53 protein-coding genes and 1 tRNA gene (2 of these 54 running past the window's edge) are annotated in these 57,671 nt (G+C 44.7%); 30 read left to right on the forward strand and 24 right to left on the reverse strand.

Annotated elements, in window-relative coordinates; genetic code table 11:
- On the reverse strand, positions 1–29 hold the start of the coding sequence (locus KD145_RS25095) for a response regulator transcription factor (protein ID WP_212002580.1). It extends 676 nt beyond the left edge of the window; the window shows 29 of its 705 coding nt (coding positions 1–29); its start codon is at positions 27–29; the stop codon falls past the left edge of the window.
- Between the two features lie 89 nt (positions 30–118).
- Between KD145_RS25095 and KD145_RS25100 the strand changes: the two genes are divergently transcribed.
- On the forward strand, positions 119–1,195 hold the full coding sequence (locus KD145_RS25100) for a hypothetical protein (protein ID WP_212002581.1): 1,077 nt from the start codon (positions 119–121) through the stop codon (positions 1,193–1,195).
- A 3-nt stretch (positions 1,196–1,198) separates the two neighbouring features.
- On the opposite strand, the gene KD145_RS25105 is transcribed toward KD145_RS25100, so the two are convergent.
- The gene (locus KD145_RS25105; protein ID WP_212002582.1) at positions 1,199–3,634 is read right to left on the reverse strand and encodes an ABC transporter permease; all 2,436 of its coding nucleotides are present in this window, start codon (positions 3,632–3,634) and stop codon (positions 1,199–1,201) included.
- 127 nt (positions 3,635–3,761) lie between these two features.
- Between KD145_RS25105 and KD145_RS25110 the strand changes: the two genes are divergently transcribed.
- Positions 3,762–4,541: a patatin-like phospholipase family protein gene (locus KD145_RS25110; protein WP_212002583.1), complete on the forward strand. Its 780-nt coding sequence runs from the start codon at positions 3,762–3,764 to the stop codon at positions 4,539–4,541.
- A gap of 46 nt (positions 4,542–4,587) precedes the next feature.
- On the opposite strand, the gene KD145_RS25115 is transcribed toward KD145_RS25110, so the two are convergent.
- The 5 genes from KD145_RS25115 to KD145_RS25135 form a co-directional block, all read right to left on the reverse strand.
- On the reverse strand, positions 4,588–5,013 hold the full coding sequence (locus KD145_RS25115; RefSeq protein WP_212002584.1) for an SRPBCC family protein: 426 nt from the start codon (positions 5,011–5,013) through the stop codon (positions 4,588–4,590).
- 189 nt (positions 5,014–5,202) lie between these two features.
- Complete coding sequence (locus KD145_RS25120; protein WP_212002585.1) at positions 5,203–6,636, reverse strand: RagB/SusD family nutrient uptake outer membrane protein; 1,434 nt, start codon at positions 6,634–6,636, stop codon at positions 5,203–5,205.
- A 14-nt stretch (positions 6,637–6,650) separates the two neighbouring features.
- A complete protein-coding gene (locus KD145_RS25125; protein WP_212002586.1) occupies positions 6,651–9,716 on the reverse strand; it encodes a SusC/RagA family TonB-linked outer membrane protein in 3,066 nt (1,021 codons plus the stop codon).
- Between the two features lie 222 nt (positions 9,717–9,938).
- Complete coding sequence (locus KD145_RS25130) at positions 9,939–11,288, reverse strand: HAMP domain-containing sensor histidine kinase (protein ID WP_212002587.1); 1,350 nt, start codon at positions 11,286–11,288, stop codon at positions 9,939–9,941.
- 4 nt (positions 11,289–11,292) lie between these two features.
- Complete coding sequence (locus KD145_RS25135) at positions 11,293–11,967, reverse strand: response regulator transcription factor (protein WP_249219551.1); 675 nt, start codon at positions 11,965–11,967, stop codon at positions 11,293–11,295.
- A 222-nt stretch (positions 11,968–12,189) separates the two neighbouring features.
- Here KD145_RS25135 and KD145_RS25140 point away from each other — a divergent pair, with 222 nt between their 5' ends.
- A complete protein-coding gene (locus KD145_RS25140) occupies positions 12,190–12,924 on the forward strand; it encodes a DUF4397 domain-containing protein (RefSeq protein ID WP_212002588.1) in 735 nt (244 codons plus the stop codon).
- Here the strand turns inward: KD145_RS25140 and KD145_RS25145 are convergent.
- The gene (locus tag KD145_RS25145) at positions 12,921–13,745 is read right to left on the reverse strand and encodes a hypothetical protein (RefSeq protein WP_212002589.1); all 825 of its coding nucleotides are present in this window, start codon (positions 13,743–13,745) and stop codon (positions 12,921–12,923) included. The genes KD145_RS25140 and KD145_RS25145 overlap by 4 nt on opposite strands.
- Positions 13,746–13,882: 137 nt before the next feature.
- Between KD145_RS25145 and KD145_RS25150 the strand changes: the two genes are divergently transcribed.
- Entirely contained in the window at positions 13,883–14,698 is an 816-nt protein-coding gene (locus tag KD145_RS25150) for a carcinine hydrolase/isopenicillin-N N-acyltransferase family protein (RefSeq protein ID WP_212002590.1), read from the forward strand.
- Positions 14,699–14,705: 7 nt separating this feature from the next.
- On the opposite strand, the gene KD145_RS25155 is transcribed toward KD145_RS25150, so the two are convergent.
- On the reverse strand, positions 14,706–15,755 hold the full coding sequence (locus KD145_RS25155) for an ArsO family NAD(P)H-dependent flavin-containing monooxygenase (RefSeq protein WP_212002591.1): 1,050 nt from the start codon (positions 15,753–15,755) through the stop codon (positions 14,706–14,708).
- 424 nt (positions 15,756–16,179) lie between these two features.
- Here KD145_RS25155 and KD145_RS25160 point away from each other — a divergent pair, with 424 nt between their 5' ends.
- The 6 genes from KD145_RS25160 to KD145_RS25185 all read left to right on the forward strand — a co-directional run bounded on the left by KD145_RS25160 (position 16,180) and on the right by KD145_RS25185 (position 24,115).
- Positions 16,180–16,623, forward strand: a complete 444-nt coding sequence (locus tag KD145_RS25160; RefSeq protein ID WP_212002592.1) for a hypothetical protein — start codon at positions 16,180–16,182, stop codon at positions 16,621–16,623.
- Between the two features lie 241 nt (positions 16,624–16,864).
- Entirely contained in the window at positions 16,865–17,464 is a 600-nt protein-coding gene (locus tag KD145_RS25165) for an RNA polymerase sigma factor (protein WP_212002593.1), read from the forward strand.
- Between the two features lie 46 nt (positions 17,465–17,510).
- Entirely contained in the window at positions 17,511–18,476 is a 966-nt protein-coding gene (locus KD145_RS25170) for a FecR family protein (protein ID WP_212002594.1), read from the forward strand.
- Positions 18,477–18,508: 32 nt separating this feature from the next.
- Positions 18,509–21,898, forward strand: coding sequence for a TonB-dependent receptor (locus KD145_RS25175; RefSeq protein ID WP_249219553.1), 3,390 nt, complete (start codon positions 18,509–18,511; stop codon positions 21,896–21,898).
- A 14-nt stretch (positions 21,899–21,912) separates the two neighbouring features.
- Positions 21,913–23,511: a RagB/SusD family nutrient uptake outer membrane protein gene (locus KD145_RS25180; RefSeq protein WP_212002595.1), complete on the forward strand. Its 1,599-nt coding sequence runs from the start codon at positions 21,913–21,915 to the stop codon at positions 23,509–23,511.
- Between the two features lie 118 nt (positions 23,512–23,629).
- The gene (locus tag KD145_RS25185; RefSeq protein WP_212002596.1) at positions 23,630–24,115 is read left to right on the forward strand and encodes a DUF1772 domain-containing protein; all 486 of its coding nucleotides are present in this window, start codon (positions 23,630–23,632) and stop codon (positions 24,113–24,115) included.
- Positions 24,116–24,160: 45 nt separating this feature from the next.
- Here the strand turns inward: KD145_RS25185 and KD145_RS25190 are convergent, their stop codons facing one another.
- The 3 genes from KD145_RS25190 to KD145_RS25200 form a co-directional block, all read right to left on the reverse strand.
- A complete protein-coding gene (locus KD145_RS25190; RefSeq protein ID WP_212002597.1) occupies positions 24,161–25,273 on the reverse strand; it encodes a TIGR03118 family protein in 1,113 nt (370 codons plus the stop codon).
- A gap of 153 nt (positions 25,274–25,426) precedes the next feature.
- On the reverse strand, positions 25,427–26,539 hold the full coding sequence (locus tag KD145_RS25195) for a TIGR03118 family protein (RefSeq protein WP_212002598.1): 1,113 nt from the start codon (positions 26,537–26,539) through the stop codon (positions 25,427–25,429).
- A gap of 152 nt (positions 26,540–26,691) precedes the next feature.
- Entirely contained in the window at positions 26,692–27,798 is a 1,107-nt protein-coding gene (locus KD145_RS25200) for a TIGR03118 family protein (RefSeq protein WP_212002599.1), read from the reverse strand.
- 398 nt (positions 27,799–28,196) lie between these two features.
- Between KD145_RS25200 and KD145_RS25205 the strand changes: the two genes are divergently transcribed.
- Positions 28,197–29,165: a dimethylarginine dimethylaminohydrolase family protein gene (locus KD145_RS25205; protein ID WP_212002600.1), complete on the forward strand. Its 969-nt coding sequence runs from the start codon at positions 28,197–28,199 to the stop codon at positions 29,163–29,165.
- A 162-nt stretch (positions 29,166–29,327) separates the two neighbouring features.
- A complete protein-coding gene (locus KD145_RS25210; RefSeq protein WP_212002601.1) occupies positions 29,328–29,972 on the forward strand; it encodes a GNAT family N-acetyltransferase in 645 nt (214 codons plus the stop codon).
- Between the two features lie 29 nt (positions 29,973–30,001).
- On the opposite strand, the gene KD145_RS25215 is transcribed toward KD145_RS25210, so the two are convergent.
- Entirely contained in the window at positions 30,002–30,469 is a 468-nt protein-coding gene (locus tag KD145_RS25215; protein WP_212002602.1) for a nucleoside triphosphate pyrophosphohydrolase family protein, read from the reverse strand.
- A 212-nt stretch (positions 30,470–30,681) separates the two neighbouring features.
- On the opposite strand from KD145_RS25215, the gene KD145_RS25220 reads away from it, so the two are divergent.
- The 11 genes from KD145_RS25220 (at position 30,682) to KD145_RS25270 (ending at position 41,977) form a co-directional block, all read left to right on the forward strand.
- Positions 30,682–31,719, forward strand: coding sequence for an endo alpha-1,4 polygalactosaminidase (locus KD145_RS25220; RefSeq protein ID WP_212002603.1), 1,038 nt, complete (start codon positions 30,682–30,684; stop codon positions 31,717–31,719).
- A gap of 168 nt (positions 31,720–31,887) precedes the next feature.
- Positions 31,888–32,526 (forward strand): Crp/Fnr family transcriptional regulator, encoded by a 639-nt coding sequence (locus tag KD145_RS25225; RefSeq protein ID WP_249219555.1) that lies wholly within the window; start codon positions 31,888–31,890, stop codon positions 32,524–32,526.
- A gap of 35 nt (positions 32,527–32,561) precedes the next feature.
- On the forward strand, positions 32,562–33,011 hold the full coding sequence (locus tag KD145_RS25230; protein ID WP_212002604.1) for a DMT family transporter: 450 nt from the start codon (positions 32,562–32,564) through the stop codon (positions 33,009–33,011).
- 37 nt (positions 33,012–33,048) lie between these two features.
- The gene (locus KD145_RS25235) at positions 33,049–33,678 is read left to right on the forward strand and encodes an NAD(P)H-dependent oxidoreductase (protein WP_212002605.1); all 630 of its coding nucleotides are present in this window, start codon (positions 33,049–33,051) and stop codon (positions 33,676–33,678) included.
- Between the two features lie 24 nt (positions 33,679–33,702).
- Positions 33,703–34,593, forward strand: a complete 891-nt coding sequence (locus tag KD145_RS25240) for a dienelactone hydrolase family protein (protein ID WP_212002606.1) — start codon at positions 33,703–33,705, stop codon at positions 34,591–34,593.
- A gap of 369 nt (positions 34,594–34,962) precedes the next feature.
- A complete protein-coding gene (locus KD145_RS25245) occupies positions 34,963–37,326 on the forward strand; it encodes a mechanosensitive ion channel family protein (protein ID WP_212002607.1) in 2,364 nt (787 codons plus the stop codon).
- A 90-nt stretch (positions 37,327–37,416) separates the two neighbouring features.
- On the forward strand, positions 37,417–38,352 hold the full coding sequence (locus tag KD145_RS25250; protein WP_212002608.1) for a DUF2268 domain-containing putative Zn-dependent protease: 936 nt from the start codon (positions 37,417–37,419) through the stop codon (positions 38,350–38,352).
- Between the two features lie 289 nt (positions 38,353–38,641).
- Positions 38,642–39,052: an AraC family transcriptional regulator gene (locus tag KD145_RS25255; RefSeq protein WP_212002609.1), complete on the forward strand. Its 411-nt coding sequence runs from the start codon at positions 38,642–38,644 to the stop codon at positions 39,050–39,052.
- A gap of 314 nt (positions 39,053–39,366) precedes the next feature.
- The gene (locus KD145_RS25260; protein ID WP_212002610.1) at positions 39,367–39,966 is read left to right on the forward strand and encodes a short chain dehydrogenase; all 600 of its coding nucleotides are present in this window, start codon (positions 39,367–39,369) and stop codon (positions 39,964–39,966) included.
- Between the two features lie 310 nt (positions 39,967–40,276).
- Positions 40,277–40,816, forward strand: coding sequence for a carboxymuconolactone decarboxylase family protein (locus KD145_RS25265; RefSeq protein WP_212002611.1), 540 nt, complete (start codon positions 40,277–40,279; stop codon positions 40,814–40,816).
- A 453-nt stretch (positions 40,817–41,269) separates the two neighbouring features.
- Positions 41,270–41,977, forward strand: a complete 708-nt coding sequence (locus KD145_RS25270) for a Fic family protein (protein WP_212002612.1) — start codon at positions 41,270–41,272, stop codon at positions 41,975–41,977.
- A gap of 897 nt (positions 41,978–42,874) precedes the next feature.
- Here KD145_RS25270 and KD145_RS25275 read toward each other — a convergent pair.
- The 5 genes from KD145_RS25275 to KD145_RS25295 form a co-directional block, all read right to left on the reverse strand.
- On the reverse strand, positions 42,875–43,405 hold the full coding sequence (locus KD145_RS25275) for a nuclear transport factor 2 family protein (RefSeq protein WP_212002613.1): 531 nt from the start codon (positions 43,403–43,405) through the stop codon (positions 42,875–42,877).
- A 127-nt stretch (positions 43,406–43,532) separates the two neighbouring features.
- Positions 43,533–44,105 carry a dihydrofolate reductase family protein gene (locus KD145_RS25280; RefSeq protein WP_212002614.1) on the reverse strand — a complete coding sequence of 191 codons (573 nt, stop codon included), beginning with the start codon at positions 44,103–44,105 and terminating at the stop codon, positions 43,533–43,535.
- A 21-nt stretch (positions 44,106–44,126) separates the two neighbouring features.
- Positions 44,127–44,606 (reverse strand): SRPBCC domain-containing protein, encoded by a 480-nt coding sequence (locus KD145_RS25285; protein WP_212002615.1) that lies wholly within the window; start codon positions 44,604–44,606, stop codon positions 44,127–44,129.
- A 4-nt stretch (positions 44,607–44,610) separates the two neighbouring features.
- The gene (locus tag KD145_RS25290) at positions 44,611–44,937 is read right to left on the reverse strand and encodes a helix-turn-helix transcriptional regulator (protein WP_212002616.1); all 327 of its coding nucleotides are present in this window, start codon (positions 44,935–44,937) and stop codon (positions 44,611–44,613) included.
- Between the two features lie 371 nt (positions 44,938–45,308).
- Positions 45,309–45,596, reverse strand: a complete 288-nt coding sequence (locus KD145_RS25295) for a GIY-YIG nuclease family protein (protein WP_212002617.1) — start codon at positions 45,594–45,596, stop codon at positions 45,309–45,311.
- A gap of 293 nt (positions 45,597–45,889) precedes the next feature.
- Between KD145_RS25295 and KD145_RS25300 the strand changes: the two genes are divergently transcribed.
- Positions 45,890–46,354: a hypothetical protein gene (locus KD145_RS25300; RefSeq protein ID WP_212002618.1), complete on the forward strand. Its 465-nt coding sequence runs from the start codon at positions 45,890–45,892 to the stop codon at positions 46,352–46,354.
- Between the two features lie 132 nt (positions 46,355–46,486).
- Here the strand turns inward: KD145_RS25300 and KD145_RS25305 are convergent.
- Positions 46,487–46,560 (reverse strand) — tRNA-Asp (locus tag KD145_RS25305).
- A gap of 130 nt (positions 46,561–46,690) precedes the next feature.
- Here KD145_RS25305 and KD145_RS25310 point away from each other — a divergent pair.
- From KD145_RS25310 to ltrA, 3 genes are all read left to right on the forward strand, one after another.
- On the forward strand, positions 46,691–47,599 hold the full coding sequence (locus KD145_RS25310) for a glutamate--tRNA ligase family protein (protein WP_212002619.1): 909 nt from the start codon (positions 46,691–46,693) through the stop codon (positions 47,597–47,599).
- Between the two features lie 121 nt (positions 47,600–47,720).
- Complete coding sequence (locus KD145_RS25315; protein ID WP_212002620.1) at positions 47,721–48,590, forward strand: MBL fold metallo-hydrolase; 870 nt, start codon at positions 47,721–47,723, stop codon at positions 48,588–48,590.
- A gap of 655 nt (positions 48,591–49,245) precedes the next feature.
- On the forward strand, positions 49,246–50,514 hold the full coding sequence (ltrA, locus tag KD145_RS25320; protein ID WP_212001735.1) for a group II intron reverse transcriptase/maturase: 1,269 nt from the start codon (positions 49,246–49,248) through the stop codon (positions 50,512–50,514).
- A 115-nt stretch (positions 50,515–50,629) separates the two neighbouring features.
- On the opposite strand, the gene yiaA is transcribed toward ltrA, so the two are convergent.
- Together yiaA and KD145_RS25330 are read right to left on the reverse strand one after the other, a co-directional pair.
- Positions 50,630–51,052: an inner membrane protein YiaA gene (yiaA, locus tag KD145_RS25325; RefSeq protein ID WP_212002621.1), complete on the reverse strand. Its 423-nt coding sequence runs from the start codon at positions 51,050–51,052 to the stop codon at positions 50,630–50,632.
- Positions 51,053–51,132: 80 nt separating this feature from the next.
- Positions 51,133–51,696, reverse strand: a complete 564-nt coding sequence (locus KD145_RS25330; RefSeq protein ID WP_212002622.1) for a Crp/Fnr family transcriptional regulator — start codon at positions 51,694–51,696, stop codon at positions 51,133–51,135.
- Positions 51,697–52,038: 342 nt separating this feature from the next.
- Here KD145_RS25330 and KD145_RS25335 point away from each other — a divergent pair, with 342 nt between their 5' ends.
- On the forward strand, positions 52,039–52,470 hold the full coding sequence (locus KD145_RS25335) for a hypothetical protein (RefSeq protein ID WP_212002623.1): 432 nt from the start codon (positions 52,039–52,041) through the stop codon (positions 52,468–52,470).
- A 302-nt stretch (positions 52,471–52,772) separates the two neighbouring features.
- Positions 52,773–53,876, forward strand: coding sequence for a DUF2911 domain-containing protein (locus KD145_RS25340; protein WP_212002624.1), 1,104 nt, complete (start codon positions 52,773–52,775; stop codon positions 53,874–53,876).
- A gap of 252 nt (positions 53,877–54,128) precedes the next feature.
- Here KD145_RS25340 and KD145_RS25345 read toward each other — a convergent pair whose 3' ends face one another.
- Together KD145_RS25345 and KD145_RS25350 are read right to left on the reverse strand one after the other, a co-directional pair.
- Complete coding sequence (locus tag KD145_RS25345) at positions 54,129–54,722, reverse strand: dihydrofolate reductase family protein (RefSeq protein ID WP_212002625.1); 594 nt, start codon at positions 54,720–54,722, stop codon at positions 54,129–54,131.
- Between the two features lie 789 nt (positions 54,723–55,511).
- Positions 55,512–56,387 (reverse strand): alpha/beta fold hydrolase, encoded by an 876-nt coding sequence (locus tag KD145_RS25350; RefSeq protein ID WP_212002626.1) that lies wholly within the window; start codon positions 56,385–56,387, stop codon positions 55,512–55,514.
- A gap of 103 nt (positions 56,388–56,490) precedes the next feature.
- On the opposite strand from KD145_RS25350, the gene KD145_RS25355 reads away from it, so the two are divergent.
- A complete protein-coding gene (locus tag KD145_RS25355) occupies positions 56,491–56,853 on the forward strand; it encodes a MerR family transcriptional regulator (RefSeq protein ID WP_212002627.1) in 363 nt (120 codons plus the stop codon).
- Between the two features lie 80 nt (positions 56,854–56,933).
- Here the strand turns inward: KD145_RS25355 and KD145_RS25360 are convergent, their stop codons facing one another.
- On the reverse strand, positions 56,934–57,671 hold the 3' portion of the coding sequence (locus KD145_RS25360) for a hypothetical protein (protein ID WP_212002628.1). 174 nt of this gene lie beyond the right edge of the window; the window shows 738 of its 912 coding nt (coding positions 175–912); its start codon lies off the right edge, out of view; its stop codon occupies positions 56,934–56,936.

Below are 57,671 nucleotides of genomic sequence, written 5' to 3' on the forward strand. Positions count from 1 at the left end.
GGTTCGTCCTCTATCAATAATAATTTCATACATCAACAAATATAGGACATGTCAACTAAAGGTCATCCCTGGCAAAATATTTCTATCTTGCGAAAGGAAAAATAAGAACCATTGATCTATGTCTTACCTCTATAGTTATGTTGACCTGGACGAACAAATCATAGCTGCCGGCGGTGAACCCAAAGTGCTGGAAGCCTTATGGAACGGCAATGCCCATGATTGGCGTCTTTACCTGAACTTGTATGTTCAATCTCAAAACGGCCCGCTGGAAAAGCATTATTTAGGTGATATTATGCTGCCACCGGATTTCTGGGTCCCTGAGGGAGAAACGTCGCCCTGGCCGGAAACATTCCTGGCAAAGGAATGGGGAAAAATGGCCGTACAACAATATGGCCTCGAATTTTATTTCCCTTCCCCCGATTATCCGGAGTCGAACTGTCCGGCCTGGACCGAAAGGCAGCTGGGCATCCCTTGTGCAGACTGTGGTAAACTGATCATGCCTCACATATCCGAACACGTGTCAAAGGAAATATGCTACCACTGCTCTCTGAAAAGAAAAAACAAAGAAGCACTGCAGTCCGATGAACCGTTATACAATGTTGCACATCTGATAAAAATCGCCAATGGAACGCCGGAGTCGCTGTTCCCCGGACATTTCAATGAGTTTAAGGAACTGTTCCCGCCATTGTTGGAGGATATGGATACAACGGCCTGGGAAAATACCGACAACTGGACTGCAGCAGACCTGCCTTTAGCAGCAGTGTTGAAATGGAAGGAACAGCATAGCCAGGACATCCGGGATGAGTTGCAGCCCTTTCAAACTTACAAAGAGCCTTCCGTGCAGCTGGAGTTTGAAGGAACGAATTATTATTTTGATGATGCTGAACTCGAGTCATATGACCGGTTATATTACGTCATCATCGGATACAATATTATCGCAGAGGCCCTGGAAGAAACTTCCACGTTCAGGCTCTGTTTCGGCAGGAACATTACTTACCGGGAAGATGCTTTTATGCATTTTGTCCGTAATGCAGGAGAAGGCCCAATCAGCATAGCTGCTGTCATTGACCATTACAAAGACATGTTATCTCCGGAAGAAACAACAGCTATCCTGCAACAACTGTCTCAGAAAGGTGCTCTGCTAATACAGAATGATCACATTTCCGTTACGCAAATCGGGTCCTTTATTCCCTGATAGTTACTCTGATTTCAGTGACTGCACCGGATTGGCCAGTGCCGCCCTGATCGTCTGAAAGCTAATGGTGATCAGGGCTATCAGCAACGTCAGCAATCCTGACGCACAGAATATCCACCCGGAGATCGTTGTACGGTAAGCGAAATTGTCCAGCCAGTGGTTCATCACCACCCAGGTGAGTGGTGTGGAAATTACGGTGGCGATGAGTATCAGATAAATAAAATCTTTGGAAAGAAGCCCGGTGATATGTGCCGCGGAAGCCCCCAGCACCTTGCGGATACCGATTTCCTTGGTACGTTTGGTGATACTGAAAGCGGTTAGCCCCAGAATGCCCAGACAGGTGATAAACAAGGTAAAGAAAGAAAATATCTCCACGATCTTACCAAATTGTTGATCTCCTTTATACTGTTGGTTGTACAGGTCATCGAGGAAGCGGTATTCAAAAGGATAGCCGGGATGCTGCTGTTCCCATACACGCCTGATCTGTGCTACGGTAGCAGGCATATCAGCCGTTTTAACTTTTATGGAATAAAAAAGCCCTGATTCCTGGTACCAGTGTATCATGGGGCGTAGTGCGTCTTTGAGTGATTGTTGGTGGTAATCTTCTGTTACACCTACAATGGTGGAGTATTTCTTTTCCCTGGAGAAGGGCATAGATAACTTACCGCCGATGGCCGCTTCTGGGCTGCTGAAACCCAGCAGCCGGGCTGCCTCTTTGTTGATCACCGCATCGCCACCATTAGTGCTGCCAGCTATAAAATTGCGTCCGGCTGCCATTTTGATACTCATAGTTGGAACAAAGCCGGCATCAATGCCGTACATGTAGAAGTTGTATCCCTGGCCGGTATTGGAGCCATACTGACTGATACCGATGGTTGTACTGAGCATGTTGAGTTCTATACCCGGAATAGCCGTGGAAACTGACACCTGTTGTACCTGCGGCAGCTGCAACAGCGCATTTTTAAAGGCCACTGCTTCCTTTTGCAGGATACTATCCTGTTCATTGTAAGTACCAATAACCTCCAATACCTGTTCGGTATGAAGGCCGATTGACTGGCTGCGGAGATAAGCCAGTTGCCGGTATACGATCAGTGAAGCAGAAAGCACCACCAACGCTGCAGTAAACTGCCCGGTCACCAGTGCCTTTCTGAATATAACGCCTTTAACAGTCCCGGTAAAGGTACGTTTGGTAACACTCACCGGCTGAACACCCGACAATACCACCGCCGGATAAATACCGGAAAGCAGACAGTTGAGTACAAACAAACCCGCGACCATTGCCCAAAACAGCGGATCAGTGAAAAATCCGGTATCTGCAGATCTGTCTGCCAGATTGTAATAAAGAGGTAAAAACAAGTTGATCAATACGAGGGCGCAGCCCATAGCCAGCAGGTTGATCATCACGGTTTCGATCATAAACTGCCCTACCAGCATTCCCCTGGAGGAACCTAAAGCCTTGCGCATACCGGTTTCCCTTACTCTTTCGGAAGAACGGGCGGTAGTCAGATTGATATAGTTAACAGAACCTATCAGAAGAATAAGCAGGGCCGTTACCAGTAGAAAACGAACCGTCTTAATATCACCGTTGGTTTCAGGTTCAAAGGTTTTATGCGAGAACAGATGAATGTCCTTGATAGGTTGGGCCGTGAAAATGTTCTCTTTTATTTTTTCCCTGGATAGTTTCTTCAGTTTTTCATTGAGTGTAATAAGGCTGCTGTGGGGCATCAGCTGCACATAGGTGTAGGTATTGTTGCCTTGCCAGGAGTCGAGATCGGCGTTGATGGTGGTGGGCAATGATGCATAGGAGAAGAGCACATTGATTTTCAGGTGGGTATTTTCAGGCAGATCGTGAATGATACCGCTGATGGTAAATACCTTGTTTTGGGTTTGCAGGGTCCGGCCTTTTACATCGGTCCGGCCAAAGAGCTTTCTGGCGGAGGATTCGGTGAGCACTACCTGAAAAGGGCTGCTCAGGGCAGTGGCCGGATCTCCGTCAATAAACCGGTAATTAAAAATGCTGAATATGGAAGGATCGGCGGCATAGAGCCGGTTTATCCGGATAACTTTATTTCCCTGTCTGATCTCCTGGAACTCTCCCATAGATTGCAGGCGCGCATAATCTTTCACTTCCGGCATGTCTTTTTTCATCATCGGTCCCAGCGGATAGTGGGTTTCACAGTCCGTTACCACAAATTCGGCGCCCTTGTACCGATCAATGGTTACCCGGTATATATCATCTGCATGGGTATAAAAATTTTCGTAGCTGTATTCAAACCTTACGTAGTGAATAATCAGCAGAAACGCTGCGGTGGCCAGTGCCAGCCCTAGTACATTGATCAGGGTGTAAAACCGGTTTTTGTTCAGGTTTCGCCAGGCAATTTTCAGGTAGTTGAGCAGCATAACAGGGTAATTGGTCGGAATGGGAATATACAATAACATTGCCACCTGTTAAAGTGCCTGTATTACAGGGCTGGAACCGAAACCGGTGTTCGTATATGGACAGCCGTTTGTCCGGAAACGAACGGGGGAAATGTTTCGGTGTATTAAATTTTTTTATATTGAGTGCATGAATTCAATCTTATCCCAAGTACCTGTGCTGCGTCCTTTTGTTTTGTCTGGTGGTGGTGCCCGCGGTTATGCCCACCTGGGTGTATTAAAAGCCTTTGCCGAAAAACAGATTTTTCCCGAAGCTATTGCAGCCACCAGTGCTGGTTCTATCGCTGCGGCCTTCATCTGCGATGGTTATCAGACCGATGAGGTGAGAACGATCTTTCAGCAACATAAGCTGGGACTATCTATGGAATGGAAAAACTGGCGTTCCGGTTTTTTGTCGTTGAAGAAGGTAGAACAGGTGCTGCAGAAAACGCTGCGGCATACTACTTTCGAATCGCTGCCGCTTCCCTTGTATATTACGGCTACCAATTTTGTCACAGGTGAACAGGCTATTTTCAACAGCGGTCCGTTGATACCGGCTATCCTGGCGGCATCTTCCATTCCGTTGCTGTTTCAGCCGGTGGATATTGAAGGAGTGGCTTATGTGGACGGCGGACTTTCCGGCAATCTGCCGGTAGAGCCTTTGCTGCATCAATACAAAGATGTGATTGGGGTACACGTCAATCCGCTTACACCTTATGATCCGGCAGGTGGGTTTATGGCCAATGTAGAGCGGACCTTGCACATGGCTATCCGGGAGCCGGTACAGAAAAGTAAAATGTTGTGCAGCTATTTCGTAGAGCCGGCAGGGTTAGGAAAGTTCGGTATGTTCGACTTCGGAAAATTCGATGCTATCTATACTACCGGTCTCGAATATACGAGGAAACGGCTGGAAGAGGTTCCGTTTGTATAGTCATGTCCGGAATGCAGCAGCAACAGTGCATTCCGGACATGGGCCATTAATTTGCTTCGGTATATTTACGGAAGTTATCCAGGATAGCCTGCCAGCCGCCGCGTTGCATTTCCAGCGGATTGGTATCTTCCGGATCAAATGTTTCCACTACTTTGGTGTTGTCACCTTCTGCGCTGAAAGTGATTTTTACCTTTCTGTTGTCAGTAAGGGCGTATTCGATCAGTTCATGTTCTTTTACATCGGTATATACACCGCCGAAATCGAAGCTGAAGCTACCGTCTCTGGCAGCCATGGTAGTGCTGAATTTACCACCGGTACGAACATCATTTTGTGCTTCCGGTGCATGCCATTCTGGTGTCGCAAAGCACCATTGGGTAATATGCTCTGGTGCGGTCCAGTATTCCCATACTTTTTCTACAGGCGCATGAATAGTGCTTTCTACGGAGATGGTGTTTTTGTTTTCGGTAGACATATGTATAGAGTTTAATTGTTTTCGATAATGCAAACTTACAGCGCTTCCTTTGTATACATCGTGTGTGAAAACGACAAATGAGAGGCGTTTTCCGCCATATAAAAAAATAAGGGGCGGTAGAAAACCGCCCCCGTCATATTCCTATTTCTGTTAATAAAGCCCCATTTTTCGATTACGTCCGTTGATCGCTTACCAACCCTTGTTGTTGGGTTTAATGTTTGGATTACTCAATACTTCTGACTGCGGGATAGGCAGGTAGTAATACAGTGCGGAAGGTAACAGGTCTGTCTGTGTATCTCCGGATTGCAGGTCTGCTTCATCCCTTTGTATAGGTAATCCCAGTCTTTTCAGGTCGTAGTACCGGTGCCCTTCAAAGGGCAGTTCCCGGAATCTTTCCACCAGTATGTCGTTCAGTAATTTTTTAGAATCGGTGTAGGTTTGTGTTTCGTATCCCTTGATACGGGCGAGGCGCAGCGTATTCAGGTCTTCTGTCGCTTCCGCCAGGCGGCTCAGGTGTTGATATGCTTCCGCGCGGATGAGGTACATTTCTGATACGCGGAATACTTTCACATCGTTGCGGTTTTCAGCGCCTTCTGCACCTGCATATTTTTTTACGACATCTGCCAGCTGTCCATCTGCGGCCAGTGCAGCATCGTTGTCAAAATAGCTGTTGTAGCGGATGTCGTTCTCTTCATCGTAAGCCTGTAACAGTTTAGTGGAAGGAGCGAAGTATACGATGCCGATGCCGGCGTTTTTCCAGATATCGCCGGGGCGCAGTTCACTGAGGTTGGTACGTTTGAGTTTGAAGATTATTTCCGCATTGCTCGCGTCTGTCCAGATAGCCGGGAATTCAGCGCGGCTGGCAAGGTGGAACTTACCAATGGCTTTGGTGGCGTTTTCTGCGGCCGCTGTCCAGTTGCCGGTGTATAATGCTACGCGTGCCTGCAGTGCATAAACGGCCTGAATGCCCATGCGTGTCACGTCTTCGCTATCACCTGTGAGGGTGGTGGCTGCATCGAGGTCTTTGTGCAGTTGCTGAAAAAACTCAGCTGCAGTGGGCCTGGCCGGCTTGTTGTCGATGTCAGGGCTGGTTACGTAAGGCACTGCGGGCGCATCGGCCTGGTATACACCGGCGTAACTGAAATTGCGGTACAGCTCAAAGTGTTCAAATGCGCGGATGGCAAGCAATTCACCACGCAGTTGTTGTTGCTGCTGTTTTTCTGTATCGTTGTGAACAGGCACTTTGTCCAATCCTTCCAGGACACGGTTCACGCGGTTGATCACCTGGTACGCATTGGTCCAGGGGGCGGCGATTTCAGTATCACCACCGGCAAACGACCATCTGAACAGGTTTTGGGCGGAGCCGTTCACACCGGCATTCTTTAATCCTATCCTGCATTCGTCTGCCATCACGGATCCGATGCGTAAGGTGGATTCCGGTTGCCAGCCGGCGTAAACGCCGAGTACGGCGCGGTTGACAGTTGTCAGTGAATTGAAGATTTCATTACCATCTACCTGGTCGGTAGGTTTCACATCCAGCATCTTATTGCAGGAGGTGGAGTAGAGCGTGAAAGTGGCGGCAGTGCAAATAGTCACTGCCTTTTTTATGATGGAATAAGTCATATACATTTCAGGTTTTAGAAGGTTACATTGATACCACCGGTAATGGTGCGGGGCATTGGGTATTCGTATTGCGCGATATCGTTGGCATCTTCCGGATCAAAGCCACGCCATTTCATGACAGACAGCAGGTTCTGGCCGCTGGCAAACACTTTAACATTGCGGATGGCGCCGGTCATGCGTGCAGGGATGGGCACATTGTATCCGAGGGTGATATTGCGCAACTTCACATAATCTGCGCTGGTCACATTTCTGGAAGTAAAATAAGTGGGATACTGTGCGCCGGGATACTGGCTGATGTCACCGGGTTTCTGCCATATGCTGAGCATGTCTTTAGACTGGCTGTACTGGCGGTAGTTGGGACTGCCGGAGTGAGCATACAGATCGGGATAGTTGAGACGTGACATGCCATGAATAAAGCTCACCAGCATAGACAGGTCGAAACGTTTGTAACGGATACTCATCGTGGCACCACCGATCAGTGGCGGATCGTAGGTGGCTTTCATCGGTACGGCATCATCGGGATTGTAGGTGTTGGTTTCTTTTCCTTCTTTATCCAGATAGATCGGTGCACCTGTCTGCGGATCTACTCCTTTCCAGCGTACGGCGTAGAAGCTGCCCAGCGGACGGCCTACCATGTTCATAGTGGCCTCGTCGGCAAAGATCTGTTCTTCTCCGCCCAGGCTCAGAATTTTGTTTTTGTTGTAGGCCAGATTAACGCCCAGGGTAAGGGAGAAGTCTCTGTTTTTGATAGCATCACCTTCCAGCATCAGCTCTATACCGCGGTTACGCACCTTGCCTGCATTGGCTGCTATCGTAGCAAAGCCGGTAGTGATGGAGAGGTTACGGTTTACAAACAAACCTTCTGTAACACGGTTGTACACATCTATTTCACCACGCAGCCTGTTGCGGAAGAAACCGAACTCCAGACCTACGTCGCCGATACGGTTCATCTCCCAGTTGTAGGCAGGGGTGCCGGGTGTAATAGGAACCAGTGTTTTATTACCGTTGTAGTCAGCGGGGCTGTATAAAGTCCTGAAACCATAGTCGCTGGTAAAGCCACCAGCATTGCCGGTAAGGCCGTAGCTGGCTCTCAGGCGCAGGGTGCTGAAGGCATGTACTTCTTTCATAAAATCTTCTGCCAGGATGTTCCAGTTGCCGCCAAAGGCGTAGAAGAATTTGTAACGGTTGTTGGCTGGCACCTGGGAAGACCCGTCGCGGCGCAGGCTGGCGGAAAACGTATATTTGTCACCGTAGGAATAACGGAACAGCCCAATCTGTGATACCAGTAATCGGTTGGGCGTTGTTTGTCCGCTGAGGGTGGGGATAAAGTTGTTGTCCGGTGTGCCGGGTGTAATACCAGCAGGGGTACCGGGCAGTTCTGAAACAAGTCCATAACCCGTGTAGCCGAAACCGTTACCTTTGATTTTATTGATTTCGGATAACAGGTTGGCTTCTATTTCATGGTTTTTACCCCATTGTTTGTTATAGCGTAATCCGCCGGTGGCCACGAGTCCCAGCCGGTTGTTCAGTCCTCTCTGATAAGAGCCCTGGTTGCCGTTGCTCACCAGTTTACCATACCAGGAATCAGGCGTAAGGTATTCAGTGGTGTTGTTCTGCTGGAAGTCCATGCCAACAGTACCGGTTAACTGAAATTCTTTGCTGAGGTCTACTGTTTCATTCAAAGACATTACGCCTTTTATCTGGTTATCTTTTTTCAGACTGTTGGCATAGGCGTCGAGTGCATTGGCACCGTAGCGGCCGGAGCCTGGCTTGCCATAAGGCGATTCATAGGGTAATGCATAGTACAAGGCTGCAATAGGATTTTTTTCGGTGATACCACCGCCACCAACAGCTGCGCCTCCTTCTTCTGCTACACCTTCATCCTGTATGTATTTGATGGTAGCGGTGGAGATACCGACGTTCAGCGTGGTTTTAAATCTGCCGCTGCGGTTTTGTATGTTGCCGCGCAGGCTGTAACGCTCCAGGCCTGAATTAAGTGCAATGCCTTGCTGATTGAAATAACCACCGGACAGATAGAAAGTTGTTTTTTCATTACCACCGGAAACATTCAGGGAATGTGTCTGGATGCGACCCTGGCGTAACAGGTGTTTGCGCCAGTCGGTGTTGATCTGCCGGAGGCTGTCGAGGTATTGGGTGCCAAAGGCAAAGTCTTCTGCTGTTTTAGGTACCAGCGCGCCGTTCACCAGTTTGTTGGGATTGTTTTTGGAATAAGCCCATCCCGGCATGCTAGGGTCTTGCAGTATTTCTTCAAACTGCAGCCGCTGATCGGTGTTCATCATATCCCATTTAGAGCTGTTGAGGTTGGAAACACCGTACTGGCCGCGGTAGTTGACCCGCACTTTTCCATCTTCCCAGGCTTTTCCTTTTTTGGTGGTGATGACGATTACGCCATTGGCGGCTCTGGAGCCGTATTGTGCGGTGGCAGCTGCATCTTTTAATACGTGTATGGTTTCAAAGTCTTCCGCGTTGAGGGCAGCGAAAGAATTGTTGGCTACGGGCACACCATCTACCACATATAAAGGGTTGACATCTCCGTTGATAGAGCCGAGGCCGCGGATAGATACCCTGCCCGCTTCGCCAGGTTGACCGGTAGGGGTGCCAACATATAACCCAGGTGCACGTCCCTGTAGCATCACATCGAAAGAGGCTACCGGTGCCTGTGTGGTCACGGCAGCAGGTAGACTGGTGACAGCGCCGGTGGTGCGGGATTTGCTTTGCTGGGTGTAACCGGTGATCACTACTCCTGTAAGCGCCTGTGATGCGGAAGAAAGAGATATATCCATTACATCGCTGCCGGAGATGGCTTTCACGGATAGGTCACTGTAACCAATATACGAAAACCGGAGATTGTTTTTTCCTCCCGGCATCATAATGGTATAATGGCCGTTGGCATCTGTTACCACGCCATTGGGAGTGCCTGGCACAGACACGCTCACACCGATCAATGGCTGCTGCGTGAGCGAGTCTATGACCGTACCTTTAATGGTCCGTTGCTGGGCCATACCGGTAATGGATACCACCAGCAGGACTACAAACAAGAAAATAGATTTGATCTGCATAATTAATCGTGTAATTAATAAGTAAGAGATAGGCTGTTGAATACGAATGCAAAACTAGCTGCACCACATTAGAGGGGAATTAAGATCAGGCGCGGAAACCGTTAGAAAGCCATTAGGAAATTTTAATGTGGGAAAAGTTTGGAATTGTAATAAACATGCGAAGACCCTGGCGTATTTTATAGTAGCCAGGGTCTTCGTGTATAGTATGATGTTGTTCTTAATTTATTTGGGAAACACAAAGCGAAACGTAGTGCCTGTGCCGGAAGCAGAATGCACGTGAATAGTGCCATTGTGCAGGCGTACAATTTTTTCTGTGAGAGAAAGTCCGATGCCAAAACCCGCAAAGGACATGGCATTGGCGCTGCGATAAAACGGACGGAATATTTTTTCTGTTTCTCCTTCCGGGATACCGATGCCTTTGTCACTGACGGTAACATGGATCTGTGTATCGGTGGCATTTAATTCGCAGTATACTTCTTCTCCGGCAGAAAACTTAATGGCGTTTTTAACGACATTGCTTAATGCGAGAAACAACAAATGGCGATGTCCCTGCATGGTTACCCTCGATACATCCAAACCAAACCGGAAGGCTATTTTTACGGGATAATGCCCGTTGTTGCTCCATTCATCCACCACTTCCCACAGTAGTTCGTTCATGCTTACCTGTTGTAGGTCGTTGTTGTCCATATTGGCCTGGGCCAGCTCCAGCAGGCTGCTGATAAGGCTGGTGAGTTTGGTGGCGTCTTCCACTACATTGCGTAGTGTGGTTTTATATTCTTCGGTGTTTCTGTTCTGCAGCAGGGCAATTTCAGCTTCTCCCAAAATGGCGGTGATAGGCGTTCTCAGCTCATGTGAAGCGTTGGCGATAAATACCCGTTGTGCTTCAAATGACTGTTCCAGGTGTTCGAGCAGATGATTGATGGTGATGGATAACTCATCTATTTCATCTGTTTTGTGAGCATTGACATGTAATCGTTTATCCAGGCTGGTGGCCCGGATGGTCCTTACATTATCGATGACGTGGTTGATAGGGCTCAGGGCCATGCGGGAGAAAATACGGCCCAGTATATACGTAATCAGTAATGATAGCAGAAAAGCTATACTCATGATCCAGCCCAGCTTCCGCATGTTTTCGATACCGTTGCTGTCTGCGGCAGTGGCTACGATGATGAAGTTACCGGAGTTGTCTACATAGTAGATGGCGCATGCCTGCTGTCCATTGCGGGTGAAGCGCATCCGTTTCTGGTTGACCACCTGTTGCAGGGTGGCCTTATCCCAGCGTACGGTATCTTCTTTGATAAATACCGGTTCAAACTGGTTGTTGTAAATTCTGATTACTTCCTGGTTGAGGGAGCGGGGATATTTTTTTAAGACTGCGAGAAAACCTTCCTGCGAAAGGTTATCTTCTGCCAGATAAAACTGGGCCACGGTCATGGCCCGGTCTTCCAGTTTATCGTAAAAGCTGATTTTACGGTTTCTTTCCACCAGGGAATAGATGCCGGCCAGCAGGATGAGGAGGAGCACGGCAAACAGAAAAGTGAATTGCAGGGATAACCTGTTTCTTACAGTCATATTGTTACATTTCTCTCAATACATACCCTACGCCAATAACGGTATGGATGAGTGGTTTAGAGAAACCTTTGTCCACTTTGGCGCGGAGGTAATTGATATATACATCTATGAGGTTGGTACCTCTGTTAAAGTCAATGCCCCATACTGTTTCTGCCATATGCGCGCGGGAGAGCACCCTGTTTTTATTGGTGATCAGCACTTCCAGCAGGGAGAACTCTTTTACGGTTAAAAAGATCTCCCTATTATCCCGGAAAACGGTACGGTTATAACAGTTCAGTTCCAGGTCGGCCACACGGTACACTGCCGCGGGAGTTATAGTGTGTCCACGGCGGTGCAGCGCATTGATGCGTGCCAGCAGCTCGTCGAAATGAAAGGGTTTGGGCATATAATCATCGGCGCCGCTTTCGAAGCCCTGTACTTTGTCCCTGACCGTTCCCAACGCAGTGAGCATTAATATCGGCAGGCCCTTTTTAAGGGATTTGATGCGTCTGCATACTTCCAGTCCATGTAAGGTAGGCAGGAGCCGGTCCAGTATCACCAGGTCATAATCATACTGCATGGCTACATGGCAACCGTCCTGTCCGTCGTATGCTACAGTCACCGTATGTTGATGTGCTTCCAGTCCTTTTCTGATAAACGCTGCTACTCTAGGTTCGTCTTCTATCAATAAGATATTCATAATAGTAATGTGGGGCTAAATTAAGGGGACTGCTGAATATTTAGCGCTGGATTAAAGGATTCTAATCCAGGATGAGAGCGTTTTAATCTCAGATGCCTGTTAAATAAATGATAAGCAATAGGGGGGCTTCTTTTTTTTAATGTCTTATGAGTAGGGATTAACTATTTTTGCCCTTTTTTTAAATGTAGTGTCAGGCCTGCATTTTGTACTTAATGGATGATCATGGAAAAGAAGACCTTGCTGTTAGCTGTTTTTGCTGTTGTTGCGCTTTTATCCTGTGAAGAAGATAAAAGCAAGCCTGCAGCCCAGCAGGCGTTGCTGATGGCTGTCAATGCGGCTCCCCAGGCGGGCCCGGTAAACGTAGTATATAACGACAGAAAACGGGTGAACAAACTTCCCTACGGCAGCTATAGTAACCGTTATGGTAACGCCTACAGAAGTATTACCACACTCGAAACAGATGACCTGATGGTGGAAACCCAAGATGGTAAAGTGGTGATAGCCGACAACCTGTGCGTGGAACAGGGAAAAAAATATTCTCTTTTTATTTATGATACACTCCAGGGTAGCCCTTCCAGGCTTAACTATTCCCTGGTACCCGATAATATACCGGCGCCGGCCGTAGGTCAGGCTCAGGTACGTTTTCTGCATCTTTCTCCCGATGCGGCCCCTGTACTGGTGGATATCTTTAAAGAAACAGACAGTGTACGTCTCACGGCAAGCCCCATGCCTTACCTGGCCACTATCCGCAAACCCGCTGATGTAGCCGGTTTCAAACCGATAAAAGGAGGTGTCTACCAGGTGAAAGTAAAACAGCTCCATGGAGACATCGCAGAAACTATTCTGGACATTCCCCGCGTGAAACTCTCCGACAGAGGTACCATTACCCTTTATCTGAAAGGACTGATGAACGGCCAACCGCCCTATTCACTGGATCTTGGGCTGATCAGGCATTAACGCCGATGACCAAACAACCACGCCGGTAATATCGCCGTGGTATAAAGTTCACTATATATCTCATGGCCCAGCTGGTCTGCTTCCCAGAAGCGCAGCCGGCTGCCGTGCAGCGTATGACGCAATAAGGAATCCGTGCGGAATGGATTTTCATAGTCTGCATTGCCATGGATAGTCCATAATGGCGTGGCAGCCAGCGCCGGCAGATGGTTGAAATCGGGTATGCCGGAAACAGCCACCCCGGCCGCAAAGAGATCTGGCCGCAGGCCAATGCTGTTGTAAACACTGGATGCTCCCATCGAAAAGCCTATCACATAAATCCTGCGGGCATCCACAGGCAATACTTTCTTTAAGGAATCAATGAGTTGTAACACCGTATTGGTATTGGGACCGGGTACAGATACCAGCACCCCCCGACTGCTATCCATCACATAATTGGATGAACGCTCCGGAAACTGCGGTGCTACTACATATGCAGGGTAGTCCTTCCGGATATCCTGCCTGGCCCACATCTTAGCGAGGATGCCCAGCTGGCTGATATTGTCTGTGCCCACTGCTCCGGAGCCATGCAGTACCAGCACCAGCGGGTAACGTTTGTTGCGATCAGCAGGCAGTGGTGTGAGTAACCGGTATTTGACAGTCCTGAACTGATAAGGTTGAAAAACATGCTCGTCTATCCCGCGGATAGCGGTTTTTATGCTGTCAACGTGTTTTGGGTTTGCAGTGGAATGAACCAGGGAATAGGCTTGGGGCTGCTGTTGGGCGGTAACGGCTATTGACAGCAGTAACGCCAATAGGGTAAAAGCGGAGGCATATTTTTTCATGAAGGAAATGTGTGGAGTAAAGCTAATGATTCTCTTTACCGCATACCGAAAAAAGATGGTGAAATTTATCGTGAGTCAACAGTGTTCGGGAAGAAGAAGGGAATTAATATTTAAATTCACTGAAATAACCTCACAACATGAAACCTTTCCTCCTGCTTTGCTGGCTTTGTTTGTTTGCAGGAATATTTCCTGCTGCAGCCTGTTCTATTTTGTATTATATAGATACACAAACGGGAAAGATTTATGCAGTGAATAATGAAGACTATTGGTATGATGTAAACCCTTATATTAAAATTCTTCCGCATAAAGACAATCAGCTGGCGCGGCTATGGTACGGATGGAATGACAGGGCGCAGGGAGGCGTGAATGAAGCAGGTTTGTTTTTTGATGGTGCTACCACACCGCTGGAGCAGCGGATAAAGGGATACCGTAATCCTTCCGGCAACCTGGGCGATGAGATACTGGCCCGTTGCAGGACCGTAGAAGAAGCGCTTGCGCTACTGGAAGAAAAGAAGGTAGCGCTCACAGATGGTCATATGTTGTTGGGAGACAGGTTTGGACATGCCACGGTGGTGGAATGGGTGGATGGCAAAAGAAACCTGATCAATATTAAAGACAATGTGCTGATGGCAACCAACTTCCTGTTAACCGATAAGGAAAAAGGAAATTATCCCTGTCCGCGTTATGCTGCGATGGAGGCTGCGGTGAAACAACTACAGGCCGGTGGAAAACCGGTGGGGCTCAAAGAAGTAGGAAACATTGCGGCCAGGGCTGTGCAACCCAAAGCCATGGGCCCTCATCATCGGGAGTACGGTACCCTGTATTCCAGTTTTATCAATATCACGGATATGGAGTTTGTACTGGTGTACAAACTGGACAATTCCAAACTCACTAAGCTGGACCTGAAGGCTGAATTTACAAAAGCAACGGAGCAAACCATCCGGCTGCAATAACCGGTTATTATGGTTGTTGCAGATAGTTGTTGAGCTCATCAACGGTCTGACGGGCTGTCCTGCCTACACCGATCAGGGTGGCGGAGGCAAAGCCGGTCCATTGTCCGTAGCCTACCAGCCACAGACCTGCTATGGTGCTGGCCCTGGTGCCTTTGGTTTCTATTCTTCCATTGGGATGGATAATACCCAGTGGACGAAGATGTTCCAGTGAAGGCCGGAAGCCGGTACAGAATATAACGGCATCGGCTATTTCTTTTTTCCCATCTTTCCAGCCAATTCCTTCGGAATAGAAATAGTCGAAGGAGGGTAGATAGTGTTGGTACACACCGTTGGCCCTGGCTGTCTTAACGGAAGGTACCATCACAATATGGCCAAGAGAAGGACGTTGAAAGTCTTTCCCCTGCTGCATGGCTTCATATTGCATGGTAGCTGCATCAAAAAGATATTTACCATCAATATGGTCCGGTAGAAATTCGGGTGCCTGTCGCGTGATCCACAGGGTGTCGGCCACTGGTGATATATCAGCGAGCAGTTGTGCACCGGAATTACCTTCGCCTACAATGGCTACCCGTTGTCCGCTAAAAACGCCGGGTTCCCGGTATTGGGAGGAATGCAAAATGTGGCCCAGGAACAGGTCTTTGCCGGGAATATCCGGTATGTACGGATTGGCAAAACTACCGGTAGCACTCACCACTGCGCGTGCACGGTAGCTGCCGGCAGTTGTTTGCAGGAGGTAAATGTTCCCTTCTTTTTCTACGCTCAATACTTTCACCGGCCTTTGGACCGGAAACTGGTACCGGTTTTCATATTCCTGCAGATAGTGGATGGTTTCATCACGGCTGGGATAATGCTGTTGCCCGCCCGGCATGAATACGCCGGGTAGTGAGCTCCATTGCGCCGGAGAGAACAATGACAGGGAATGCCAGGTATGCTGCCAGGCACCACCCGGCCGGGCTTCACCGTCCAATAGCAAATAACGCAGAGACGTACGCCTGAGATAATAAGCTACCGCCAGTGCACTCTGGCCTCCTCCGATGATGATCACGTCATATTCCATCTTCCTGAATTAAATGTTCCGCTACAAAGGTCCTGCAATAATCCGTTATATGTTGCCTTACGAATAAATTTGCTGTTATCGATACCACTTTAGTGTTTGTTTTTTGTTATGTAGAGTATAACTACAGGCAACTTCTTTCCTGCCATCTGAAGGAATAAAAGCCTCAGCTGTCAGTGAATAAGACCAGTAATTAATAGTATAGCCACATTTTTTTGTTAACATTACACCCGAAATTTTGCAGTTATGTTCCAAGTACCAGGAAAGATTAAAATCCATGATGAGTTATTACTTTCTCCGCGGGCATATGTCAAATTGTTTGAGCAGAATAGCGCAGCTATAGTTTCCGCCAGATTTATACCACCAAAGTTGGGAAGTGGGCAGGTGACTGGATATGTTCGGGTGAAATTAAAAAATTCATTCAGGAATGACTTCAAACTCACCCCCAGGAACAAATACTAACAATCATCACCAAATGTCACCTCAGATTACAGAGGCTGCAATGATGAGTTGGCTGAATAATCAGAAAGAGGAATTGAAAATCAGGCAGGATGAAATGCAGCTTCGGCGTTTGGAGATGCAGCAAAATTATGAACTATCAAAAGAAAATTTAAAATTACAAGGTCAGTATTTACAATCCTCTCCTAAGTTTAACTTTCAAAACAAGGTTGTCGTTTTGTCTTTTATTCTCGTCGCACTACTTATTGTTTCAGGAGTATTTATATACTGTGTTTATTTAAACAAACAAGAGATAGCAATGAGGATTTTAGAAATTATTACAACAGCAATAATTAGTGCCGGAGGAGGGTATGCATTAGGAAAAAGCAAAAATAAAGAGGGGAGAGATGATAAAGCTGAAGTGATGGAATAGTTTAAAGGTCAGTATTTTACTGGCCTTTTTTTATAGAATTTTTATTGGGAATTTATATTCAATGACCGATAAAAGAAGAAAATTACTTATTGTACTTTATAATCTTATTTAATATATTTATAGAAAGGTCGATAGTTTAGAAAACAACGATAAAGCAGGTAGGGGGCGCCAACCGGCATAAACTTAATATCCACGTAATATTGAACGATTACTTTTGTTGTGACAGTTATATTTCCTTTTTATGACCGTGCATAAACCAATTACTTCCTGTAAAGCGGGCACTGTGGCAGATCGGCTGGCTTTTGAGCAATCTGTGGCTGCTTACTGGAACAAGCTCCTGGCCATTGCGGTGGCCAAAACCAATGCACACGATGCGTTTGATATTGTGCAGGACATTTTTCTTTCTTTATGGGAGAAATGGGATACAGCTCCGAAAGATGAAGGTCTTGAGTTTTATTTGTTACATGCGCTGAAACTCCGCATATTTAAATACTACCGCACCAATGGCCGTTACCAGGCCCACCTGAAACAGCTGGAAACATTATTGCAGGATACGCTGGATACGCCCGGCACCTTTGCCCAGGAAGAGTTATATGGGCTGCAGGAAGCCGTATTGAACGAAGCCCTGGATACTTTGTCGCCCAGTCAGCAGCAGCTGATGACGTTAAGAGTCCGTCATCATTATTCATATCAGCAGATTGCCGGCATATTGGACATAGATCCGGCGTCTGCCCGTGTATTATACAGCCGGGCATTGAAACAGGTGAAAACACATATCAAAGCCAATCCTTCCCTGGCACTCGGTCTGGTGACCTCCTGGATGTTGTTTACAATTCCTTAACGTTGGCGTAGTTAACATTTTTTTGCTCCCGGGTATTCTTCTGTAGATGACACCACAAAAATATCCAGGGGCGCAGGCCCTGTTAGAAAAATTTCATGCAGGGAAATGCAGCCCTGAAGAACTGGAGATCCTCGACCGGTGGTATAATGGTTTGGGAGAAGGGACACCTGACTTGTCTGCCCTGGAAGCAGACCTGCTGAGGGAGCAGTTCCTGGCCAGCTTCAGAAATGCTTTGCCTCCGGCTGTTGTGACCTGGTGGCGCCGCCCGGGTATCAGGTGGTCTGCTGCAGCCAGTATACTGCTGATGGCAGGCACCGCATGGCTGTGGAAAGGTAGTCCTGCCCGCATCTCCGGCAGCCTGGCCCCAAACGGCATGGTGACCATCTCCAATCACAGCACCGGTATCAAACAGGTAACACTACCCGATAGCTCTCATATCTGGCTGAATGCTTATGCTACCGTATCCTGGAAAAAAGACTTTAATCAGCATGAACGCAGTATAACGCTCACGGGTGAAGGTTTTTTTGATGTACATGCCAGCGATAAACATCCTTTCATCATCCATACCCGGGATATGGCCATCCGCGTACTGGGCACACAGTTCAACGTAGAAGCCTATGCAGCGGAAAAAACGACCAGGGTATCTCTCCTGCAGGGTAAAGTACAGGTGGAAGCCCGTAAAAACAAATCCGCGGCCACTGTATTAAAACCCGGCTATGCCGCCGCTTACAACAGCGGAGAAACGTTGATGCATATCAGTGAAACAGATGCCGCCAAGGTAGCTGCCTGGAAAGACGGCGCCTTCACCGCCACCGACATCCCGCTGAAAGATGCGGTCACCAGGCTCTGCGACCGCCATGGTTATTCCGTAAAATGGAAAAATACAACAGACATACAAAAGAATATTACAGTCATATTTAAAACAGACAGCTTCACCAGAATGCTGGACAACATATGTTACATCAGTCGTAAACAGTATAAAATTTCCGATAGAGAGGTGACCATTTTTTAAAAAAGCTACAACACTCCGAAAACAACTTTAATATGAAAAGGAAATTTACAGTCTCGGACCAACAGGTCCGCAGCGGCGGGCATGCCATGTCTGGCATCAAACGCGCCCTGTTGCTGGGTTGCTGCCTGCTCCCTGCCACCTTCGGCTTTGGACAGAACAACCTGAACGAAAAGGTTAAACTGGACGTTTCCAGCGCTTCCCTTTCGCAGGTGCTAAAAGCATTAAGCAACCAGAGCAGCTTCACTTTCAACTATGTTAAACAAGACTTTGATGGCATCACCATCAAAAACCTCAAAACAGATAATATCACCCTCAACGAAGCGCTGCATCTGCTGAGCAATCAGTCTGATATAGAGTACAGCGTTAGCGAGAAAGCAATCCTGCTCCGCAAAAGACAACAACAACAGGAAACAACTACCTCCGGTAAACAGATCGCAGCACATAAAATTACCGGCCGCGTAACCACCGAAAATAAAGAACCTATCCCCGGCGTGACCGTTTGGGTAAAAGGCACTAAAAACAGAGCTATCACCGATGTCGACGGACGCTACGAAATCACCGTGGATACCGAAAACCCCGTACTGAGTTTCAGTTATGTGGGCTATCAGACAACAGAACTCACTCCCGGCAATAACAATCACATCGACCTGGTACTCAAAACCAGCAACAGCTCCCTGAATGAAGTAGTAGTGGTAGGATATGGCACCGCCAAAAAAGGAGATCTCTCCGCTGCCGTAGCCGTAGTACCCGATATGAAACAAATCAAAGAACGCCCGGTACTCGATGTGGCCAACATGATCCAGGGTAAAGTGCCTGGCATCACCGTAGTAAGCAATGGTGGCCATACCAGCGAATCCAATAATGTGGTGATCCGTGGTGTAGGCTCCCGTGGTAAAGAAAGTGTACTCTATGTAGTAGACGGTGTGCCCAACGCACCTTATAACCCGGCCGATGTGGAATCCATCACGGTATTAAAAGATGCGGCTTCCGCAGCTATCTACGGTGCATTCTCCGGTGCTTCCGGTGTAATCCTCGTGACTACCCGCCAGGCTACCAAAGGACAACCCAACGTACAGTACACCGGCTTTGTTGGTGCCAAACAGGCATGGCGCACCCTGCAATCCCTTAAGGCTGAAGATGAAGCGAAAGTGTCCAACCTGGCCTATACCAATGCCGGCCAGCCACCACTGCCCGGATGGGATGCTTCCTTGAACCCTTATGCCCAGGTGACCCGTACCGACTGGATGAAGGAAATATTCCGCACCGGCATGATACAACGTCATAACATCAGCGTAAATGCAGGTACAGAGAAATTCTCCACCCTCCTGCAGGCCCGCTATGAAAACGAAGAAGGGACCCTCCTCAATACTTATAACAAGAATATCTCCCTGCGCTTTAATGCCAACTACGAATTGACCAAAAAAGTGAAACTGCGGCAGGATATCTTCTGGAACAACAACGATAACAGAGATGCGGAAACAGCCAGCGGCTACACCGGCGTTATCCTCTCCTCCATCTACATGCCCCGCTCTGCCACCCCTTATTATGCAGACGGCTCTTTCGGCGGCGTTGGTCCCATTGATTCCAAATACCTCGGCGTCCATGGAGATGTTGTTAATCCGGTAGCAACACTGCTCCGCAACCAGCCTTACAACAAAAAAAGTGACCTGCAGTCTGTAACAGAACTCAACGTATCTGATATCATCCCCGGTCTGAGCTATTTATCCCGCTTTGCCTATCGCCAGAAAAACGGCCTCTGGAAAAACTTTGAGCCTAAAAGACTGGAGCCCGGAAAAACAAATGCACAAAACAGACTGTCCTATTCCACCGATAAAGAATATTCCTGGATCTGGGAAAATACACTGAACTACAACAAGATCCTCAAAAGACACAACATCGGTGCGATGGTGTCTATGACAGCACAGGAAGCAGGCAACCGCAACTTCACCGCTGCTGCCAGAAGCTTCGAAAATGAATCTGACTGGGCACGTTTTTTTGTGAACGCCGGTATATTCGACCAGGACCGTCCAACGGATGATGAATGGAAAGACCGCAACGCTTCTTATGTAGGAAGAATCTCCTATAGCTGGGCCGACCGTTATTTCGTAACCGGTAGCTACCGTTATGATATCGCCGGCCGACTGGCTGTTGGTAACCGCGCCAAAGGTTTCCCCGGTGTAACAGCCGCCTGGAAAATCAGCTCTGAACCATTCTTCCATGTACCTGCAGTAGACCTGGTAAAAATCAGGGCGAGCTGGGGCCGCATCGGTAATATCGGCTCCGTTGACCGCTACTACGGTTATCCTAAACTGAAAGATAATTATACCTATCAGATCGGAAATGGTGCCCCCCGTGTAAACGCACTGTTCACCGAAGTTCAGAACAATCCTAACCTCACCTGGGAAACATCTCAGCAAACAGATATCGGTATCGATATCAGCCTGCTCAAACAACGCCTCAACATCACCGCTGATTATTTCGACAAACGTACCTTTGATCTCATCAAACAGCAGGACACTTACTGGCCGGGCACTTTCGGCCTCAAAGCCCCGCAGATCAACCAGGGTGAAATAGGTAACAAAGGCATCGAAGTGGCAGTGAGCTGGCACGATAAAATAGGTACAGTAGGTTATGACCTGAGTGCTAATATGGCTACCCTGAAAAACCGGGTGTTATATATCGATGATAACCCCAACTCTTTCTGGATACACAACGACAGCTGGAGAAATGTATTGTCTCCTTACCGCTCCCAGGTAGGACAACCTTATTACTCCTATTGGCTGATACAGTCTGCCGGTATTTTCCAGTCAGATGCTGAAGCTAACGCCTACACGAAAAACGGACAGAAAATACAACCCAATGCCAAAGCCGGTGACCTGAAATTCGTGGACCAGAACGGCGACGGAAAAATTGATGATGCCGACAGAGTGTATATGGGCAATGCCTTCCCTAAACTGACTTATGGCTTTACCGCCAGCTTTACCTGGAAAAACTTCGACCTGAGCCTCTTCCTGCAGGGTGTAGGTGGCGTGAAACTATTCAATGCCTTTAAGCAGAGCACTCTCAATGGAGCTGAACAGGGCTACAATCGCTGGGACAAAATACTGGATGCCTGGTCTCCTGATAATGCCGGCTCCAATATCCCCCGCATATCTTCACAGGATGCCAACAAAAACTTCCAGACAGCTTCTGACTGGTATCTGGAAAATGGTAACTACCTGCGCCTGAAAAACCTGCTGATAGGCTACACCTTCAACAAGATGCGCTGGAACCAGGGTCTTCGTGTATACTTCAGCGGTGACAACCTCCTCACCTTTACCAAATATTCCGGAATGGACCCTGAAGTAGGCGGTGTAGGCCTCGATGGCGGACAGTTCCCCGTATCCCGTGTGTATTCGCTGGGCCTTAATGTTAAATTCTGATCAACTCAACAATCATGAAAAAGAGAAATATTTATATACCCGTTCTGATAGCGCTGATGGCCGGCGGAAGCGGCTGTACTGATAAGTGGGTGGACACCAAACCTAATGGCGCACCTTCTACAGCTTTCTTCTGGCAAAGCGATAATGATCTCCGTAAAGCCACTGCTGCGCTGTATATCGAAATGAAAAGTGAAGAAACCTGGGGAAGGGACCTCTTCTGGGTACAGGATGCCAGCGATGATCTGATTGTAGGCAGGGTAAAAGCCAACGGAGAAAATATCAAGAATTTTATTCCCACTGGCCGGGAAGATTATCTCGCTGAAGGATGGAAACGTTTATACGGTACTATCAGTAAAGCCAACCAGGCCATCCAGGGTATTCAGTCTGCAGTGAATGTATCGGATGCCGTAAAAAAACAATCACTGGGAGAAGCCTATTTTATGCGTGGTTTTGCGCATTTCTGGATCGCTTATATGTGGGGCCATAAAAACCAGGGCGTACCTTTTGATGGACCGGAGAATGCGGAATATGGCAAACGCATTCCTCCACAACTGGCATCTGTGACCGACAACTACGCACAGATTATCAGCGACCTGCAGAAAGCAGCAGACCTGCTGCCATTGTTTGAATCCTATGGTGATGCTGATAAAGGCCGTGCGCATAAAGCCGCTGCCTGGGCCTACATGGTAAAAGTATATGCTTACTGGGCACAGTTCGATAAAACCAAATGGCAACTGGTGCCGGCTTTGTGCGACAAAATCCGCGATGAAGGACATCGCGCCCTTATCACCGGCAAAGCCAGTGGAAAACAAAACTATCAGGCTGTTTTCAGTGTGGCCAACAACTGGTCATCTGAATATATCTGGTCTGTAACCTCCGGTATGCAGGGTGGTTCAGAGTTCCCCGGTGTAGTACTGGAAAACAAAGGATGGCTTAAATACAATGGTTGGGGTTATTTCCAGCCTACGGAAGAGCTGTATGAAGAATATGAAGCCAATGATCCCAGAAGGGAAGTGACCATCCTCAAATTTGGTGACAAATTTACCTATATCGGACAGGAGAAATTATATACTTCAACCAACAGTCTGTCCGGTTTCCAGATGAACAAGTATATGGAACCATATAGCTACGGTTCAAATGGTGACATGAGTTCCAATACCTTCGCAAGCTCTAACCCTGATTATCCAACTACAGCATTGAGCCTGCCGCTGATCCGGTATGCAGAAATCCTGTTGTTTAAAGCAGAAGCCCTGATCGAACAGGGCAGGGCAGGGGAAGCTGCTGCACCACTCAATGAAGTAAGGACCCGTGTAGGACTCGCTCCCGTGGCCACCCCTACAATGAACGATCTTAAACACGAACGTCGCGTGGAGCTGGCTTGTGAATGGACCGACCGCTTCCATGATCTTAAAAGATGGGGTGACTATGCTAAAATCAATGCGCCACTGCATGGCCGTATACATGCCAACCGCGAAGATCCGGCTTCTCCTTATACCATCAAGGAGGTTTGGCCTGCCCGCAACTTTAACCCGGACAAACATATGGCGTGGCCTATCAGTCCGGACGAAATTGCCCGCACCAACGGCGCTTATAAACAAACACCAGGCTGGTAATAACCAGGCATAATAAAAAAACAAACGGCTGAAATTTTCTGCGAGTAGAAAATTTCAGCCGTTTGTTTTATGCAGGTTGTCTATCTTTAAACACAACCTAAATCCTGTTACTTTTCTTATGCTATTTTTTTTATTGGTGATAACGGCGCTTACTGCAGCATTGATGGCTGGGCTTTTTTATGCCTATTCCTGTTCGGTAAATCCGGGGCTGGGCCGTTTGTCTGACACCTGCTATATGGCAGCTATGCAGTCTATCAACAGAGTGATCCTCAATCCGGTTTTTTTCATTGGTTTTATGGGCCCGGTATTTTTGCTGCCTTTAAGTACCTGGCTGGTCTTCCGGCAGGGCGCAACAGTAAGCGGCTGGTGCCTGCTGGCGGCGACTATCATTTACCTGGCTGGTGTTTTTGGGGTAACCGCAGCTGGTAATGTACCGCTCAACAATGCGCTGGACAAAGTATCGCTGCAGGGGGATGCCGCAGAGATAGCAGCACAACGCGCCCGTTTCGAAAAGCCATGGAACCGGCTCAATATGGTTCGTACCATTGGCGCCATCATAACAGTGACGCTGGTCATCATTGCCTGTCTGAAAATGAATTTTTAAAAAAGAAAGCCGGGTGCTTTGTCACACCCGGCCGTTATAACATTGTTATTTCTGTGGAAGTTCGTTCTGCTGTAGATAACCAAAGAGGCCGTGTAATCCGCCATTAGGGCTTGCGGTGAAAAATATTTTATTACCGGCGCCGGTCACATGGCCTTCAAGTGCCAATAATCCATCAATCGTCAGCGGAGCATTGTCTTTCCTGAGTTGTCCGAGGAAAGTGCCGCTTGCACTATAAGCATTGATACGGCCATCGCCGAAGTTGCCGATCAGGATCACATCATCACCAAAGTCGCTACAGCCTTCTGTAATACCCCATGGGGAGTTGAGCGTGCCCTGGGAAGCAAACCTTCTTACCAGGGAGCCATCCGATCTGAAAATATTTACATATCCATTGCCAGGGCCTGCCTCGTCAACTCTTTTTTGGGGGAGTTTCTGCTTAGCGTAGGTAACATACAGTAAACCGTCGATGTTCCGGATATTAAATGGAGCAAAGCCGGCCGGAATATTCGGATCACGGAATTGTTTGTACGGAATATATTTGAAAGCCGTGTCAAATACATCTATCGTTCCATCGCGGAAATTGGCAGCGTAAATATATGATTTGCCACTATCACTGGCGATGGCAATGCCTGTGTAAACAGCCTTGTCATTAAAGCGGGCAGTATGGTAAACTCCAGTATCACCGGATACCCAGGATACAAAGGTACCATCATCTATCGCAAAGATGAAATGGGCGCCACCAAAGCCGCTGGTATGGTTGAACACAACGCCGGTCCGACGGGCACCTTCGGTAGCAGGGATTATCACGGGTTTCCTCAGTTGGTTCCCGTCTTTATCATAAATAACACTATGTTGAAAAAGAGGACTAATTTCTGGGTTGTTGGTAGAAATCCAGAAAGCACCGGAAGGGCTCACTGCAAGTCCCCAGGCATTGACAAGAAGCGGGTCGATACGAGCGGCACCAAAGCTTGCATTATCAGCCACCAGATTAGTTTGTTTATAGTCTTTCGACAAACAGTCACAATCGTTACAATCGTTAGGGGGCCATCTGCGGCAACTGGTAGCCATCATTAAAAGCATGACCAGCGTCACCGCTATTCCGGAATGAACATTTCCTGCCGATCCTGCTGTAAGCAGTTTTTTAAATGAAGTTGTCATCTCGCTGCGTTTTTAGACGTGAAGGAATAATACATCGTGTAGTGAGCGTATTGTTTCCTGAACCTGAATGTCAAAAGAGGAAGGCCGGGCACGATACAGTGCCCGGCGGATGTGCTGCTGCAATTCCTGGTAGATGTGCTGTATTTTTGAATGTTAGTTCTTCTGTATGTAACCAAAGAGGCCGTGAGATTCTCCATTAGGGCCTGCGGTGAAAAATATTTTATTACCGGCACCGGTCACATGACTTTCAAGTGCCCATAATCCGTCAATCTTCAGTGGGGCGTTACCCTTCCTGAGTTGTCCGAGGAAAGTACCGTTTTTACTATAGGCATTGATACGGCCGTCGCCGAAGTTGCCGATGAGGATCACGTCATCTCCCAACCCGCTAAAGCTGCTACAGCCTTCTGTTATACCCCATGGGGAATTGAGTGTGCCCTGGGAAGCAAATCTTCTCACAAAGGAACCATCAGGTTTGTAAACATCTACAAATCCATTACCAGGACCAGGCTGGTTGAAGCGCCTTTCAGGGAGCTGCTGTTTGGCATAGAGCACATACAGTAAACCGTCGATGTTCCGGATATTAAAAGGGGCGTAGTCTGCCGGAAGGCCCGGATCATGGAATTGTTTGTAGCCAACATAATTGAAAGCAGTATCAAAAACGTCTATAGCCCCATTGCTAAAATCGGCAGCGTAAATATAGGATTTGCCACTATCGCTGGCGAGGGTAAGGCCTGTGTATTCAGAACCCTCTTTATCGCGGATCACCTTTACAACAGCAGTATCGCCGGACTTCCATGATAAAATGGTACCATTTATTGTTGCAAAAATAAAACGGGCACCGCCAAAGCCAGGGGTGTTGTTGAATACTACACCAGTTGGAATAGCGCGGTTTTGAACGTTATCTGTGGGGATAATCACAGGAGCTCTCAATGTATTGCCGTCTTTATCGTAGATAACGCTTACGCCTGCACCAGCGGATGAAAGCCAGAAAGCGCCGGTAGGGCCTACGGCAAGGCCCCAGGCATTGATAAGATTTTTATCAATGTGAGCCGCACCAAAACCAGCGGTATCAGCAACCAGGTTCGTTTGTTTGTAGTCTTTAGATAAACAATCACAATCGTTGCAGTCATGGTCGTTGAATCTGCGGCAACTGGTAACCATCATTAAAAGCATGACCAGCACCACCGCCATTCCGGAATACATATTTCCGGGATGAGTTCCGGCAGCCAATTTTGCTGCAAGCAGTTTTTTAAATGAAGTTGTCATCTTGCTACGGTTTAGAAGTGAAGGAAATAATGCATCATGGAGTGGGAGTATCGTTTCCTGAACCTGAATGTCCAAAGAGGACGGCCGGGTACTATACTGTGCCCGGCCGCTGTGCTGCTGCAATTCCTGGTAGATGTACTGTATTGTGGATGTTAATTCTTCAGAATGTAACCAAAGAGGCCATGGGATTCTTCCGTAGGGCCTGCAGTGAAAAATATTTTATTTCCGGTACCGGTTATACGACTTTCAATAGCCCACAATCCATCAATCTTCAGCGGAGCATTACCTTTCTTGAGTTGTCCGAGGAAGGTGCCATTTTCTTTATAGGCATTGATGCGGCCATCGCCGAAGTTGCCAACCAGGATCACATCGTCACCAAGTCCGCCGCTGCAACCTTCTGTAATACCCCAGGGAGAATTAAGCGTACCCTGAGAAGCAAACCTTCTTACAAGGGAGCCATTAGGTCTGAAAATATTGATATATCCATTGCCAGGACCTGCCTGATCATCATGTCTGTCAGGGAGCTTCTGTTTGGCGTAAGTCACAAATAATGAGCCGTCGATGTTCTTGATATTAAATGGCGCGAAGTCGGCTGGAATATTCGGATCGCGGAATTGTTTGTACGCAATATAATGGAAAGCGGTATCAAATACGTCTACAGTTCCATTGTGGAAATTGGTGGCATAAATATAGAGTTTGCCACTGTCGCTCGCGATAGTAATACCTTTGTAAACAGCATCAAATGGGGAACGGTCTGCCTTAATAACACCAGAGTCACCGGATTTCCAGGATACAAGGGTACCATTTTCTGTAGCAAAGATAAAACGGGCACCACCAAAGCTGGTGGAGCTATTGAATACTACACCGGTAGGTGCACCAGCGCCATGGCCGGAAGGAGAAGGAATGAATACCGGTCCTCTCAGCGCATTGCCATCTTTATCATAGATAACACTTTGGCCGGTACCATTGGCTGAAATCCAGAAAGCGCCATTGGAGCCTACGGCAATGCCCCAGGCATTAACAAGATTAGCGTCGATACGGCCCGCACCAAAACCTGCTGTATCAGAAACAAGGTTGGTTTGTTTGTAGTCTTTCGACAAACAATCACAGTCATCGCAGTCAGGGTGGTCAAATTTGTGGCAACTGGAGGCCATCATTAAAAGCATTACGAGCATGGCCGCTATTCCCGAATGGACATTTTTGGGGTGCGTCCCGGCAGCCAGTTTTGCTGCCAGCAGTTTTTTAAATGAAGTTGTCATCTCTTTGCGTTTTTTTGATGTGAAGAATTAAGCATCGTGGAGTGAAAGCATCGTTCCATCGACCGGTCCGCTAATAACGTGTTGTCTGTCTTGCTACATTTTTTCAAAGGGGCCTACACCAATCTCTGCTGTCATAATCACTATCACTATGCAGGATTTGTTATTATTCGGGGTCAGAAATATTTGGGTGGTGAGATGAATAAATAAGGATTAACTGATAGAAAAAGTTGACTCTTTGGAAAAAATATTATTCTTTGAAGTTAAGGATGGGAGCGGTTTTGATGATCTTTATGGCTGCCGTTGCTATCCGCTGAAATTTATTTTTTCCGATAGATAGCATCCTGAGATTTAGTAAATTCATACAGTCATCTTTTTCTTCATTAATAATCATTAAAGCAATGATTTTTGTTGAAAGTGAATTTGCTCCGCTGCAAACGGTCGTACTGGCTGAATCAGAATTTGGAATGCCTAAAGTACCCCGTGAAGAGGATCTTAAATTTTTACGCCCTGAAGCATTCACCGAAATGTATGAAAAAGCCGGTATGGATTACGCGGAGGCATATCCTGAAAGTCAGCATGCATGGGAAAATGAACGTACTGCACTGGAAGCAGTACTGACAAAACACGGTGTGAAAGTGCTGCGTCCGCGGCGGCTGACCACCGACGAAAAACGGGCTGCCGGCGATGATGGTTACGCTAATTTTTTTACCCGTGATCCTTTCTTTACCATCGGCAATCTGGTCATTGAAGGCTCTCTTCGTTTTCTGCACCGGCGAATGGAAATACTCCCCATCAGGGATATCATCCTCAAACATGTATATCCGGAAGACTGTATGTATGTGGCCACTCCCCGCCCGGAAGTGGCTGCAGCTGACGATCTTACGCTGGGACCTGGGCCGTTTATCGAAGGAGGGGATGTGCTTGTACTCGATAAACATATTTTTGTAGGCAACTCGGGGCTGGCTTCCAACACACTGGGCGCACGCTGGCTCGAAAAATTACTGAAGCCGCACGGTTATACACTGGAAGTAGTGCGTCTGCAACCGGAGATCCTACATCTGGACTGTGCACTGGGACTGATACGTGAAGGCCTGATGGTCATTTGTGAAGCTGCTTTTAAAGATGGCGTGCCGGAAAAATTACGTTCCTGGGATCGTATTCCGGTTACCCTTGAAGAAACTTCTCAGCTGGCTACCAATGGACTTCCGGTCAGCCCTGAGATATATGTGACCGATCCTGCGTTTAAGCATATCGGAGAACAGATCGCTAAACACGGAGTCAAAGTGGAGTATGTGGATTTTCAGGTATCACGCAGCCTCGGAGGTGCCTTCCGTTGCAGCACCCAGCCCTTGTTACGTAAAAGTTGAACCCCGAAAACAGAATACCGCAGACGCCTATACGCAATTGCATCAACGGCTGCGATTTAGTCCGTATATTTGATAATGATGCCTATATTTTCACAAACGATAATCGACTGCTGGCAGGCGCCCTTTTTGAACGGAACCCTCCTCTGTAGTGATAATTTGTTTATGGTGACTGTTAGCCCGCACCTGGACGAAGATAGTCCCATAATGGTGCTTGAAATGCCCGACGGCCAGGTGAGGGTAGTCCTGACTCCTGCATTGGCAGATCATCTGGACCTTCATCCGCAACAAAATTTGTCAGAGCCAGACTTCCGCCAGAAACTAAATGAAGCGGGCATCCTGCTGCATGGTGCTGATTATCTTTTTTATTTCTCAGAAGCAGAGAAGCAGATATTGTTGCAGGAACCGGTGAAAGCTAACCTGCGCCGGTTGACAGCACAGGACAAAGCGATTTTTGATGCGTTTTGCTCCCTTGCCTCCGCAGAAGACCTGGATGGCGCTTATGTGGAACTGGACCACTGGGCGGTATTTGGGGCTTTTGATGAAGACCGTCTGGTTTGTGCGGCCAGCATATATGCCTGGGAAGATACAAAGATCATGGACCTGGGTGTGTTGACACTCGATGCTTTCAGAGGAAGAGGACATGCCCGTCATGTGGTACGTGCCATCTGCCAATACGCCCTTGAAAACGGATATGAACCACAGTACCGGTGCCAGCTGGATAATCTGGCTTCTGTGGCGCTGGCTAAATCTGCCGGTTTAACGCTGTTTGGAAAATGGGATACGGTGTTTCCCGACTCCGGAGACTGAACATTTAAACCGATGATGCTATCATCGGTTTAAACTAAAATGTTATTAAGCTCAGCTGCCGAATAATTAACAGATTTCAGTGTTTTGTTATCAGACTTTCTGTAAACAAGATACAGGCCGTCCACTTTATTGTAATAACAATCCGTGTTGTGATGGGTTTTGTAATGTTCAATGGTTTTTTCGGCTTCTTCAATGGTTTTGCATGCCTTACTCATGTTTGACCGATGCACTTCACTGAACAGCGTATTGAATTTTTCTCCTAATCCAAACTCCAGGATAGCCCCGGCTAATACATATTGTAAGTCGCATAAGGCATCTGCAATTTCAACAAGATTTTTATCTGAAATTGCCTGCTGTAACTCCTTTAACTCTTCACTTATAAGCGATACTCTTAAATCACATCTTTGCTGATCGGGAATAACAGGTGTCTTTTCAATCGGGTGTTTAAAGGTGGTGTGAAACTCCGCCACTTTATTGAGCGCCTTTACATCTTCCATAATTAATTGAATTAAAAGTAAACAAGGGCTCAAATATAGGGCTTATCCTGAAATTAATTGGATACCATACTATACTAACAGATGCGAATTATATATGATGCCGCTGTGAAAAAAAATAATGATATTTAATTTGAAGAAACAGAGGGATAATGTTTTTTCTCCGTTATTAATACTGAAAAACCTTAAAATCCTTAAACCGAAACCCAAACACCATGCGTTCAATTTGTAGCAACCTTGCCCTCATCATGATCTGCCTACTTGGCCTCACATCATGTAGCAAAAAGGAATTATCAGAAAACAACAGCAACAAGAATGTTAGTAAGACATCTCCCAAAACGGAACTGATCGATTACCGCCAGGAACTGCGCACCTTTATTCAGGATATCAGCGCCTGGGCACGTGCACAGAAACCCGGATTCATTGTGGTAGCACAAAACAGTACGGAACTGATCACTACCAATGGAAGTCCTGCCGGCCCTGTTGCAGCCAACTACCTCAAAGCCCTCGATGGCATTGGAAGAGAAGAGTTATACTATGGTTATGAAAACAATGATGACTTAGCTACTCCCTCTAATATCACCAATGCATGGGTGAGCCTCCTGAAAATTGGTACTGCCAACAAACTCACGGTTCTTACGACAGATTACTGCAGCACTGCAACGAAAGTAACCGCTTCTTACCAAAAGAATGAGGCAAATGGCTTTATCTCTTTTGCAACTTCCAGCCGTGAACTGAAAGCCATACCAGCCGGCGCTCCCTATCATGAGAATGCAAACAACATCAACACACTCGCTGATGCAAAAAACTTTCTCTACCTGATCCATCCAACCAATAACCAGTACCTCAACAATCTGAAAGCTACCAACTACGATGTACTGATTATTGACGCTTTTCAGCTTGATAACGAAAGCGTTACCTGGACAAAAGATCAGATCAATTCCCTTAAAGTGAAAAAAAACGGAGCCAAACGTTTGGTGCTGGCCTACATGAGCATCGGACAGGCAGAGGATTACCGCTGGTACTGGAATCCATCATGGCCCGACAATAAGCCTGCATGGTTCGGCGACCTGGACCCTGATTGGGGAGGCAACTATAACGTACGCTACTGGATGCCGGAGTGGAAAGCCTTTATTTATGGTAACGCCAACTCCTACACGCAGAAACTGCTCGACGCAGGATTTGATGGTACCTACCTCGATCCGGTAGACGCTTCCGATTACTGGGAAGGCCAGCCAACCACAAAACGCTAAGGCCCTCGTGTAAAAAACAACAAAGCCGCATATATCGAAAGATGTATGCGGCTTTTTCGTCTTTGGTGGATCTGTTTTTCAAGCTTTGTTTACCTAACTCTTTCAGTGCCAGGGCTGCAACACTTAATGTTGGCTGATACTTAGATATACACAAATAAATCCCGTAAATTGGCTGGTCGAAGGATATTCATGACCGAAGAAGAGAAATATTTAGCTGAGTTCAGGGAAAAGCTCCTGACATACTATCCGATTTCGGATAAAGCTTTTCAGCTGTTACAGGATATTATCAGTTTTCACCGGTTAGATAAAGGGGAGATACTGTTAAATATCGGACAGGTTTCCAAGCATCTTAATTTCATTTGCCAGGGAGCCATGATCGCTTTTTTTACAGATGATCAGGGAAATACCTATAATAAAAACATCTTTCTGGAAAGGCAGTTTGCCGGATCTGCTGTCTCCGCACTGTTAAAAGCCCCGTCAGAATTCACTCTGCAGGCTATTGAAGATACTACCATTATCAGAATGAATTATAGCCAGTATAAAGAACTCATCTATAACAATGATGAACTGAAGCGTTTTTATATTGCTTATCTCGAAAAAAACTGGATCATCGATAAAGAGCAAAGGGAAATTTCCCTGGTAATGGAAAACGCCACCATCAGATATCAGAAGCTGCTGGCCGCATATCCGGATATAGACAAAAGAATTCCGTTACAACATATTGCTTCGCACCTGGCCATTACACCCACGCAGTTAAGTCGCATCCGGAAGGATTTAAAGAAAAGAGATTCCACTCAACATATGTAAAGAACAATGAAGATACTTAGGGATAATTTTGCCCTATGAATCAATATTTTGTTTCCGTAGTAGCTTTTTTCGGAGGTGTTTGTCTGGCTATACAGGCCGGTTTTAATGCCCGGTTGGGTTCATTGCTCAAAATGCCGGTCCTTGCCTCCATTTCACAGTCTGCCAGCAGTTTTATTTTTGCCACTGTTTTTGTGCTGTTTTTCTCAAAAGAGATCCCCAGCCTTCAAACCGCTAAACAAATCCCCTGGTATCTGTGGTTTATAGGTGGCTTGTTTAGTGTAACCGGAATCACCTTGTATTATTTTACTATTCCTAAACTGGGCGCTTCGAAAATGATAGCACTGGGATTATGTGGACAACTAATGCTTTCCGTTATTGCCGGACATTTCGGTTGGTTGAACCTGCCAGTGGAGCCCATCACGCTAAAGAAAACAATCGGCGTCGCGGCCATGTTAATAGGAATAATTTTAATCAGTTCAAAATAAACAGTATTTCAAGCAAGTTTATCCAATAATCAGTACAATGGATTTCATTAAAAATATGGAATGGCGGTACGCCACCAAAAGGTTTGACACAACACGGAAAATTCCCCGGACAGAGCTGGATCTTTTGAAAAGAAGTATTCAATTAACGCCATCGCCTTACGGACTGCAGCTTTACAAAGTGATCATCATCGCCAGCCAGGAGCTGAAGGAGACGTTGAAGCCATTTTCCCAGCATCAGCATCAGATTACAGACTGTTCGCATCTTTTTGTATTCTGTAATTATTCAACGGTGAAGGATGAATACATTGATGATTATATCCGCACAAAATCCGGCATATTGCATATAGACGCAGACCGGGCGGCAGCAAACGGCACATCGCTGAAAGCAAAGATCGCGGAAAAAACGCCGGAACAAACGACCAACTGGTTGAAGAATCAGACCTATCTCGCGTTGGGGTCTTTACTAACAGCTTGTGCTGATTTAAAGATCGATGCATGTCCAATGGAAGGTTTTGAACCGAAACATTACAACAACATTTTAAGACTGGAAGAAAAAGGACTCAATGCCTGCGTGATTGCTGCAACCGGCTACAGAAGTACCGAAGACAAAGTACAGTACAATCCGAAAGTAAGAAAACCTGCAGGATTACTCTTTGAAGAAATTTAAAAATCAATTTTAAAATACATGCTTATGAAAAAACTTAATAAGGAAGATATCAACCCCGCGGTTTTTGAATTATACAACGACTATGCACACAATCGTTTAAGCAAGGAGGCGTTTACAGAAAAGCTCTCCAACTATGCTGTCGATGGATGGACGGTTGCTTCACTGGTTACCTTTTTAATGCCTGATTACAAAGATGCCATACAGATAAAACCGGATGATCCGCGCATTGTTACAGAATATATCAGCTATCCTTCTCCGCAGGGCGGAGGGACCATAAAAGGGCTGTTGTGTATGCCTGCAGGCAACCAGAAAAAATTACCAGGCATACTGGTCGTTCATGAAAACAGAGGCTTGAACCCACACATCGAGGATGTGGCCAGACGTGCTGCATTGGCTGGTTTTATCAGTCTGGCTCCGGATGGATTAAGTCCTTTGGGAGGTTACCCCGGAAATGATGATGATGGCCGTACCCTCCACAACCAAAGGAAACCGGACGAAATGCTGGAAGACTTCATCGCAGGATTCGACTACCTGAAGGGACAGGAGTATTGCAACGGAAAAGTAGGAGTAGTAGGCTTTTGTTTCGGTGGCTGGATTTCCAATATGCTGGCGGCCAGAGTACCCGATTTGCTAGCCGCAGTTCCTTTTTATGGTGCCCAGGCACCTTTGGAGGAAGTGCCTCATATCAAAGCTGCGCTTCAGTTGCACTATGCAGAATCCGATGCCAGTATCAACAGTGGTTGGGCTGCCTATGAAAAAGCATTGAAGGATAACGGCAAGGAATATACGGTTTATCATTATCCGGCTACACATCACGGTTTTCATAACGATACTACACCACGCTACAACAAAGCAGATGCTGAGTTGGCGTGGAAACGTACGATTGCTTTCTTCACTGAAAAGCTGGGGAAATAAGTAGCATTTCAGGCCGGTATCTTAACCAGAAAAGACAGATTCGTAAATTCAATCCGTCTTTTCTGGTTAGTTGCTAAATGCCTGAACGATCGCTCAAAGCTCAATTTTTTAATAACTGAATTAGCTGCTTAACGTATGCTGGATTTCTCATTCCTGCCAATACATGATTAATGCCTGAATATCAGCCCCTCTATCTGCGATATTTCCTTCAGATAAAATAAGAAAATATACAAAAATATCATTATCTTTATTCCGCTTTTAATTGCTCCCCATAACCCGTCACATCTTTTAATACTTGTTTTAACTTTCCCGTCTGGGCGTATGCTTTTTGAATGGGACATTATTTCCTATACACACATGACAAAATCAATGCATGGTACATGCACGAAGGGGATACCAGTATTACTTGTTTTCCTGTGCTGTTTTAATTTTTTTGGAAACGCGGCTAATGCGCAACCTGGAAAAGACTCCGTCGCCGCAGCTACGCCCGGCCCCGTGAAGCTGAGTGCCGACAGCCTGTTGATACGGATGGAGGAGCTCCACAACACCCTGAACCGCATCAATGATATCACTTCCCGGGGATTTGATACACGCGGTATGGAGGGAGAACTCCCCGAAATAAAATCCAATCTGCAAACTATTGAAGATAACCTGAAGCTATACAATAAGGTTTTAAATATCCGCAACCTGCAAATGTTCCACGTATTACTGGCCGATATGCGGGAACATCTGGATGACTGGCGCTCCCGGTTGTTCGACTACAACAAGGAACTCGTGAGAATGAATGCAGAGATGATGGCCTTCACCAAAGATTCCTTTGTAAAGCAAATCAAAGCAGACACTACTTTCAGGAAATTTTACCTGCCTGAATTAAAGGAGTTAAAAGGCAAATGGGATGAGGCACAGAAAGCCACCACACAGCATCTGGATAAAATTGCCGTATTGCAGGCGGGTATTTCAGGCAGTTATTTTAAAGCGATAGAACTGGAGAATAAGGTCAATGAACAGTTGCGGATTTTTAGTATTAAATCTTTCGGTAAAGAATATAATTACCTGTGGGAAGATAAAAGCCGTACTGATTCCTCCGCTGCTACGCTGGCTCAGCAATCTTCCAAATCATTTGAAGGACTGGGAAAAATACTGAATTATTATACCCGCAACCATTCCAATACCTGGTTATGGATGTTGTTGATAGGACTGGTATTTTTCTTCCGGGTGAATAAACAATTCAGAAGAATAAAAAAGGGTGGCAGCAGCGAATTGCTACAACCGCCCTACATAAAGTATCTGCGGGCTCTTCCTGTTTTAGGAACGCTGGTGATCATTCTTAATATCGCCTCTTTCTTTGACCTGCATGCACCGTCGGCTTATATAGATTCGTTGCAGTCCTTTTTACTGTTTTTACTGACCATCTTGTTCTGGCGCAAGTGGGAACGCCGGATGTTTGTTTACTGGATCGGCATTTTTGTATTATACCTGCTTACGACGGCAACCGCGGCAGCTGTTGTACCTGATGTGCGTGTCCGGATATGGATGCTGGTACTGAATGGTTTGTCTGTAGTGACCGGTTTGTTTATTTATTTCCGCATTTACAAAAATTTATCTGCCGGAAAGCTGGTTAGAATTGTGTCTATGGTCTTCATTATTTTGAATGTACTGGCGGCGCTGTTCAACCTGTATGGCCGTTTAAGTATAGCTCAGGTGTATAGTACTGCTGCAATCGCCGGTTTATTGCAAATGATTGGCCTCACGGTGTTTATACAGATCATGGAAGAAGCCTTTTACCTCCAGATGCAGGCCAGCCGGATAGCAGGCGGCATTACTGCCCGGTTTGATTTTGAAAAGGTACGCGCAGGACTACACAAAATGCTGGTGGTGCTGGTGGTGGTATTATGGCTGATGGTGTTTACCACCAACCTGAATATCTACAATGAATTATATAGTGGTATCAGCAGCTTGATCACCGCACCCAGAATTATTGGCAATACTTCTTTTACGCTGGGCAATATTCTGTTGTTCTTTGTGATTCTGTTAATTTCCAATCTTTTCCAGAAGTATATCGGTTATTTTTTTGGTGAGACAGATGAAGACCTGGTAGGTGAAGTAAAAGAAAAAAGCTCCCGATTGCTGCTGTTACGCCTGCTGGTGCTGGTGGCCGGTTTTCTGATTGCCATCGCGGCTTCCGGTTTACCGATGGATAAGATTACCGTGGTACTCGGTGCCCTGGGCGTAGGTATTGGTTTGGGGTTACAGAATATTGTGAACAACCTCGTTTCAGGCGTGATCCTCATCTTTGAACGTCCGCTGAAGATTGGCGACTTTGTAGAAGTAGCCGGACAGAAAGGTCGCGTAAAAGATATTGGCATCCGATCCAGCAGAATGGTGACTACAGAAGGCGCAGAAGTCACCGTACCTAACGGCGATCTGCTATCTTCCAAACTGATTAACTGGACACTCAGCAATAATCATATACGAACAGAACTGCTATTCACCATTGCTCCTTCCGCAGCGTTGCCGCTGGCGAAAAAAATTATCCTGGAAGAGGTGTCCGGTTCGGATGCTATTATCGGCAAAGTAGCGCCTGAATTACTGGTGAAGAGTATTAATGATAGCAGCGTAGCGCTGAAGCTACAGGTATGGATTCAGAATGTACACCAGGAAGAAGCATTTAAGAGCCGTATGTTACAACAGGTCTATCAACGGTTAAAAGATAATGAGATTACGATGTCGTAACAGGGAATGCTATTGCTTCAGCAATTTATTGGTTACATTTTATGTTAACGAGGAAAGATGTTTAAATTTATTCCCTCAACCAATTATTATATGCACTTTATTAAAAACGTTATCATTTTATTGCTAACATCATTTGTTACAACCACTCTCAGTGCACAAACGAATATATACTATTCAGACATAGATCTGTTTTGGAAAACATTTGATAGTGTACATACTGTTAATGACGCTGCACAGCAAATACAACTAATACAGACCATGTATCTTGATAAGGGAACCAAAGGATTAAAAGAACTGGCCCGCATCAGAAACTGGACACCCTCAAAATTTCAGAAAAGCTTTTTTGCTCATCCCGATTTCTGGGCATCTATCAGGCCTAACACACTGAAAGTAAAAGAGCGTAAAGCTGATATTGAAAAATTAATAACGGCATATAAAAAACTATATCCCCCATTTAAAACACCGGCAATTTATTTTACTATTGGATATCTTGAAACTGGAGGGACTACTACACAAACGGAAGTACTAATAGGGACAGAGATTGGGGCATCAGACAGCACCACTAATTCAGTGGGACTTACCCCTTTTTTACAAGACTATTTTAAAGACAATAAAGGTATTTTGGAGATTGTGGCGCATGAACTCTCTCATACCCAACACAAAGGAGGGGATATGGAGGAGAATGCCCACACAAACCTGCTTGGATTTTGTATTGCGGAAGGCTTATGTGATTTTATAGCGGAATTGTTGTTACAGCACCCGTTAAAAACGCCGTATATGCGTTATGGTAAGGAGCATGAAAAGGAAATATGGCAAAAATTTAAACAGGAAATGCATGGGACTGAGTTAAAAGACTGGTTATATAATACTGATGATCTGGGATACTTTGTAGGATACGCCATCTGCAAGTCTTATTATGAGCATGCCACAGACAAGGCTAAAGCGATCGATTATATGATAAACTTAGATAATGAAAAGATTGCTGATTTAGATAAGTTTTTGGCTGCTTCCAGGTATATGCAGTAGCTCTTGCTGTCAAGACATCCAAAAACAACAAAACCCCCAGATCTTACGATCTGAGGTGCGCGGCGGAGGTTACAACTTTCGACACTTTTTGCTCGGGATCTGATCTGTATACCGGAATTTATTGAGAAATATCGCAAAGAAAAACCCGGGTTTAATTTTAAGTGAAAAGCCCAAAATAGATAAAGTAGTTGCCAGAACGTATTCCTTTATCTATTGTGACACTATAAGATGTTCATTCGCTTAGTCGGGCTACCCAGTTCCGGCTTTTTATCGCCTAAACATTCATTTTTTGACATCCGAAAGTTTGAGGATAAAATCAACGTTAGCAAACGATGCCCGGCAAGACAACCAGACAGCAGACATATTGTTGGTTTCCCGTTTTCAATCATTGATTGAAGCGCTAACGACCAATGAAGAGGCAAGCCCGGGAATTCGTCAGGCATCTTTTTATGCAGGAAAATTAAACGTTCATCCTAATCACTTAAATGCAGTTGTAAAGCGGATAACAGGTAAAACAACCTCAAGCATTATCCAAAACCAACTCATGGCTTCTGCAAAATCTTTACTTATCCAAACCAATTTGTCCATAAAGGAAATAGCGTTTAAGCTTCATTTTGTTGAACCTACGCACTTTAATTCCTTCTTCAAAAAAAATACAGGCATTACACCACAACAATACCGCTATAATCAACATCTTTGAATTTTGTCATTCTTGCGTTGATAGGAGTTATCGTATCATTCTTTTGTTGCTGCAATTTTGTATCATCAATCTTCACAAAAAAGAAAGAAAAATGAAACAGAAAATTCAATTCAACAGCGATGAATTAGTATTGGTTGGAGACCTTTACACGCCCGAGACCAACGCGAAGCCGACAGGTTCTTCCATAAGGCATACAAATTAAAGCCAATTCAGAAAATAATCGTAGATTATTAAACGAAAAAAGGTTGCTCAACAAATGGATTTTGGCTGTTAGTAATAACCCAGAGAAATAACTAATAAATAATAAATGTTGTATGAAAATATTGATTATTGGCGCCAATGGAACAATTGGTAAAAAACTTACACCACAATTAGCTACACAACACGAGATAATAACAGCAGGAAGAAACAGTGGTGAAGTCAGGGTGGATATATCTTCCGAAGAATCAATTAAAGAAATGTTCAAACAAGTAAAGAATGTTGATGCTTGTATTTGCATTGCGGCTTCCGGCCCTTTAGATAATTTTTCAACTCTTACGGAGAAACAGCTTTTAGAAGATTTTAAAGGGAAACTATTTGGTCAGATGAATTTAGTCCTAATCGGTCAGAATTATTTAAATAACAATGGTTGCTTTACTTTAACTTCTGGAATATTTGCCGACATTCCATATAAAGGAGTAACCGGTGGGGCTATAATAAGTGGCGGTTTACATAGTTTTGTATTGTCAGCATCAATAGAATTGCCAAAAGGACTAAGGATAAATGTAGTAAGCCCCAGTATGGTTGAAGACTCTGTGGCGGATTTTGGACATTTATTTCCGGAATTAAAAGCAGTTTCAATGAATCAATTAGCTGATGCTTACGAAAAAACAATAAACGAAAATATTACTGGTCAAATTCTTAGAGTCTATTAAAAGGATCGTCCTCTGGAAAAGCCCTGCGGAAGAAAGCACTCCGAATACCTCTTCGATGCATAGCCTACTCCCGGCACGGCTTCATACTGACCCGAAACTATAAAAAACGGAAACAAGACAAGGGAGGCCGTACACGATCTGGGCTACTGGATATCGAAGATGGACGAGAAGGGCGTGCCGGGAGATTATTTTAATCTGTCTTTTCGATGGCATTATAACGGATTTGTCCATGTAATAACATTTATAGTCCATGTTCTCCTTACCTGCTATGCTATAGCTTTGTGGTACTATAACAACAAAAACAAAGCATATGAGCAATATAAAAGTTCCCGGTAAAGGACAGGTAAGCACCGAAGCACAGGTAATATTTGATCAGTTACAGCACCGCCTGGGAAAAGTTCCTAACCTATACGCTACTATAGGCTATTCGGCGAATGCATTGAAAGGCTTCCTGGAATTTGAAAGCACATTAAACGATGGGGCATTTACCCCAAAAGAAAGAGAAGCCATCGCGCTGATTGTATCGGAGCTGAACAAATGTGATTATTGTCTTTCTGCACATACACTCCTGGCTATTAAAAATGGTTTTACCAGGGAAGAAACTTTGCAGATCAGGAGAGGAGTAGTTGATGACTCTAAATTGAATGCCATTCTTCAATTGGCCATATCCATAGTAAAAAATAAAGGGAAAGCAGAACAGGGACTGATATCAGCCTTCTTTGAGGCAGGCTTTAATGAAGCGGCCATGATGGAGCTGGTAGGCCTGATAACAGTAAGAGTATTTACTAACTACGTTTATGCATTAACAGATATCCCTGTAGATTTTCCATTAGCAGTACCTATTCAGTAAGACATCTCCAAAAGAATAAAAAAACAATAAAATGAAATCCTATTGCAAGGCCGCAGCAGACACTGGATACTACACAGTATGGGAAGAAATTAAAGATTGTTCCGGTAGGAGGAGTGGTGAAGTGGTAGAAGAGTAGCTGTAGAATACTACTGAGTAAAAACAAAGAAGCCTTCAAATCTTAAAATTTGAAGGCTTCTTTTGCGGGGTGGAGGGGACAATGTTCGAACCTGTTTGCCACTGATTTTGAGAAAATCCACCAATTTATGAGGCTAGCTATATATTAAAAACACTTGTAATAAATAGCTTAGGATTGAGCTTATAAAAATATTTTCTGAAGACTCCATATTTTAAGTTGCGAAGCTTAATACAAAATTAAATTGGGTATAATTGGGTAATTTTATGAGCCCCGGAGGTGTTATCCCTGATTTCAGAAATTGACGAATTTAAAGGTGCATGGCGTGCCTTAGGGCAACTGGAGCGAAATTAACCGACCAACAAGTAGAAAAATTGCTTGGGAACTTAGCTATAAAGCAGTTTACATCTCGCGATGAAGAAGAAGTTGCCGGATATGCAGATGTAATGAACCTTATTTTTGAGAATTACATATACATCCCGTTAACTGAAGGCTACATTCAGCAACTTCACCGGGAATTATTAAAGCATAGTTCCAAAGACAATTGGCATCGGGGGAATTACAAAAAATCACCAAATCACGTTGAAGCTTTTGATCAGGATGGTAAAAGCCTTGGTATTGTATTCGAGACCGCCAGCCCTTTTGATACACAATTACGCATGCAGGAACTTGTTAGCTGGACTGTTAATGCTATTGAAACGAAAGTACTTCATCCGCTTTTAATAATATGTATTTTTATTGTGGTTTTTCTTGCTATCCATCCATTTCAGGATGGTAATGGCCGGTTGTCGCGCATTCTAACAACAGTTCTTCTACTACGAGCAGGGTATGCATACGTGCCATATAGTTCTCTGGAAGCCGTTATTGAGCAAAGTAAAGAGGGATATTACCTTGCTTTAAGAAGAACACAAGGCTCATTAAAAACTGAAAATCCAGACTGGATGCCCTGGATATTATTTTTTTACGCGTCCTTCAGCAGCAGAAAACCCGATTGGAAATTAAAATTGAACGGGAAAAGCTTCTTTTAGGGCAGTTACCAGAATTATCTATAGAAATACTTGAACTGGCAAAATCTAGAGGCCGTGTAACAATCAGTGAAATAGTTGTTTTAACAAAAGCCAATAGGAATACTATAAAAAAACACCTGGAAAGTCTCGTCTCTGCTAAGCACCTGCAACAACATGGCGCTGGACGTGGTTCCTGGTATTCTATATAGAGTGAATGCTGCGGCGATGGAATAAGTGGACTTAGAATTACACATTGCCCATCTGTCAGTTCTTCTTTTCTTTTAGACATGCTAGGTGAGATTTGGTAAAAATTGGAAGCGATTTGAATATTGAGGACTCAGGGAATATCGTTGTGCAAAATTTGCCCAATTAGTCTTCCATTTCTGAAATACATGATAACATGGTACCCAAAACTTTCTTTTGCCAATGGCCTTCCTTTTAAATCAGATTTCCCATCATAGAATGTATCTCTAATAAAGGTCCATTCCAGTATTTTCAATACCACCTTTTATCGACAGATTATCCGGTTGCCCGTAATAGACAATTGCTTTCCGCTTTATATCACCAAGTTTAAAACTCTTGCTTGTTACAAAGTAGAATGCACTTATTGGGTAGTGTATCAAAAATGTGGGTTGCCCAGGCTAGCTTACTTTTGGTGTATACGTTCTAAGAGTAAGTAATAGAATTATGTTATTGATTATAAATGATCCCAAAAGGACTTCCGATGCCGTGATAAATATTTTCCTGCAATAATCGTAGAAAGCAAAATACACAGTCCCACATTTACTACACCATCCAAAAATTCTGATCAAGAGCATTTGCCCGCTCAAATAATAGATAAGACAATGTGTAATGAATGTCATCCTCTTCTGTGCTTAGAGGCCGAAAACACTCATCACATCTCATCTAAATAGGGATTTACGGTGTTGACAATCTTTTGTCTTCCCAATCAATAATTAGTTTTCTTTTTACAAATAGCCATTGATTATTTTGACGGGTATAAGTATCATAATAGCGAATAGCTTCGGTTAGTAATATTCTTTTTCCATCTTCAAAAAAAATATGATGGGCAAGACATTGGACAATCCCAGTTGTATCATCCCCGAATTTGATCGAGTTCTGCCCGTTAAGGTGAAACGTCATATTGTATTTTTCTAGGCCCTTGAACGCTTCTTCTAATTCTTTGCGCCCTTTTAATACGACAATAGGCTTACTTGTATCGGGCTCTGACCGATAAATTTCCAACGTACCATTTTCAACAAAAAGAGCTGCCTGCCGTTGAGCTTTAGTCCTGTCCGCGTAATATGCAAAACTGTCAATTAACTCGCGTATAGCAATGTCATTTCTGAATTCATTTGAATTTAGTCGCCTTACGGAATCCAGGACGGACTGCGATTTTACAGAAAAAGTCTGTGCTATAAATAACAGAGTGATTGTTACATTTTTCACATAGTGGATTTGAATTTGCCGACCGTTAGCTTTTATATATCAGTCCGGATCATTAATCTATTGATGATTTGTTAAGGGAACTTTCAATCATTGGTATAACAAATAATATCCTGTTAGCGGTTCGTTGTTATTGTCTGTCCACTGTGTAATTCAGTTCAGTTACCCCACTAGTAAATTGTCTGGTAGTCAATAGGTTTAGTTTTATTTTGTCTTTGATGTCTACAAACAATGGAATGCCTCGTCCAAGAATAATTGGATTAACAAATAGCCAATAGCCATCAATTAAGTTCTGTTGAATAAGTGAATGTGTGGCTGTCGGGCTACCAAAAAGCAAGACTTCTCCACCTGCCTGTTGTTTTATTTCGTTTATTTTATCTGAAAGGTTGTCGCTAATAATTGTTGTATCAGTCAAACCCGCGTCTTTCATTGTTTTCGATAAAACAACTTTGTGAACTTTGTTATACCACTTTGAATGTTTAATGTCGTGGTTGGTCGCATCCGGCTTGTCTCCTGCGGTAGACCAGTAATTTTCCATCATCTGGTAAGTTACTCGTCCGTATAATGCTGTATCGGTTTCGCCGATCCGCTTACCGACATGATCAAAAATTTCTTCACCAAGTTTGATCCAGTTCATCTCTCCGTTCGGTCCTGCTACAAAACCGTCAAGCGATATGTGCATAAATGAAATTATTTTTCTCATATTTTCTTTTTTTATTATTATTTATGGTTTGTTACTTTCTAATATTTTAATATAGTTTTCAAGTCGATTTAAAGTCTGCTTGCCGCCTTCAATGGCATTTACCCGTCTATTCAGTTCTTCAATAATTTCTTTTGACTTAAATATTGACTTCATTGTCAGTAATGTTTTTCCTTCAACCTCAGCAAATGAAATTGAAACCGTAAAGTTATAATCTTCGCTTTCGCCAAAATGTTTATAAGATAAAAGGGAAGGTTTTTCTACTTCCAAATACTCAACTTTGCTATCCCAATCCTGTCCCCAACCATGCATAATAGAATCCCAGGTTTTGCCAGATGCTACATTCATTGATTTTATAGTCAGCGAAAAACCATCTGGCCCCCACCATTCTTTTATATGCTCCGGGGTGGTCCATACTTCCCAAACCAAATCCCTTGGAGCATCGAGAATTCTCGTATGTATAAGACTGTTCCCTTCCTGTTTGAATGTATTGTATTTCTCCATCTCTCTATTTTTTCTTGTTTTGAATTTTAGCCAGATAATCTTGCAATGAGTCAAATTTATTGTCCCAATAGTTTCGATATTGATCTACCCAGTCTGTTACTTCCTTTAATCTTTCGAGTTTGGCTTCGCAATATCTTTCCCTACCTTGTTGTTTGATTACAATAAGACCACAATCGTTAAGAAATTGTACATGCAATGAAACTGCTTGACGGGTAATATCAAACTCCTTGGCAATAGCATTAACATTGAGTGATTTCCGAGCCAACATACCAATAATTTGTCTGCGGGTTGGATCTGCTATTGCCTGAAAGATGTCTCTTGTTGGTGCCATGTTGCGCAAGTGATTTCTTGCAAATATATACGCAAGGTTTGACTTGCGCAAATTTATTTTAACTATTCCTATAAAAAATAGACCTATTATCGTTTTTGGGCTTTGAGACAATACACTATACAGGAATTTGTTCCTTTTTCTAAAACGATTGTACTAATATGCAAACAGCTAAGCTCTACATAAGAGTCAGTACGGATGAGCAGGCGATAAAAGGCTATTCTCAAAGGAATCAACAAGATAGCCTGATTCTTAATTTTCGAGGATCATTCCGCGAAGACTTTTAACAGGCCTTCATGGCGGTAATGATGGTAAGTTTCAGATGCAATAAACTACTGCCTGCCGATCTTCATTTGGGCGTATATATAATAATCCTATTCTTGCTCGTTTTCTAAGCAATTATTAGTTTCATAATATTCTTTCAATGTAGCTTTAACAATTATATCCACAATGAGGTCAAGTAACGCTTTTTTCTCTCTTATTAGCGCTTCTCTCTTAGAATAGAACTGTTCCACGTAGATTAATTTCCAGGGTCTTTTATTAGCAGTGGATTTAGTATCTCCTGCACTATGTTGTCTGAGCCTTTCGTGATAGTCTTGGGTAAATCCTTTATAGAAGGAGCCATCCACCAGGCTTTGGAGGATATAAACATAGTATACCATAACAAACAATGAATTTAGGTTACAAACAAAAAAGCCTCTCAAGTACGACTTGAGAGGCTTTTGCGGGTGGAGGGGACAACGTTCGAATCTTTTTGTATCTGATTTAATGAGAATCAGTGCTTTTATAATAAAGGATATAATTTTATATTTATCTTATAGTATTTGGTTTAATTGGGGTTAAGATAGCCTTCATTCATAACGTGATAATTACAAAAAGGTATTTGATCAGTAATAGAACTGATAGTGCCATGTTACATTTCGATTTTTTTTAAGAATGCCTATATCCCATTTCTATGAAACAAGTTTTCTTTTTGTTTTCAATTTCTTTGTTTGCATTTTGTCATAGTAGTAATGTAACCAATAGTAAATCAGATACAATCGTAGCCCCAGCAGTGTCGGACTCCCTTGCAGATAAAACTGCCGTGCAATATCCAGTTTATGCTACTGATAGCACCTTTTTTAAGATAAATAATCAGTTTCCCTGGTTGGGTGATACCATTCGCAGTTATATTCAGCTGTCAACAAACGAAATGGTGAAGTTATTTGTTAAGGACAGCTCTATTGTATTTATGTACGACGGGTATGAAAAAACAGATACCAGTGGCTATGTTAGTGTACGATTAGGTGCAGACATCGATAACGGAGAGGGTACAGTATTCACAACTGCTGAAGTTATATCTGTCGATATATTGAGTCGTGAAATATATAAGTATGATATTGCTGCTGATTCTGGTTACCTGTGGATTAGGCCACAGTAGAAAATAGATAAGATAATTAGGAATGATAGATGAATAAAGCAATATAAACTGACCGGGGAAAATTAAACTGAAATCGACTATAAAAGAAAAACCCGTCTCGGCTTAGCCGAGACGGGTTTCTGGTGATCCTCGCGGACTGGACGGGACTCGAACCCGCGACCTCCGCCGTGACAGGGCGGCATTCTAACCAACTGAACTACCAATCCTTTTCCCTTAAGGGAGCGCAAAGATAAAGATTTACTTCTCTAATTTCCAAGAGTATCGACATTTTTTTTCTGATAATGTTGTTTTTTCACCGGCAAGGGTATTTTTGTAGTAACGCATAAGCCATAACGGATGTATCAGAAATATCATAGAACCCGTATTGCGCCTACTCCCAGCGGTTATCTGCATCTGGGGAATGTGCTTTCTTTTGTGCTCACAGCCACACTGGCCCGTCGTCATGAGGCACGGATACTACTTCGGATCGATGATCTGGACCAGCCAAGGGTTCGTACTGAATATGTACAGGATATTTTTGACACGCTGGATTATCTGGAAATACCCTGGCAGGAAGGCCCTCGTAATGCTCAGGAGTTTGTTCGGGATTATTCACAGCTGCATCGTGTGGAAGTATACCGGCAGGCATTGGAATCATTGAAAGAGCAGGGCAGGCTCTTTGCGTGCAACTGCACCCGGTCTGGTCTGCAGGCAAAGAGTGCGGCATATAACGGAGGCTGTCAGATAAAGACCTTACCCTGGGATAGCCAGGATGTATGCTGGCGGGTATATACAGATGATCATCAGCCATTGTCCCTGAAGACTTATGGTGGCGTACTGGCTGCCACCCTGCCTTCCGACCAGGAATATTTTGTGGTGCGGAAAAAAGATGGCCATGCGGCCTATCAACTGACTTCCTTAGTGGACGATGATTATTTTAAGGTGGATCTGATTGTAAGAGGGGAAGACCTCTGGGCTTCTACGCTGGCCCAGCTGCATCTGGCCAGGCTGGTGGGCATCCACCGCTTTGGTGACGCTACTTTTTTTCATCATACACTGCTGATGGACGGCCCCGAAAAAAAACTTTCAAAGTCGGAAGGTGCTACTTCTGTACGTTATCTCAGGAAAGAAGGCAAGACCAGGAGCCATATTTATACACTCATTGCCAATAGGTTGGGTGTGGAAGCACCGGTGACAGGTTGGGAAGAACTGGGTAATATCCTGTTGGACCAGCAGCTGGTTTTCCGGCAGGGAAAACAGCTTTAACCTACTCCGTATCCCCTAACGGATTTGTCCATGTAATATCCTTTATTATCCATGTTCTGTTATTCTTCTGTTCAATAACTTTGTTCAATCAAAATCAACAGAAGAATAAAAGAATAATACAATGAAATCCTTAAAAATTCACCTGTTTATCCTTGGCATCCTACTCGCAGGATCAGCTACAGCCCAGCACAGAAAAACATTTCAATGGATAGGCGGACCTACTTACGTATTACAGCTGGGGAACTTCAAAATATTGACAGATCCTATGTTTAGCCCGAAGGGTGATTCGGCGTTTATGATCAAAAAACATCCTTCTACCGGAATGGCCAATGCATATATTCAGCGCTATATTGCACCGGCGACATTTGATACTGCCAATATAGACATCCTTCTGGTAAGCCACCCACACGCAGATCATTTTGACCAGCAGGCCAGAAATGCCCTCAATAAACAACTGAACGTGGTCGTTCCGGGTGCCAATACATCCACTTTACAAGGCTGGGGCTTTACGCATCTCAGAGGGCTCAACTGGGGTGATACGACCGAATTTAAAAAAGGAAATGAAACCCTGCGCATCATAGCCGTAGAAGCGATGCATGCCAAAGACGATCCATTAAAAACAGAGTTGGGAAAAGGAAATGGTTACATCATCGAGTATACTGTAAACCACAAGGTATATCGGATATATTGGACTGGGGATACGGTTTGGTTTGATGATATGCAGCAATATACCCGCTATGGAAAGATCAATCTGTTTATCCCTGATATGGGCGCCGTGGGCTCTGATGGCCACATTGGACGTCGCGGATTAAATTCCCAGGATTGTTTGAAGATAATAGAAACACTGCATCCTGATCTGATTGCACCGGTACATCATTCTACTTTCTCCATGTACATAGAGCCTATTGCCAGGCTACAGCAAACATTGGATACTACATCGTATAAGAAGAAGTTAAGGATTGTTCCGGCAGGAGGAGTGGTGGTATTGTAAGTGAGTAGTACCGGAAATGATAAAAATAAAAAGCCTTCAGGTTTTACCTGAAGGCTTTTTACGTAGTGCGCCCGGCACGGGCGCAAACTCTAGGGTGGAAGTCCCGAACGCGCCTTGATAGTAGGAAGCGTTAACTGATGGCAAGGGTGTCCTTCGTGAGAAGGAATCTGAAGGAAGCCTAAGGTAAATCTCCGGCCTGACGAACAGGAAGCAGATGAGAGGCAGTTAAATGTTGGGCGAGTTTGCTACACAAAACAAAGCCCTATACTATCGGAGACATTTAGCTGTAAATCTGACAGGCATATGGAGAGAAAGTTTGCGTTCTTACCCGGGGAGATCTGTGCAACTGCTGCCTTAAGGAGACGCGTATCCACTAAGGGGCAATGGATGGCAGAGATGCCATTGCAGGTTTTACAGAAGTCAGCTCTGGTCGTAGTACCTGTCGCCTAAACAGGAAAGGGCCAGACATCAGGAGCTTTGGAGTAAATCTGGAACTGGGAGTGTTGCCATGAAAGCAGAAAACTTACTCATTAGGTAAGGCTATATTAAGAGTATAGGGCTGGAAGCCTGAAGGTATTAATAAGCGCTGAGTTACACTTTGACGGAAAGAAAGAAACAAGGCGGACAGGACAGGAAAAAAAAATGCAGATGTTAAATGGAGTTACTGGAACGCATACTTGATAACCGTAATGTCCGCCGTGCCTATGAACGGGTAATGGCGAATAAGGGCAGTGGCGGAGTAGACGGGATCGGGATCGAAGGATTTAAATCCCATTTACAAAAGGTCTGGCCTTCGGTGAAAGCAAGGATAGAGGAAGGAAACTATCAACCATCTGCAGTAAGGAGAGTTGATATACCTAAGCCATCAGGTGGAACAAGGACATTGGGCATCCCCACCTTACTGGACAGGTTAATACAACAGGCTATAGCACAGCAACTGACAATTATCTATGATGAAACGTTCAGCGAAAACAGCTATGGGTTCAGGGCAAAACGAAACGCGCATCAGGCATTATTAAAAGCGCGGGACTACGTAAATGCAGGCTACAGTCATGTAGTAGACATTGACATGGCAAAGTTCTTTGACCGTGTGAACCACAGCTATCTGATGAATCTGCTGGGTCAGCGAATAAAGGACAGGCGTGTGTTACGTCTGATCCATAGTTACCTGAAAGCAGGAGTTATGATGGATGGGATAGCAACGGTAAACAGAGAAGGAACTCCGCAGGGAGGCCCTCTAAGCCCGATACTGTCCAACGTACTGTTGGACAAACTGGATAAAGAGCTGGAAATGCGAGGTCACCGTTTTGTAAGATACGCCGATGATGTGTGCGTGTTCCTGCGGAGCAAACGGAGCGCTGCGCGGGTTCTGGATAGCGTAAGTATGTACATTGAGAAGGAGCTGAAACTGGAAGTGAACCGGAGTAAGAGCACAGTAACACGGCCCTGGAAGGGAAAGACACTAGGCTATAGCTTCTACCACAAGAAGGGAGAAAAGGGACTGACGATTGCCCGGAGTAGCATAGCAAGGTACAAGTCCAAAGTCCGTGAAATTACCTCTCGAAGCAAGCCATACGCCATGTACAAGCGTTATGAGCTGTTGAGGCAATTAAACCGGGGTTGGTCAAACTACTTTAAACTGAACGAAGCAAAGAGCCTGTTCAAAGAACTAGATCAATGGGTTCAGCGGCGGATCAGGCAATGTCACTGGAAGCAATGGAGGTTACCGAGGACGAAAGTGGCAATGCTTATAAAGTTGGGGACGCCCAACTGGCAGGCATATCAATGGGGTAACACAAGAAAAGGGTCGTGGCGAATAAGCGGAAGTCCCATATTACAACGCGCTCTGAACAAATCCTTACTAAAACGGGAAGGGTACTTACCCCTTGCTGAGTTAAGTACCCTTCCAACTGTATTATTCTGATGGGCCGCCGTATACGGGACCGTACGTACGGTGGCTGGAGGGGACGGTGTAGGAATTAATCCTACACCTCCTACTCAATTATGCGTAGGGTTTAACAATCAGAATGAAAGGCTGACTACTCGCTTGGGGTTGAATCGTTTTGCCTTTGGCGGGCATCACGTGTATTCTTCTGTACAGCAATAACAGCAAACAGACTTAAAGTATAAGAAATTGCATAAAACCCTTTTTCGCTCTTCGTAATACTGGCATTCCATAAACCCACAGTTAACAATACGATCGACAGTAATGTGGAAAACCAGGACAAGCCATAGTAAATGTTCGTAACTGGTATGTTCTCCAACTGATCTCTTACAGATTTTTGTACAGATACCGCAGCAAAAAGTCCAAACATCAATACCGTGAAATAATATCCCTTTTCGTTCAGTGCCATCTCCACATTCGACAAACCAATGATAAAAGATGCCAGGCCCACAATTAAGGCTAGCCAGGAAGCACCTACGAAGGCGGCAGATGGTTGTTGCTGATTTCTTTGTTCCATAGAGGTAAATTTATGCAGCAAAGCTATCAGCAGCTAATGGCAAAACTTTTGACAATAGTCAAAAATCAGGTTTGTAATTGTTAAAACCGGCTACGGACACGGCTAAGTGTTTCCTGTGAAATCCCCAAATAGGAGGCAATATATCCCAGCGGAACCTTCTCAATGATATGCGGAGACTGCTCCAGTAACTGCTCATAGCGTTCGGCGGCCGTTTTGAAATGTGCGTTTACAAAACGTTCTTCCAGCCGTATATAATAGCGCTCATACGCCAAACGTACCAGGCGCTCCAGCTCATGGTGTTCGTCCATCAGACTGGTGAGCGATTCCTTTGAAATAGCCCATAGGATAGCTCCGTTCATTGGCTGTATATTCTCTACCGCTGGTTGCCCGGTTATGAAACTATGAAAAGAAGTGACAAAGTCATTTTCAAAACTAAACCAGTGCGTTATTTCCTTTCCATCCTGATGATAAAAGCCACGTAAACTACCTGCTTCCACAAAGTAAAGATGTCTGCATACCCTTCCTTCTGTAATCAGCATTTCATTCTTTGGTAATATCGTTTGCTTAATGCAGGCACGTAAATCATTACGTGCCTTTTCTCCTATATGATGGATTTTTGTTAGTTGCGCCAGTAGACGTTCCATACGGTTAGATATTGGCTAATAATTACACTGTCCTGCAGATGTTAGCCAGGTGAGCAAAAAACCTGAAAAATAGCTAATAAAACATTGATTTCAATAGTAGCACCCTCCAGTTGGACAATTTCACTGCAACCTTCTTTTTTTGACAGATGATCCTGTACATGGATAAAGTATCGTAGTATCAATAGTAGACAATATCAATTTTATCTACATAAAAACTATAAAAAATACTACTGATATAGGAACCAATTACTTCCGTTAATCCCAAATTTTACTGCAGAAATACCGCATGTTTCCCGGGGATATTCCAATTAGCAATATTGCTATGGTTCCTAAAAATTATTTATGGAAATAACTGCATTTTCAACCACCCAACCTATTACAACCAACCAGGCCGCAGACATCCTGGAAACACGTACCATGATTGCAGACCAGCTACGTCCAGCCACACTGAATGCCGCAATGCAATTGAGCGCCACCCACGAGCATTATGTACAGGGACAACAAAATGCATTTCTGTTCGATTTGCAGCAGCTGATAAATATGGCTAAAGATGCTGAATATCTGATGGTGGTAATGGGCGCTCATCCGGAAAACGATGGCGGATTTAAAAAAGGTGATCCCACTGTAATGCTGGTACCTTGTAACCACGAAAATATTAAGGAACAGGATGCTTCCGGAAAAACTATAAAAATGTCGTTTCCTGATACAGGAGATGATGACCCTATAGGATTGGAACATCCTCCTATTTTTACAATACTGGGATTTGAATTCTAGCAGCTGGCTATTGGCGGCTGGCTGCTGGTAGTCAGCCGCTAACTTTATGGGAATGCCTTACTGATGGAGCCGGCACCTCGTATAACAGGAAAAAGACCAAAGCTCCTGATCAGTACATCCGGCTGTTACCCTGATGCAGCGGCTATTTTGATGAGCGGTCAAAAAAAGGTAATATGTGATGGAGGAGTATGCTTGAATAGTGCTAACTTTTCTAGTCGTTGTTACATAGATAGGTACTACATACACCCCTCATGGTGAAGGTCCGGTAGTTTTTTTTTTATTCCCCACCAAAAATTCACGTAATGAAAAAGACAATCATTGCTTGTACAGTCCTTTTAATGACCGCTACTGCTCATGCACAGTTCAACAGCGTACCTAGTGGCGGTAATAAACGTGCTTCCGTCAGCGAAGGTATTGGTATCACACAGGTGACCATTAACTACAGCCGCCCTGGTGTTAAGAACAGGGACGGTCATATCTGGGGAGAGGTGGTCCATAAAGGTTTCGCTGATCTCGGCTTCGGTACCTCCAAGGCAGCACCCTGGCGGGCTGGCGCCAACGAAAACACCACCATTACGTTCTCTACTGATGTGAAGGTAGATGGACAGCCGCTGCCCGCCGGTACCTACGGCTTCTTTGTGGCCTATGATCCGAATGAAAGTACCCTGATCTTCTCCAAAAATGTCAGTTCCTGGGGCAGCTTCTATTACGACCCCAAAGAAGATGCGTTGCGCGTAAAAGTAAAACCAGTAGCTACCGATAAAAGTGTGGAATGGCTCAAATATGAATTCACCGATCAAACGCCCAGCAGCGCTACGGTGGCGCTGGAATGGGAAAAGCTGGTCATTCCTTTCAGGGTAGACGTTGACCTGGTGAACACGCAGATCGCCTCTTTTCGCAAGGAGCTGCGTGGCAGTAGCGGCTTCATCTGGCAAACATGGAATGCGGCGGCCAGTTTCTGTGTACAAAACAATACCAACCTCGAAGAAGCCCTGTTATGGGCTGATACCGCTACCAGTGTAAGTACAGGAGGCACCCTGAGCTTCCAGGCCTGGAGCACCAAAGCCGCTATCCTCGATAGCCTCGGCCGGGGACAAGAAGCTATCGCTGTCATGAAAAAAGCCTTGCCTTACGGCGATGTCAATGAGCTGTATTTCTACGCCAGGAATCTTGCTCATCTCAAAAAAGGAAAAGAAGCATTTGACATCTTTAAAATGGACTACGATAAACACCCTGATGAATTCCTTACCAACGCCGGTATGGCCCGTGGATACTCTGCACTCGGTGATTATAAGAAAGCACTGGTCTATGCCCAGAAAGCCCGCGCACAGGCCCCCGACATACTCAACAAAGACCGGCTTGAGAAAATGGTAAAGTCCCTCCAGGAAGGAAAAGATATTAACTGATGATCAAACCCGTGACCATCGATGGTTTGCCGTAAATGAGGGAATCGTGTTTTTCGCTTTATACAGGTGATGGGAAAAAGCATTGCTCTTAAATGCAGAAGGGGAACCAGAGCTGGTTCCCCTTCATTGAAATTAAAAAATTAATTGCGGGGTGAAGGGTAAATGGATTTTGTTCGGTGCTGGTCATAGTACAGGTGAGATTTCAGTGCATTACAGGCATTTACTGTGCGCTATTGGGCAAGCCGGGAGGCACTATGCAGGCTGATAAGTATGAACGACGATTCCGCGGGGAAATTGCTTCACAGCTACCAGTTTCAGGTCGAGCTGCTTTGTAAGAGCGGTGAAGATTGGCAGCCCCGAACCTAATGCGACGGGATGAATAGCCAGATGGTATTCATCGATGAGACCCGTTGCTATAAGATTCTGCATAAATCCTGCGCCGCCAATTGCTACAATCGGTTTCCCGAACCCGGCTTTAAGTTCCCTGATCCCTTCAGTAAGATCGCCGTCGAACACCCGCGCCTCGGCCCAGGAAGCCGCGGCGGACGACTGTTCCCCAGTTGCTGTATGCACAGGATCGATACCCTTAAATCCTTTTTTTGTGAAGAGGGCCTTGGGAATGTTGTTCATCGGCGCAGCAAACGGCCCGGTCGCAGTTGGCCAGTAAGGAGCCATTGCCTCAAATGACTTCCTGCCCATGATAATTAGCCCAGCCTCCCTGATTTTCTCGACACTCCAGGCCAATGACTCCTCGTCCCCAGTCTTGAAGACCCAATCTTTCTGGCCATTGGAGTCGCATACGAAACCGTCGAGTGAGACCGACATCTTCATGATTAACTTTCGCATAAGTCAAAAATTTGTTCCTCAAAAATAAGCCATCCCCGTGCAGCGGCGCCAGGGGGATGGCGACAAAGATGGGGGGTGATTGCGTCACATCGCGGGTCTAAGGAGGCAAAATTTTTCGAACTAAAAAAGCCTGATAAGGTATGATTTGTAAGTAATGGGGATTGTGTTCGAACAAAAAGTTATTTAACTTTCTATCGGTGACCCAAAAATAAATTGTAAACGTTATTGAATGTAATCAACTTATGGAAAGTTATTGGCCAACTGTTGTGATAAATCCTACCGGTAACTATGTACGACGGGTTTGAAAAAACAGATACCAGTGGCTATGTTAGCGTACGATTAGGTGCGGACGTCGATAACGGAGAGGGTGTAGTATTCTCAACTGCTGAATGTATATACATCGATATCTTGAGTCGTGAAATATATGAGTATGACATTGCTGCTGATTCTAGTCACCTGTGGGTCAGGCCACAGTAGAAAATGAATAAGATAATTAGGGGTGATAGATGAGTGTTGCAATTTAACTCAGATAACTATAAGCCCTCCGATTGTGAAATCAAATATCCTAAACGCAAAAAAGGCCTTCAGATTTATCATCTGAGGGCCTTCAATATTTTGCTAAACGTCTCCGTTTATTTAATGAGGACGAAAACTTAGCGTATTTGTCCTCGTATTCTTGTTGATGGTAAATATTGATAGAATTAATTTTGAAAGAGTCCTGTCAGGGGCTGTTCAACATTTGATTTGCTAATCAGGTCTCAATAAAATAAACAGGCAAAGATGAGCTGATTATCCCAAAAATGCCATAATAAGGGCGGCTACTTCCTGCGGCTTTTCGGAAAGCAAGAAGTGGCCGCTATCTTCAATTTGTTCCATGCTTACACTGGTTGCAAATTTTGTAAGGGAAGATTTCAGCATTTCATAACTATTACCACAAGCTATTCCAACTATAGGATTACTGATTTTGTTGTATGTTTTCATGTCCTGGATGTCCTGACCAAATGCCTGATACCATCCATTTGAAGATCGAATGCCTTCCGGACTGTCATAGGCCTGACTATAAACGGCTTTATCGAAGGCAGTAAGGCTGTTTTGATTTTTAAGCAATGCATTAAACACCCAGTCAATCACAATGTTCATTCTACCTGCCAAAAGTGCTTCCGGCAATTCTCTTACCTGATTAAAAGCGAGCCACCACGGGTAAGTATAATTTAGACCCGGTATTGGCAGCATAGGCAACTGATACATTGATTCGTCAGGGTGAGGGGTATCCAGTATAATTAATTTATTCGTTGCTTCGGGGTAATTGGCAGCAAAGCTAAATGCTACATGAGCGCCAATATCATGGCCGCCGATATGAACTTTTTCATAATTCAGGAGATGAATTAGCTCATATATATCCTTCGCCATATTTTTCTTTTCATAGCCGCCTAACGGTTTTTCGGAACTTCCCATACCTCTTAAATCAACAACAATAACCTTATATTTTGCGGATAGTAAAGGCATTACTTTATGATAAGCCCACCAGGTTTCGGGCCATCCGGGAATTAAAATCAATGGTTCACCCTCTCCTCCTTCCACAAAATGTAATCTAATTCCGTTAACCTCGGCGCTTTTGTTCACAAAACCAGATAGGGTTTGTAACAACTTCTGATCTGAATACATCGTAGTAGTTTTTTATAGAAATCTATTTGTCGGGCCAAACTTAAATAATACTTTTGAAACCTAAAACCATACAGTATACTATATAGTTTTAATTTTTTTTACAATGAGGTTAATTAATCAACTTTCAAAGGAAACAGGTATTCCAATAGGTACAATCCGATTTTACGAAAAATCAGGTCTTATAAAAGGTGAAAAGAAGCCAGAGGTGAAAACTAATAACTATGTTTATTATGGCGATGATGCCATAGATAAGTTGAGATTTATTCAAATGGCAAAAGCTGTCGGATTCACCCTAATGGAAATCAAGGAGGTTGTTGATGCCTGGTACCAGAAAAAAATTAGTAAAAAAGCTCAACTTGAAGTGCTGAACAGGAAACTATTACAAATTGATGAAAAGATGCAGGAACTAAATGAAATGAAAAAACAAATAGCTATCTGTAAGCAGAACATTGAGAAACGATTGTAAGGGTATTCGACTAGTCAATTATATTGCTAAATTACCAGTACCCGAGCATACAAAGAATTATGAGTATTGAGCTTTCCTGACTACTCCATTTTGAGTTTATGTAATACCAGATTTAATACATGCTGGTCAAATTCATCTTCATTAGTTATCCTGACGGGATGATCCGGGTAACTGGCATTAATATAAGCATTCTCGTAACACGTTATAAATGCTCCGGCATTAGGTAACTGATGCTCTATTGCGTATTCCCAACCTTTCATATAACCCAGGATCTTACGTTCGCTAAATTTATTATTGTCATCATCTTCGTCCCTATCTTCTCTATACCTGCCATAATAGTCTGCATAATAATCTCCGATCTTATTTGCATATATGTAAGCATATTTATCAGACTTACCATTTTGTATAGCAACATCATAGGCATTTGCGAACCTGTAACAATATTCCTCTACATATTCCTTCCCGGCCTTCAGATCGGCATATTGATGGGCAAAAACTTCAGACTTTCCTTTTTTCAGTTGTTCTTTGAAATATTTAGAATAAAGAGAGGATTGTTCATCCGGATCAGGTCTGGCAGCACCTTCGCCTTCCTCCATCAGGTAAATAAAATGCTTTTGATAATACTGATCAACCCCAAGTGCTCTGCAATGTACCTTTAACTCTTCAAGGGCCTGAGCCGGATCTGTTTTACACATTTCCTGGTAAGCATCATTAAAAGCATGTTGATGCTCTTCACTGGAATTTATATAAAGTGTTATCCAGCGTTCACTATGCCCGGCTTTCTTAAGAGCTATTATTTTGAGTGTTTTGTCAACTGC

The sequence above is a fragment of the Chitinophaga sp. HK235 genome (assembly GCF_018255755.1).
In the GTDB taxonomy this organism is placed as follows: domain Bacteria; phylum Bacteroidota; class Bacteroidia; order Chitinophagales; family Chitinophagaceae; genus Chitinophaga.

Bases quoted from the DNA above. Each gene is read 5' to 3' on its own strand.
- KD145_RS25100 (WP_212002581.1), top strand. From the start codon at position 119: ATGTCTTACCTCTATAGTTATGTTGACCTGGACGAACAAATCATAGCT.
- KD145_RS25105 (WP_212002582.1), bottom strand. From the start codon at position 3,634: ATGTTATTGTATATTCCCATTCCGACCAATTACCCTGTTATGCTGCTC.
- KD145_RS25110 (WP_212002583.1), top strand. From the start codon at position 3,762: ATGAATTCAATCTTATCCCAAGTACCTGTGCTGCGTCCTTTTGTTTTG.
- KD145_RS25115 (WP_212002584.1), bottom strand. From the start codon at position 5,013: ATGTCTACCGAAAACAAAAACACCATCTCCGTAGAAAGCACTATTCAT.
- KD145_RS25120 (WP_212002585.1), bottom strand. From the start codon at position 6,636: ATGACTTATTCCATCATAAAAAAGGCAGTGACTATTTGCACTGCCGCC.
- KD145_RS25125 (WP_212002586.1), bottom strand. From the start codon at position 9,716: ATGCAGATCAAATCTATTTTCTTGTTTGTAGTCCTGCTGGTGGTATCC.
- KD145_RS25130 (WP_212002587.1), bottom strand. From the start codon at position 11,288: ATGACTGTAAGAAACAGGTTATCCCTGCAATTCACTTTTCTGTTTGCC.
- KD145_RS25135 (WP_249219551.1), bottom strand. From the start codon at position 11,967: ATGAATATCTTATTGATAGAAGACGAACCTAGAGTAGCAGCGTTTATC.
- KD145_RS25140 (WP_212002588.1), top strand. From the start codon at position 12,190: ATGGAAAAGAAGACCTTGCTGTTAGCTGTTTTTGCTGTTGTTGCGCTT.
- KD145_RS25145 (WP_212002589.1), bottom strand. From the start codon at position 13,745: ATGAAAAAATATGCCTCCGCTTTTACCCTATTGGCGTTACTGCTGTCA.
- KD145_RS25150 (WP_212002590.1), top strand. From the start codon at position 13,883: ATGAAACCTTTCCTCCTGCTTTGCTGGCTTTGTTTGTTTGCAGGAATA.
- KD145_RS25155 (WP_212002591.1), bottom strand. From the start codon at position 15,755: ATGGAATATGACGTGATCATCATCGGAGGAGGCCAGAGTGCACTGGCG.
- KD145_RS25160 (WP_212002592.1), top strand. From the start codon at position 16,180: ATGACTTCAAACTCACCCCCAGGAACAAATACTAACAATCATCACCAA.
- KD145_RS25165 (WP_212002593.1), top strand. From the start codon at position 16,865: ATGACCGTGCATAAACCAATTACTTCCTGTAAAGCGGGCACTGTGGCA.
- KD145_RS25170 (WP_212002594.1), top strand. From the start codon at position 17,511: ATGACACCACAAAAATATCCAGGGGCGCAGGCCCTGTTAGAAAAATTT.
- KD145_RS25175 (WP_249219553.1), top strand. From the start codon at position 18,509: ATGAAAAGGAAATTTACAGTCTCGGACCAACAGGTCCGCAGCGGCGGG.
- KD145_RS25180 (WP_212002595.1), top strand. From the start codon at position 21,913: ATGAAAAAGAGAAATATTTATATACCCGTTCTGATAGCGCTGATGGCC.
- KD145_RS25185 (WP_212002596.1), top strand. From the start codon at position 23,630: ATGCTATTTTTTTTATTGGTGATAACGGCGCTTACTGCAGCATTGATG.
- KD145_RS25190 (WP_212002597.1), bottom strand. From the start codon at position 25,273: ATGACAACTTCATTTAAAAAACTGCTTACAGCAGGATCGGCAGGAAAT.
- KD145_RS25195 (WP_212002598.1), bottom strand. From the start codon at position 26,539: ATGACAACTTCATTTAAAAAACTGCTTGCAGCAAAATTGGCTGCCGGA.
- KD145_RS25200 (WP_212002599.1), bottom strand. From the start codon at position 27,798: ATGACAACTTCATTTAAAAAACTGCTGGCAGCAAAACTGGCTGCCGGG.
- KD145_RS25205 (WP_212002600.1), top strand. From the start codon at position 28,197: ATGATTTTTGTTGAAAGTGAATTTGCTCCGCTGCAAACGGTCGTACTG.
- KD145_RS25210 (WP_212002601.1), top strand. From the start codon at position 29,328: ATGGTGACTGTTAGCCCGCACCTGGACGAAGATAGTCCCATAATGGTG.
- KD145_RS25215 (WP_212002602.1), bottom strand. From the start codon at position 30,469: ATGGAAGATGTAAAGGCGCTCAATAAAGTGGCGGAGTTTCACACCACC.
- KD145_RS25220 (WP_212002603.1), top strand. From the start codon at position 30,682: ATGCGTTCAATTTGTAGCAACCTTGCCCTCATCATGATCTGCCTACTT.
- KD145_RS25230 (WP_212002604.1), top strand. From the start codon at position 32,562: ATGAATCAATATTTTGTTTCCGTAGTAGCTTTTTTCGGAGGTGTTTGT.
- KD145_RS25235 (WP_212002605.1), top strand. From the start codon at position 33,049: ATGGATTTCATTAAAAATATGGAATGGCGGTACGCCACCAAAAGGTTT.
- KD145_RS25240 (WP_212002606.1), top strand. From the start codon at position 33,703: ATGAAAAAACTTAATAAGGAAGATATCAACCCCGCGGTTTTTGAATTA.
- KD145_RS25245 (WP_212002607.1), top strand. From the start codon at position 34,963: ATGCATGGTACATGCACGAAGGGGATACCAGTATTACTTGTTTTCCTG.
- KD145_RS25250 (WP_212002608.1), top strand. From the start codon at position 37,417: ATGCACTTTATTAAAAACGTTATCATTTTATTGCTAACATCATTTGTT.
- KD145_RS25260 (WP_212002610.1), top strand. From the start codon at position 39,367: ATGAAAATATTGATTATTGGCGCCAATGGAACAATTGGTAAAAAACTT.
- KD145_RS25265 (WP_212002611.1), top strand. From the start codon at position 40,277: ATGAGCAATATAAAAGTTCCCGGTAAAGGACAGGTAAGCACCGAAGCA.
- KD145_RS25270 (WP_212002612.1), top strand. From the start codon at position 41,270: ATGGCGTGCCTTAGGGCAACTGGAGCGAAATTAACCGACCAACAAGTA.
- KD145_RS25280 (WP_212002614.1), bottom strand. From the start codon at position 44,105: ATGAGAAAAATAATTTCATTTATGCACATATCGCTTGACGGTTTTGTA.
- KD145_RS25285 (WP_212002615.1), bottom strand. From the start codon at position 44,606: ATGGAGAAATACAATACATTCAAACAGGAAGGGAACAGTCTTATACAT.
- KD145_RS25290 (WP_212002616.1), bottom strand. From the start codon at position 44,937: ATGGCACCAACAAGAGACATCTTTCAGGCAATAGCAGATCCAACCCGC.
- KD145_RS25295 (WP_212002617.1), bottom strand. From the start codon at position 45,596: ATGGTATACTATGTTTATATCCTCCAAAGCCTGGTGGATGGCTCCTTC.
- KD145_RS25300 (WP_212002618.1), top strand. From the start codon at position 45,890: ATGAAACAAGTTTTCTTTTTGTTTTCAATTTCTTTGTTTGCATTTTGT.
- KD145_RS25310 (WP_212002619.1), top strand. From the start codon at position 46,691: ATGTATCAGAAATATCATAGAACCCGTATTGCGCCTACTCCCAGCGGT.
- KD145_RS25315 (WP_212002620.1), top strand. From the start codon at position 47,721: ATGAAATCCTTAAAAATTCACCTGTTTATCCTTGGCATCCTACTCGCA.
- ltrA (WP_212001735.1), top strand. From the start codon at position 49,246: ATGGAGTTACTGGAACGCATACTTGATAACCGTAATGTCCGCCGTGCC.
- yiaA (WP_212002621.1), bottom strand. From the start codon at position 51,052: ATGGAACAAAGAAATCAGCAACAACCATCTGCCGCCTTCGTAGGTGCT.
- KD145_RS25330 (WP_212002622.1), bottom strand. From the start codon at position 51,696: ATGGAACGTCTACTGGCGCAACTAACAAAAATCCATCATATAGGAGAA.
- KD145_RS25335 (WP_212002623.1), top strand. From the start codon at position 52,039: ATGGAAATAACTGCATTTTCAACCACCCAACCTATTACAACCAACCAG.
- KD145_RS25340 (WP_212002624.1), top strand. From the start codon at position 52,773: ATGAAAAAGACAATCATTGCTTGTACAGTCCTTTTAATGACCGCTACT.
- KD145_RS25345 (WP_212002625.1), bottom strand. From the start codon at position 54,722: ATGCGAAAGTTAATCATGAAGATGTCGGTCTCACTCGACGGTTTCGTA.
- KD145_RS25350 (WP_212002626.1), bottom strand. From the start codon at position 56,387: ATGTATTCAGATCAGAAGTTGTTACAAACCCTATCTGGTTTTGTGAAC.
- KD145_RS25355 (WP_212002627.1), top strand. From the start codon at position 56,491: ATGAGGTTAATTAATCAACTTTCAAAGGAAACAGGTATTCCAATAGGT.